General features: G+C 61.8%; 50 protein-coding genes and 2 pseudogenes. 21 read left to right on the top strand and 31 right to left on the bottom strand.

The features are described 5' to 3' along the window. Positions 1–260, top strand: a pseudogene (locus ACX80Q_RS14995) (hypothetical protein); the annotation flags it as partial. Between the two features lie 118 nt (positions 261–378). Here the strand turns inward: ACX80Q_RS14995 and ACX80Q_RS14990 are convergent. After that, a complete protein-coding gene (locus ACX80Q_RS14990; protein ID WP_459331335.1) occupies positions 379–1,920 on the bottom strand; it encodes a flotillin family protein in 1,542 nt (513 codons plus the stop codon). 187 nt (positions 1,921–2,107) lie between these two features. Here ACX80Q_RS14990 and ACX80Q_RS14985 point away from each other — a divergent pair, with 187 nt between their 5' ends. Beyond that, positions 2,108–3,946 (top strand): hypothetical protein, encoded by a 1,839-nt coding sequence (locus ACX80Q_RS14985; protein ID WP_459331334.1) that lies wholly within the window; start codon positions 2,108–2,110, stop codon positions 3,944–3,946. After that, complete coding sequence (locus ACX80Q_RS14980; RefSeq protein WP_459331333.1) at positions 3,943–5,043, top strand: hypothetical protein; 1,101 nt, start codon at positions 3,943–3,945, stop codon at positions 5,041–5,043. Before ACX80Q_RS14985 ends, ACX80Q_RS14980 begins: the two co-directional genes overlap by 4 nt. On the opposite strand, the gene ACX80Q_RS14975 is transcribed toward ACX80Q_RS14980, so the two are convergent. The 6 genes from ACX80Q_RS14975 to ACX80Q_RS14950 all read right to left on the bottom strand — a co-directional run bounded on the left by ACX80Q_RS14975 (position 5,040) and on the right by ACX80Q_RS14950 (position 9,355). Beyond that, positions 5,040–5,303: a hypothetical protein gene (locus tag ACX80Q_RS14975; RefSeq protein ID WP_459331332.1), complete on the bottom strand. Its 264-nt coding sequence runs from the start codon at positions 5,301–5,303 to the stop codon at positions 5,040–5,042. The genes ACX80Q_RS14980 and ACX80Q_RS14975 overlap by 4 nt on opposite strands. Beyond that, on the bottom strand, positions 5,300–5,779 hold the full coding sequence (locus ACX80Q_RS14970) for a GNAT family N-acetyltransferase (protein ID WP_459331331.1): 480 nt from the start codon (positions 5,777–5,779) through the stop codon (positions 5,300–5,302). Before ACX80Q_RS14970 ends, ACX80Q_RS14975 begins: the two co-directional genes overlap by 4 nt. A gap of 6 nt (positions 5,780–5,785) precedes the next feature. Next, on the bottom strand, positions 5,786–6,292 hold the full coding sequence (locus ACX80Q_RS14965; protein WP_459331330.1) for a phage tail protein: 507 nt from the start codon (positions 6,290–6,292) through the stop codon (positions 5,786–5,788). A gap of 9 nt (positions 6,293–6,301) precedes the next feature. Beyond that, positions 6,302–6,694, bottom strand: a complete 393-nt coding sequence (locus tag ACX80Q_RS14960) for a DUF6916 family protein (protein WP_459331329.1) — start codon at positions 6,692–6,694, stop codon at positions 6,302–6,304. Positions 6,695–6,714: 20 nt separating this feature from the next. Further along, positions 6,715–8,400, bottom strand: coding sequence for a collagen-like domain-containing protein (locus ACX80Q_RS14955; RefSeq protein WP_459331328.1), 1,686 nt, complete (start codon positions 8,398–8,400; stop codon positions 6,715–6,717). Positions 8,401–8,890: 490 nt separating this feature from the next. Beyond that, positions 8,891–9,355, bottom strand: coding sequence for a GatB/YqeY domain-containing protein (locus ACX80Q_RS14950; protein ID WP_459331327.1), 465 nt, complete (start codon positions 9,353–9,355; stop codon positions 8,891–8,893). Between the two features lie 191 nt (positions 9,356–9,546). Between ACX80Q_RS14950 and ACX80Q_RS14945 the strand changes: the two genes are divergently transcribed. The 3 genes from ACX80Q_RS14945 to ACX80Q_RS14935 all read left to right on the top strand — a co-directional run bounded on the left by ACX80Q_RS14945 (position 9,547) and on the right by ACX80Q_RS14935 (position 12,093). Next, positions 9,547–9,870 carry a hypothetical protein gene (locus tag ACX80Q_RS14945; protein WP_459331326.1) on the top strand — a complete coding sequence of 108 codons (324 nt, stop codon included), beginning with the start codon at positions 9,547–9,549 and terminating at the stop codon, positions 9,868–9,870. Between the two features lie 120 nt (positions 9,871–9,990). Further along, on the top strand, positions 9,991–10,452 hold the full coding sequence (locus ACX80Q_RS14940) for a DUF6153 family protein (protein WP_459331325.1): 462 nt from the start codon (positions 9,991–9,993) through the stop codon (positions 10,450–10,452). A gap of 126 nt (positions 10,453–10,578) precedes the next feature. Continuing rightward, complete coding sequence (locus ACX80Q_RS14935; protein ID WP_459331324.1) at positions 10,579–12,093, top strand: multicopper oxidase family protein; 1,515 nt, start codon at positions 10,579–10,581, stop codon at positions 12,091–12,093. Positions 12,094–12,176: 83 nt separating this feature from the next. Here the strand turns inward: ACX80Q_RS14935 and ACX80Q_RS14930 are convergent, their stop codons facing one another. After that, complete coding sequence (locus ACX80Q_RS14930; protein WP_459331323.1) at positions 12,177–13,211, bottom strand: NAD(P)-dependent alcohol dehydrogenase; 1,035 nt, start codon at positions 13,209–13,211, stop codon at positions 12,177–12,179. A gap of 97 nt (positions 13,212–13,308) precedes the next feature. Here ACX80Q_RS14930 and ACX80Q_RS14925 point away from each other — a divergent pair, with 97 nt between their 5' ends. Further along, complete coding sequence (locus tag ACX80Q_RS14925; RefSeq protein WP_459331322.1) at positions 13,309–13,986, top strand: TetR/AcrR family transcriptional regulator; 678 nt, start codon at positions 13,309–13,311, stop codon at positions 13,984–13,986. Positions 13,987–14,252: 266 nt separating this feature from the next. Here the strand turns inward: ACX80Q_RS14925 and ACX80Q_RS14920 are convergent, their stop codons facing one another. Further along, on the bottom strand, positions 14,253–14,462 hold the full coding sequence (locus tag ACX80Q_RS14920; protein WP_459331321.1) for a hypothetical protein: 210 nt from the start codon (positions 14,460–14,462) through the stop codon (positions 14,253–14,255). A 66-nt stretch (positions 14,463–14,528) separates the two neighbouring features. Between ACX80Q_RS14920 and ACX80Q_RS14915 the strand changes: the two genes are divergently transcribed. Next, a complete protein-coding gene (locus ACX80Q_RS14915; protein ID WP_459331320.1) occupies positions 14,529–15,224 on the top strand; it encodes a YceI family protein in 696 nt (231 codons plus the stop codon). Positions 15,225–15,231: 7 nt separating this feature from the next. On the opposite strand, the gene ACX80Q_RS14910 is transcribed toward ACX80Q_RS14915, so the two are convergent. Continuing rightward, entirely contained in the window at positions 15,232–15,447 is a 216-nt protein-coding gene (locus tag ACX80Q_RS14910; protein ID WP_459331319.1) for a helix-hairpin-helix domain-containing protein, read from the bottom strand. Between the two features lie 53 nt (positions 15,448–15,500). Continuing rightward, positions 15,501–16,679, bottom strand: coding sequence for a phosphotransferase (locus ACX80Q_RS14905; protein WP_459331318.1), 1,179 nt, complete (start codon positions 16,677–16,679; stop codon positions 15,501–15,503). 303 nt (positions 16,680–16,982) lie between these two features. Here ACX80Q_RS14905 and ACX80Q_RS14900 point away from each other — a divergent pair, with 303 nt between their 5' ends. The 8 genes from ACX80Q_RS14900 to ACX80Q_RS14865 all read left to right on the top strand — a co-directional run bounded on the left by ACX80Q_RS14900 (position 16,983) and on the right by ACX80Q_RS14865 (position 27,405). Next, entirely contained in the window at positions 16,983–17,795 is an 813-nt protein-coding gene (locus tag ACX80Q_RS14900; protein WP_459331317.1) for a metal-dependent hydrolase, read from the top strand. A gap of 87 nt (positions 17,796–17,882) precedes the next feature. After that, a complete protein-coding gene (locus ACX80Q_RS14895; RefSeq protein WP_459331316.1) occupies positions 17,883–18,497 on the top strand; it encodes a phosphoribosylanthranilate isomerase in 615 nt (204 codons plus the stop codon). A 114-nt stretch (positions 18,498–18,611) separates the two neighbouring features. Then, entirely contained in the window at positions 18,612–19,778 is a 1,167-nt protein-coding gene (locus tag ACX80Q_RS14890; protein ID WP_459331315.1) for an ROK family protein, read from the top strand. 212 nt (positions 19,779–19,990) lie between these two features. Continuing rightward, positions 19,991–20,881 (top strand): ABC transporter permease, encoded by an 891-nt coding sequence (locus ACX80Q_RS14885; protein ID WP_459331314.1) that lies wholly within the window; start codon positions 19,991–19,993, stop codon positions 20,879–20,881. 9 nt (positions 20,882–20,890) lie between these two features. Continuing rightward, positions 20,891–21,688, top strand: a complete 798-nt coding sequence (locus tag ACX80Q_RS14880) for an ABC transporter ATP-binding protein (protein WP_459331313.1) — start codon at positions 20,891–20,893, stop codon at positions 21,686–21,688. Between the two features lie 69 nt (positions 21,689–21,757). Then, a complete protein-coding gene (locus tag ACX80Q_RS14875) occupies positions 21,758–22,780 on the top strand; it encodes an aliphatic sulfonate ABC transporter substrate-binding protein (protein ID WP_459331312.1) in 1,023 nt (340 codons plus the stop codon). Positions 22,781–22,786: 6 nt separating this feature from the next. Next, the gene (locus ACX80Q_RS14870) at positions 22,787–24,301 is read left to right on the top strand and encodes a sulfatase-like hydrolase/transferase (protein WP_459331311.1); all 1,515 of its coding nucleotides are present in this window, start codon (positions 22,787–22,789) and stop codon (positions 24,299–24,301) included. A 56-nt stretch (positions 24,302–24,357) separates the two neighbouring features. Further along, positions 24,358–27,405: a family 20 glycosylhydrolase gene (locus ACX80Q_RS14865; RefSeq protein ID WP_459331310.1), complete on the top strand. Its 3,048-nt coding sequence runs from the start codon at positions 24,358–24,360 to the stop codon at positions 27,403–27,405. A 73-nt stretch (positions 27,406–27,478) separates the two neighbouring features. On the opposite strand, the gene ACX80Q_RS14860 is transcribed toward ACX80Q_RS14865, so the two are convergent. Genes ACX80Q_RS14860 through ACX80Q_RS14845 form a run of 4 tightly spaced genes read right to left on the bottom strand, consistent with a single transcriptional unit; the run spans position 27,479 to position 30,737 of the window. Next, entirely contained in the window at positions 27,479–28,084 is a 606-nt protein-coding gene (locus tag ACX80Q_RS14860; protein ID WP_459331309.1) for a hypothetical protein, read from the bottom strand. Further along, positions 28,075–28,383, bottom strand: a complete 309-nt coding sequence (locus ACX80Q_RS14855; protein WP_459331308.1) for an AbrB/MazE/SpoVT family DNA-binding domain-containing protein — start codon at positions 28,381–28,383, stop codon at positions 28,075–28,077. The genes ACX80Q_RS14860 and ACX80Q_RS14855 overlap by 10 nt, the downstream gene beginning before the upstream one ends. Beyond that, a complete protein-coding gene (locus tag ACX80Q_RS14850) occupies positions 28,380–29,396 on the bottom strand; it encodes a phosphoribosylaminoimidazolesuccinocarboxamide synthase (protein ID WP_459331307.1) in 1,017 nt (338 codons plus the stop codon). The genes ACX80Q_RS14855 and ACX80Q_RS14850 overlap by 4 nt, the downstream gene beginning before the upstream one ends. Positions 29,397–29,417: 21 nt before the next feature. Then, positions 29,418–30,737 (bottom strand): hypothetical protein, encoded by a 1,320-nt coding sequence (locus ACX80Q_RS14845; protein ID WP_459331306.1) that lies wholly within the window; start codon positions 30,735–30,737, stop codon positions 29,418–29,420. 393 nt (positions 30,738–31,130) lie between these two features. Here ACX80Q_RS14845 and ACX80Q_RS14840 point away from each other — a divergent pair. Further along, positions 31,131–31,644, top strand: a pseudogene (locus tag ACX80Q_RS14840) (NADPH-dependent FMN reductase). Positions 31,645–31,667: 23 nt separating this feature from the next. Here the strand turns inward: ACX80Q_RS14840 and ACX80Q_RS14835 are convergent. The 8 genes from ACX80Q_RS14835 to ACX80Q_RS14800 form a co-directional block, all read right to left on the bottom strand. Further along, positions 31,668–32,537: a metal ABC transporter permease gene (locus ACX80Q_RS14835; protein WP_459331305.1), complete on the bottom strand. Its 870-nt coding sequence runs from the start codon at positions 32,535–32,537 to the stop codon at positions 31,668–31,670. Further along, positions 32,534–33,277, bottom strand: a complete 744-nt coding sequence (locus tag ACX80Q_RS14830; RefSeq protein WP_459331304.1) for a metal ABC transporter ATP-binding protein — start codon at positions 33,275–33,277, stop codon at positions 32,534–32,536. Before ACX80Q_RS14830 ends, ACX80Q_RS14835 begins: the two co-directional genes overlap by 4 nt. Next, the gene (locus ACX80Q_RS14825; RefSeq protein WP_459331303.1) at positions 33,274–34,248 is read right to left on the bottom strand and encodes a metal ABC transporter substrate-binding protein; all 975 of its coding nucleotides are present in this window, start codon (positions 34,246–34,248) and stop codon (positions 33,274–33,276) included. Before ACX80Q_RS14825 ends, ACX80Q_RS14830 begins: the two co-directional genes overlap by 4 nt. A gap of 123 nt (positions 34,249–34,371) precedes the next feature. Continuing rightward, a complete protein-coding gene (locus ACX80Q_RS14820; protein WP_459331302.1) occupies positions 34,372–34,689 on the bottom strand; it encodes a DUF6596 domain-containing protein in 318 nt (105 codons plus the stop codon). 42 nt (positions 34,690–34,731) lie between these two features. Beyond that, positions 34,732–34,860, bottom strand: a complete 129-nt coding sequence (locus ACX80Q_RS14815) for a hypothetical protein (protein WP_459331301.1) — start codon at positions 34,858–34,860, stop codon at positions 34,732–34,734. Between the two features lie 31 nt (positions 34,861–34,891). Beyond that, complete coding sequence (locus tag ACX80Q_RS14810; RefSeq protein ID WP_459331300.1) at positions 34,892–35,035, bottom strand: hypothetical protein; 144 nt, start codon at positions 35,033–35,035, stop codon at positions 34,892–34,894. After that, on the bottom strand, positions 35,017–35,394 hold the full coding sequence (locus ACX80Q_RS14805) for a YciI family protein (protein WP_459331299.1): 378 nt from the start codon (positions 35,392–35,394) through the stop codon (positions 35,017–35,019). The genes ACX80Q_RS14810 and ACX80Q_RS14805 overlap by 19 nt, the downstream gene beginning before the upstream one ends. A gap of 124 nt (positions 35,395–35,518) precedes the next feature. Beyond that, a complete protein-coding gene (locus tag ACX80Q_RS14800; protein ID WP_459331298.1) occupies positions 35,519–36,151 on the bottom strand; it encodes a LysE family transporter in 633 nt (210 codons plus the stop codon). A 68-nt stretch (positions 36,152–36,219) separates the two neighbouring features. Here ACX80Q_RS14800 and ACX80Q_RS14795 point away from each other — a divergent pair, with 68 nt between their 5' ends. Then, positions 36,220–36,639 carry an Lrp/AsnC family transcriptional regulator gene (locus ACX80Q_RS14795; RefSeq protein WP_459331297.1) on the top strand — a complete coding sequence of 140 codons (420 nt, stop codon included), beginning with the start codon at positions 36,220–36,222 and terminating at the stop codon, positions 36,637–36,639. On the opposite strand, the gene ACX80Q_RS14790 is transcribed toward ACX80Q_RS14795, so the two are convergent. From ACX80Q_RS14790 to ACX80Q_RS14755, 8 genes are all read right to left on the bottom strand, one after another. Then, positions 36,636–37,484: a sugar phosphate isomerase/epimerase family protein gene (locus tag ACX80Q_RS14790; protein ID WP_459331296.1), complete on the bottom strand. Its 849-nt coding sequence runs from the start codon at positions 37,482–37,484 to the stop codon at positions 36,636–36,638. The two genes, ACX80Q_RS14795 and ACX80Q_RS14790, sit on opposite strands and share 4 nt — an antisense overlap. 18 nt (positions 37,485–37,502) lie before the next feature. Beyond that, on the bottom strand, positions 37,503–38,624 hold the full coding sequence (locus tag ACX80Q_RS14785) for a mandelate racemase/muconate lactonizing enzyme family protein (protein ID WP_459331295.1): 1,122 nt from the start codon (positions 38,622–38,624) through the stop codon (positions 37,503–37,505). Between the two features lie 29 nt (positions 38,625–38,653). After that, positions 38,654–39,655, bottom strand: coding sequence for an NAD(P)-dependent oxidoreductase (locus ACX80Q_RS14780; protein ID WP_459331294.1), 1,002 nt, complete (start codon positions 39,653–39,655; stop codon positions 38,654–38,656). 27 nt (positions 39,656–39,682) lie between these two features. After that, positions 39,683–40,702, bottom strand: a complete 1,020-nt coding sequence (locus ACX80Q_RS14775; RefSeq protein ID WP_459331293.1) for a hydroxyacid dehydrogenase — start codon at positions 40,700–40,702, stop codon at positions 39,683–39,685. After that, on the bottom strand, positions 40,699–41,613 hold the full coding sequence (locus ACX80Q_RS14770; protein WP_459331292.1) for a carbohydrate ABC transporter permease: 915 nt from the start codon (positions 41,611–41,613) through the stop codon (positions 40,699–40,701). Before ACX80Q_RS14770 ends, ACX80Q_RS14775 begins: the two co-directional genes overlap by 4 nt. Then, positions 41,610–42,539, bottom strand: coding sequence for a carbohydrate ABC transporter permease (locus tag ACX80Q_RS14765; RefSeq protein WP_459331291.1), 930 nt, complete (start codon positions 42,537–42,539; stop codon positions 41,610–41,612). The genes ACX80Q_RS14770 and ACX80Q_RS14765 overlap by 4 nt, the downstream gene beginning before the upstream one ends. A gap of 58 nt (positions 42,540–42,597) precedes the next feature. Beyond that, on the bottom strand, positions 42,598–43,911 hold the full coding sequence (locus ACX80Q_RS14760; RefSeq protein ID WP_459331290.1) for an ABC transporter substrate-binding protein: 1,314 nt from the start codon (positions 43,909–43,911) through the stop codon (positions 42,598–42,600). A 158-nt stretch (positions 43,912–44,069) separates the two neighbouring features. Then, complete coding sequence (locus ACX80Q_RS14755; RefSeq protein WP_459331289.1) at positions 44,070–45,215, bottom strand: LacI family DNA-binding transcriptional regulator; 1,146 nt, start codon at positions 45,213–45,215, stop codon at positions 44,070–44,072. A gap of 821 nt (positions 45,216–46,036) precedes the next feature. Here ACX80Q_RS14755 and ACX80Q_RS14750 point away from each other — a divergent pair. The 3 genes from ACX80Q_RS14750 to ACX80Q_RS14740 all read left to right on the top strand — a co-directional run. Then, positions 46,037–46,378: a hypothetical protein gene (locus ACX80Q_RS14750; protein ID WP_459331288.1), complete on the top strand. Its 342-nt coding sequence runs from the start codon at positions 46,037–46,039 to the stop codon at positions 46,376–46,378. Positions 46,379–46,625: 247 nt separating this feature from the next. Beyond that, positions 46,626–46,949: a hypothetical protein gene (locus tag ACX80Q_RS14745; RefSeq protein WP_459331287.1), complete on the top strand. Its 324-nt coding sequence runs from the start codon at positions 46,626–46,628 to the stop codon at positions 46,947–46,949. A 778-nt stretch (positions 46,950–47,727) separates the two neighbouring features. Then, positions 47,728–48,150 (top strand): Abi family protein (locus tag ACX80Q_RS14740; RefSeq protein WP_459331286.1); only part of this gene is annotated, 423 nt, incomplete at its 3' end.

Raw genomic sequence — 48,150 nt, 5'->3', positions numbered from 1 at the left:
CCTCCCGCTCCTGCGAGATCGACCACACCACCCCCTTCCACCAAAACCGCTACGACCCCCACGGAACACTCCTGCCCAAAGGCGAAACCAGCACCGAGAACCTACGCCCCCGGTCAAAATACTGCCACCGCCTCAAGGACGACCCCAGCACCGGCTGGACCATAGAACCCCACAGCACAGGCATCACCAAAACCACCACCCCCACCGGCCGCGAATACCTCCACACCCAAAACGAGGAAGACCTCCCAGCACCCTTCTAACACCACCCACACGTGAACCGCGCAGCGTAGACAACGCTCAACGAAAACCCACCACAACAACGCACAACGGCGACCCACCCCAGGTGAGCCGCCGCAGTTGTAGAAGTGCTATTGGTTATTAGTGCCTGGATTCCAGCTCGTCGGTGACGTCCCCGTTGCTGGTGGCTGTCGTTGCTTTGCTAGCAGCAGTGGGCGCTGTTCCGTGGTTGGTAGCGGGCGCAGCAGGTGCGCCAGCCATCATGCCCTGCAGTAGGCCTATGATGTCCAAACCTGTGGAGTCTTTGATGAGCTGTGTTGTCTGCTGAACGCCTGTGGAGACGTTCTTGCTCAACTGGCTGGCGCCGTCGTTGGAGACAACTGTCATGTTCTTGATCGCAGACATGGGCGCCGCAACCTCGCGGGCCATGGCAGGGAGAACCTCCAGGACCTTGCTGAGGATTGCAGCCTCATTGAACTTCTCATAAGCTTCAGCCTGCGCGGCAATACCTGCCGCTTCGGCGACTCCCTTGGCCTCAGTTGACTCGGCCTGGGCCTGGCCCAAGGACTTGATGACGGCAGCGTCAGCACGGCCCTTGGCCTCGATTACCGCGGCCTGAGCAGTACCGCGGGCAGTTGCGGCAGCAGCGTCTGCCTCGGCGGCAACCCTGTCGCCCTCGGCCGTGAGCTTGCGCTTGGCAAGTTCCACGGTTGCCTCGATCTCAGCGGCTTCCGAGGCCCGGCGTCGTTCCTCAAGTTTTGCATCAGCCTGCTGAATGAGCCGGTACTTCTCGGCGTCGGCCGGCTTGCGAACCTCCGTGTCGAGTTCCTTCTCACGCAACTCGGCCCGGCGCAGTGCAACCTGCTGGTCCCGCAAAATGACCTGCTCCTGCTGCTCGGCGGCAGCTAGAGGTCCGGCCGCATCGGCGCGGGCCTGGCGGGCGTCTGCCACTTCCTTCAGCTCGGCCCGCTTGATGATCAACTGTTGCTGAGCCAGCGCCACTTGCTCATCGGCCAGGGCTTTGGCCTGCTCGGCCTCCTGCAGGAACTGTGCCTCGGCGATCTTGGCGTTCTTTTCCGCCAGGGCCGCTTCCGGGCGGCCCAGGTTGAGCAAGTAGCCGGAATCGTCGTCGACAGATTGGATTTGGAAGGTGTCAATTTCCAGCCCCTGGTTGTGCATGGAGTGCTCGGCCTCCTCCTTCACGCTTTTGGCAAAGGTGGCACGGTCCTTGATGATCGATTCCACCGTCAGGGTGCCCACAATGGACCGCAGGGAACCGGAGAGAGTCTCCTGCGTGTAGTGGTCGATCGCGTCCTGCTGGTTCAGGAATCGCTGGGCCGCCTTGCGGACCGAATCGGCGTCGCCGCCCACCTTGACCTGGGCTACGCCCGTGAGGTGAAGCTTGATCCCGTTCATCGATATCGCCTCAATCTTCAGCGAGACCTGCCGCGATGCAAGCGAAAGAGGGTATGCGCGCTGCGTAAACGGGTTGATGAAGATGCGGCCAAAGACCACACGTTGGCTGTTGGGATCGGGCTGGCTCTTGTTGTCCTTGGAGGAGATGACGAGCGCCTGGTCGGGGCTAGCAATATGCAGGGCCATCCGGGAAATGACAGCAGCAATGATGGCAATCACCACCAATGCGCCGAGTGCAATGATCCAGGGAATGAGGGTCAGAAACATGAGACCTTTCGGGTTTCACGGCGGCCTGTTCTGAGACTTCCAGCCCGCCTCCTGTTTACGATCCTACGGAACTGGGCAAGATTCTCCACATGATGGAGTAATGCTTGCGCACAGCGGGGGCGATCGAGAGGCAAATTAGTCATTCCCAGACTCTTCACAGAATCCTTACAGAGGTTGATCATGAAGTATGAACAATCCAACTACTCCGAGGAAACCTGATCATGTGGTGATTCTGGTTCATGGGATGGGCAAAGCGCTCAAGGGTGGAACCCTGCAGGAGTGGGCCCAGCCGCTGATGCAAAGTTTGCACGACATTGCCCTTGACTACAGAGACCGGAATGAGACCAACGCGGAGTTCCGCTATCTGCCACCGCTCATTGTAGATTCTGCCGACGCCGTCGGTGAATCGCCGAACATCTTCATCAGAGTGTTGCGCGCCAACGCACAATCCAAGGACTATTACGCCACGATACTCATCACCGAAGCGTCGTGGGGGAAAGATTTCCTGCCTGCAACTGCAGGCGCCACCTATGGGTGGGCATGGTGCACGGCGTGGACGGTTATTCGCCGCGCTTCCCGGCTTGTCTCGTGGAACATGGTGCCACAAGGCGCAGCTACCTATGTAAGCGAGAATATGCCGTGGCTACGGCGGATCATGGCCGTGCTCGTAACGCTGCTGGCTTCCCCGTTCATTATTGCGGGCTTGGTCTTGTTGGGAGTACTGATCGCGCTAACCCCGATACCGGCAGTGGGGCGCCTGACTGGGAGCTTCATTTCCCTCTTTGCAGACTTTCTGGGTGATCCTGAAACATGGCAGCGCAAGCCCTTGCAGGCGGCCGCCATGCGCGAAAGAGTCACCCACGCCCTCTTAAAGTGGTCCGGCGACCCGGTGACGGGGGTGGGGGCCACACCCGTCACCGTCCTGGCGCACAGCCAGGGTGCTGCCATCAGCGCCCAAGTTCTTTTGCGAGGTGGGGTGCACGCACAGAATTTCATTTGTGTGGGAAATGGACTTCCCCTGCTTGGCTATGCCCGGTGGGGCGAGCTGATCCTGCCCGAGCACCACATCCACGATCAGCCAATCTTGGGGTTGGATGCACTGATAGTAGAGTCACCCATCCCACCACAAGACCCAATCCAGGACTGGAAGAACCACGCCGCGAGTCTTCGGTGGGTCAACCTTTGGGCCAAGTTTGACTTTGTTCCTGCCGGCCCTGTGGGTGGCACTGCCGGACAAGACAATGAGGAAGCATTCAAGAATATGTACGCGGGCAGATTGGGCGACGACTATGGCCCGGAGGAACACGCCATCTACAACAGCTCCGCGTTGATCAAGGACCACATTGTTTACTCCAAGAATAGGATTGAAGTCATTGATCCGGTGGCGCAGCTCATTTTTAGGGACTGTGCCGTACCGCCAGAAGTGGCAGCCGGCGACCTTTTGCTACCACCCCTAGCCACCGGAAGCCAAACCATTGACACCCGCATGAAGGTACACCAGAGGATGGTGAAATGTTTGGGCATGGGCCGACTGCTGGTGTTCACGGCCGGTGCATTGTTGAGTTGGCAGTTGCTCAGCACGTCTGCCTTCACCGACCCGCTCTTTAGATTGCCATGGATCAGCATGCCGCAAATGCAGTGGTTCAGGCAGAATGATTGGCTCACATGGCTCATCGTTGCTGCAGTAGTCGGAGCCCTGATGCTGCAGATCCTCAACGGATGGCTGTGGGGCGTGCTGCACAGGAGAGTTGAGCGGCGTCGAACGGGAGACGGGAAGCCAGTGCAAGCCGTGGGGCAGGGGTGCCTGGTCGTATATCTGGCTGCTGTGTTCATGCTGACAGTGGCCGTACCTGCGACCATAGCTACAACGGGAACTGCACCCTTTATGGCAGGTTCACCCCTAACCTGGATTCTCGGTTATGGGGGGCTGTTCGCGGTGCTGGTTGCCCTTTCGCTGGTGGGGCGCCCCGTGAAACCACTGCGCGCCCGCCGCCCGGCAACTGAGGACCGCAAGGCGAGTTCGTGATTAAAGCTAGTTCGGTGATAATTACCATTGAGGACGACGGGCCACTCCTGGTCATCATTTTTCTCGTCATCGCGCTGATCTCCATTGGCGTGCAGATACTGGAAAATGCCCGGCAGCGCAGGAAGCTGGCTGTGGAAGCTGGACACAACCAGGAGACGCGGCAGAAGGGCCGGCTGTTCTTTTACACGGTCCTGGTCCTTGGCCTGATCACGCTGGTGGTCAACTACGTCACCGGGATCACCTCCAGCATGGCCGCTGCCCACGTTGATGAGGTGACGGACCCGATCAGCCTGCTGGCCCTGCCGGGCATTGGGTTCACCGGACTGACACTGGGGGTCTACGCCGTGTCAATCGTGGTGATTGCAGCCCTGTTCCTGAAGAACGAACGCATTGAGCTGCCAGATCTACTGGCCGACCTCCATGACGCCAGGAAATTTGGGGCCCTGGACAGTCCCCGGCAGATTGCGCACTACACAGCCGAGTTGGGGCAATTGCGCCACGGCCGGGAAGACGACCGGGCCAAGCAGTTCACGGATGGCGACTTTGACCGCTGGTTTACAGCCCATGAGGCGCAGGAGCGGCCGCGCATGCGTCAGCAGATCCGCTACCTCAGGAACCACCCAGAACACCGCGCACGAACCACGTACCTTCACCGCAGATTGTTTCTCAACTACCGCCTGGCGGCGGGCAAATGGTTGCTGCCACTTGGCCTGCTGGCGGGTTCGTCGTTCATTTTTGGTGCCAAGGAGCTGATGGCTCCCGGCCATGGTGGCACCGACTATTCGCTGGTGGCTGCCTGGATCGTGGCCGGCCTCTTAGGCGTTGCGGCCTTCGCCGGGCAGTACCGCTGTGACGTGGGCAAGGTCCTGCTCAAGGCCCGCAAGGAGTACGTCGCCGACCAGACGGAGGCCGAGTGCCGCGCCATCCTCGAGGAAGCAACCCAGGACCTGCCGGACCCCAACCCGCGCGCATCCGACACCGAATCCACGCGTAGGGGGCTGGGGACTCCGCTGTTGAGCATAGGCCCCTGGGCGATCTACCGACGCACGGCAAAACCCCGCCCCGACGATGATCCGGTGCCCGCACCAGAAAGTTAGGGCTCCATCCCCGCCTGAACGGGGACAAACTCGACGGCGTTCCTGCGGTGGATCTTCTTGTCGTGGCGGTTGAAGCCCTTGGCGTCCATGTTGTTGTGGAGCCTGAAGTCTGCCAGCGCCTGATCGTACAAACCATTCAGTCGTTGCCCCGTGTACTCACCCTCTGTGCCGTCGGCAAACGTGATGGAAATGAGAGTTTTGGACGGGAAATGCCGGCTCATCCGGACAAAGCCCTCGGCGTCTTGCTTGAGTCTAATCATGAAGTAGTTTCCTCTTTGGCAGCACGCTTCAAGGTCAATGAGAGCCCGCTGGTGTCCCCCGCATTGCTGCAAGGCTGGAAGTCAAGACTCTCATATAGATGGCGAGCCGCCGCATTGTCAGTGTTGACCGAGAGCTCAAGGGTCAAACCGGACGCATCGGCCGCATCACAAAGATCGGACATGATGCGCCAGCCCAGACCTTCACCACGAACGCCTGGATCCACACTCAAATCCACGATGCGGACGGCGGAGGCGCCCCAAGCCACCCAAATTCGGGCAACCGGGGCGCCGTCGCGCACCACTATTGTTTCCCCATCACCCCACCGGCTGCCCCACTGCTGGCGCTGGAGGTTTTCCTGCAACGCCAGCATTTCTTCCGGAAGATACTCCCGGCCGGGTGATGCGGCAGTGAACAAGGCGAGCAACCACGGGGAGTCGACTGAACGCCGCGCGCGGTAGCTGATGGGTTCATTCAACGGGCTCTAGTCCCTTGAGGGGTAGATACCCTCAAGGGCGATGATGAAGCCAACCGCCAGGCTCGGCTGTGCGTTGTCAAACGGCACGTTGTTCCCGACCACCTGGCCCGGCGCCATGCCCGACTGTTGGGTAGCCGTGCCGTAGGATCCGCCGGGCGCGGGTGCCAGGTTGGTGCCTGTCCGGTCGGACGTCTGGGTCGATGCCGAAGAAGCCGCGTGTGAGTGGGCGGGCAGGTTAGCGGTGGTCAGGAGTACGGTGTCTTGACCGAACGGCTGTCCCTGGTTTCGCTGTGTGGTCGGGCCTCCTGGGCCTGCCCTGTGCACGGGAACGCGTCCGCGCAGGTCCGGGAGCCCGAACGTGATAGAACCGTTGCCACCGTACGTGGTTCCCAAAAGGGAGAACAAGGCGGCGTTCTGCTGGATGGACAGCAGTTGTCCGTCACAATGCGCCCATCCTCTGGGTGAATAACTGCCGGCAAACATTCGAATTTCGCCAAGAAATGGATCTGCCATGGGTGTTCCTTAGTGTGAAAGGGGCAGCATGGTTGCGCCCCTGCGGTCGATGGAGGCCACTGCCGTGGCAGCACCTTGGGTGGTGAATAAAACTACAGGTCCTGCCTGGGGGTGCTGCACAGTGATCAGCTCGGCGTCGAGGGTTCCCGCCACCACAGCAAAGTGCAGCCGGAACCTGTCGGCGTTGCTGTCGACTTCACCTTTCACGGCAGGCTTGCGAAGATCAACAACCTGCTCCACCCGAAGGGTTGCGCCGCCGTCGACCTTCACGTCCTTGCCCAGCAGGTTGGACCATGCCTGAAAGGAATAGGGTTCACTGGGGGTTGCTGTGGAAGCTTGGCTGGCACCGACTAGCAGCACCAAGGCTCCCGCACCACCTGCGATGAGTGACCGTCTGCTCAATTTCTGTACGGTACCCACGGCTAGTTCCCCTTGAAGGAGAGTGCGAACCGCAGATTGCGCACGGGCTGGCCGGGCGTGGTGTTCTCGACCTTGACGGCCACGTTCTGCTGCGCGGCAACGAGCCCCTCCAAGGCCGCGCTGTTGCAGCTGGTCGCGGCGGCGGCGATGGTGCACGTAACAGGGGTGGCCACGCCATTCACTACGACTGTCAGCTTCACGGCGGCTCCCGCACTGATATTTGCGCTCAGGCCGGTCAAGGTGCCGCCCTGGGGCAGGGTCACGGCCGCGTCACCAACCGCAGGCGACACGCTTGAACTACCTGACAAGGGCAGGAATCCAATAGTGTCGGATGCATCCACAAACTTGACCGATCCGGTAAAGATGGACTGCGGTGCTGCTACACCTGCGGGACCAGCAGGACCAACGGGGCCGGTAAGTCCGGTGTCGCCCTTGTCTCCCTTGAGCCCAGCGGCTCCGATACCGCCCTGGGCTCCTGTGGAACCCGTTGCACCGGAAAGTCCCTGGCTGCCAGCGAGGCCCTGGATACCCTGGATGCCCTGGGGGCCGATTGCCCCCTGGGGGCCAATCAAGGACTGGCTCACCAACGGCCATGAGGCCGAAGCCTTGGGGCCATACATTTTGTAGGTGGCCCGGTCTAGGTAAAAGTCACCATTGGCACCCAACACGTCACTCGGGACCCCTGAACCGCTCAGCACGGAGTTTCCGTTGGTGCCGGCGATGCCCTGGGCGCCAGTCGCTCCTTGGGCGCCCGTGTCGCCCTTGGCGCCCGTTGCACCAGCCACGCCTTGCGAGCCGGTGTCACCTTTGGCGCCCGTAGCGCCCGTAGATCCGGTATCACCTTTGTCGCCTTTGGCGCCGGTGGCGCCCGTCGATCCGGTGTCGCCCTTGTCTCCCTTGGCGCCCGTTGCACCAGCCACGCCTTGCGAGCCGGTGTCACCCTTGGCGCCGGTAGCGCCGGTGGATCCCGTATCGCCCTTCGCGCCTGTATCACCTGTTGCACCAGTATCGCCCTTGGCACCGGTAGCGCCGGTGAGGCCTTGGGAGCCCGTGTCACCCTTGGCTCCGGTATCGCCCGTCGCGCCCGTATCACCTGTTGCGCCCGTATCACCCTTGGCGCCGTTCAGTCCCGGCGCGCCTGCAGCGCCATTGGCACCGGCTGCGCCCGTAGGTCCAGCGGACCCGGCATCGCCCTTGGCTCCTGTTGCTCCCGTGCTGCCGTTGGAACCATTGCTGCCGTTTTGTCCCTTGGCGCCCGGCTGGCCATTGGCCCCTGCGGCGCCGTTCTGTCCGGGAACGCCTGCAGGGCCCTGACCTCCGATGTAGTAGCCGGAGGCGCCCGTGGGCCCGGGAGCCCCTGTGGGGCCCGCGGCGCCATCCTTGCCATCCGTGCCGGCTGCGCCATCGGCGCCGGCTTTGCCTTCGATAGTTGCGGTGGCGTCCTTGCCCCAGGAAACACGCACGGATCCATCCGCGCAGTCAGCAGCGGACTTGCCACTGGCCACCTGAGTCAACGATCCGGCGGAGTCAAGGCAGCCAGAAATGGTGCTGGCGCTGGCGCTGCCTGCCGGAGTGCAACCGGTAGCAACAGCGCCCACCAGGAGGGCTAGGCCAACGGCTGGCAGTATCCTTTTGCGCGAACGCAGTGTTTGGGGCGTAATCGGTTTTTGTGCAGAGTCTTGCGACATGGATTCCCTCGTGGTCATGCGCGGCTCACACTGGATGCTGCTCCGCGGGAAATAATTCAATCAGCCGCTTGAGCGGCATGGCTTGAATATAGTATGACCATCTGGACCACCTCGGATTCAATGGCCGGTTATTTGCCCTCTGGCATTTTAGGGAAGTTAATACTCCTCAACGTCAATTGACTTTCGAAGTGATTTACTGGCGAATGATTCATTGCTGAGGCGGGGCCACGTTCGGCGGTTCATGGCCGTGTCCATGCAGCGCCGTTGAACAACCCCCGAGGCTTGAAAACTAGGGATTTTTGGGTGCATGGGCACCTTGGGTGGCGCCACTTCCCGGTGTTCGGCCGTTGAACTGCGGGCAAATGTGCGGGCGCAGTCCCATCCCCTTGACCAGCCGGTGACACATCCATCGGCCGGAATCCACAGGCATTGCCCCAGGATCCGCATCCATAAAACTATCCGTTTGGACAGTTAATATTACTGTGCGTCTTTATTGCAGGCGCTTGCGTACCATTTCAGAAATGGCTTTGCCATCAAAACGCCCAGCAATTTCAGCGGTAATGGGCTTCATGGCCAAACCCATCTGTTTCATGGAGAGCTGACCCTGCTCCGTCTCAAGTGCAGTGATGATCCGGTCCACGATGGCGGCCGCCTCGTCAGCGCCCAGCGGCTGCGGCAGGTAGGCCTCGATGACCTCTGCCTCGCTGATCTCCGCTGCAGCGCGATCTGGCTCATTCGCATCAGCATAAATCTTTGCTGTGTCGCGTCGTTTTGCCGCCTCTTTTTGCAGCAGGGCAGTTACCTGGGCGTCGTCGAGCTCCACGGGGACCTTGCCCGACTTTTCACGCGTTTCAATCTCACCCAGGACATTGCGCACGGTGGTCAAGGCCAGTTTGTTGCCTGCCTTCATATGCACGACGACGTCGGACTTCAGTTGCTGCTTCAGCTTGGACATGAGCTCCCTTACGGTTTGAAAACGTTGCGGCACAAGCGCCGCGCTAGCAATTATCCTCTGTATTCACGTGGCCGAGGTCAGATCACTGCCGACCGGCTGTTCCAAGGAGCCGTGACCGTGTTGAGAGAAGATCCTGAAGGCCTTGCGAGGAGCAGGTATAGGCTTGGCCCATCACTCTTGGGGAGGCAACGATGGCACGCAGAGAAGTCTGGAAAAGGGCACTGGGGATCCTTGGGCTGCTACTCGGGATGGGGCTGGCCCTGTGGCTGTTGGTGACCAATCCCTGGGCGCTGAGTGGTGTTCTTGCCCTTGTGTTGTGGAGTGCCGTGGGCATTGGCATCATCATTCGGCTGATCCGGACTCCGAGAGGGACCAAAATGCGTGGCGCATTGGGGCCAGTTGCCGACGCAGCCGAAACGTATCAACAATTGTTGATCGGCCGGGAACCTGTCAGCGAATCCATGGAGAAGGCATTCCCGCCCGGCCCGGACGGCAGGGCCAACAGCGGAAGCTGAGCCATTGGCCAGGCCGCAGCGTCTTGCGGGCAGGCAGTGTGCCTGTTCCAAGCGTTTACCCAGTTTGCATCAGTACAGTCCGTAACGGCCGGACCACGCACCAACCGGAAGGGAACCGCCATGCCTAGCATTCGCCTCAGAGCCACGGTTGGACCGTTGCTGCGGTGGAGCCTGTTGCTAGGTGTGACCTTGGGTGTCGTGGCCGGACTCTTGGGCATGCACGTGGTGCTCAGCGTATCGACGAGCTCGGCGCACCATGGCATGGCGGCATCGGCCAGCGCCAGCCACGCAGCGCACGAGGGTGAACTTCTCCCCGAAGCTATCGCCACGCACAGCTCGGTGCACGGACCGGAGGCCAGTCCGGACAACTGCAACTGTCCACCCACTGGCCACGGCGCGGCCGTGGCCCATCACGGAGACTGCTCACCCACACTCGGCCAACAGGCGCCAAGCGTTCCACTGCCGGGAACGCTGAACAAATTTGCCGCCGGGTCGCTGTTCCCGGCCACTCTTGGCCACGAGGCCCTGGACCGGACGCCGCCGGCGCCCTCGCTTGCGCAACTCTCCATAAGCCGCACGTAAAACATCGGCCCCGCCGCCAGGCGCTCCGTAGCGCCCGCAGCCATCTCTCGCGCAAATCGTGCGCCAATGTGCCGCACCCGCCAGCAGCCTCGACGCTGCCACCCACAAATTCTAAGGACTACCGTCATGCCCCAGTACTTGAACCGTCGTGCCTTCATGAGCCTCTCTGGTGCGGCCACGGCCGCCGCGGCCCTTGCCGCATGCACCCCCTCCAAAACCACAGAATCGGTCAACCGCATTCTGTCCACTGACCCGTTGGTTGAAGACTACGAATCACGCCGAGGGGCCACAGGAATAGTTGTCAGCGAAACCCTAACCCCTGCCCCACTGTCCACCTCCCTTAATGGAAAAACCGTCTCAACGTGGGGCTACAACGGTTCATTCACGGGGCCCACCTTGCGCGCCAACGTGGGCGACCGGCTCGCCGTCGACCTCAACAACACGCTCAGCGAACCCACCAGTATCCACTGGCATGGCTTGGCCCTGCGCAATAACCACGACGGCGTCCAGGGACTGACCGAGGAAGCCACCCCGGCGGGCAAACGCCGCAGCTACGATTTCCTGCTCCCCCACCCCGGTACCTACTGGTACCACTCGCATGTGGAAATGCAGCGAGAGCGCGCACTCTACGGTGCCTTGATCGTGGACGATCCTGCCGAGACATTGCACTATGACAAGGACTGGGTGATTCTCCTCGACGACTGGATGGACGGGGTCACCGGCACTCCCGATGATGTGATGAAGGAACTCTCCAGGGGCATGGGCGGAATGGATCACGGCGAAGGAGGCGGCGGAATGGCGATGGGCCACATGCTCATGGGTGCCAGCAGCGACTATCTGGGCGGCGACGCCGGCGATGTTGGCTACCCGCTGCACCTTTTTAACGGGTCAACGGCGCAGGACCCAGACACCATCACCGCGAAGCCGGGTGAGCGAATCCGGCTTCGGATCATCAACGCCGCTGGCGACACAGCCTATCGCGTGGGCGTGCCGGGACAGCAGCTTATCCTGACCCACAGCGACGGGTTCCCCGTCCAGCACACTGAAGTTGACGCCGTCGTACTGGGCATGGGCGAACGCATCGATGCCATCCTCACCCTCAAGGGCGGGTTCACCCCTGTGGTGGCGCTGGCCGAGGGCAAGGCCCAAATGGTGTACGGCTTGGTGGATACCGGCACCGGCAAACCTCCCGCTGCGGACACTCTGCCCACCCGCTTCACAGGCAAAGTGGCCGACGGCGGCAAACTCACTGCTGTTCCCGCAGTGTCCCTGCAGCCAAGGACCCCTGACAGCAAACATGAACTGCGGCTGACCGGCGGCATGGCCAAGTACGACTGGGGCATCAACGGCAATCGCTTTGACATGCACCAGCCGTTCGAGCATGCGTTCAACATCAAGCTGGGTCAGCGTGTGGAGGTGAAATTCATCAACGATACCGACATGTGGCACCCCATGCACCTGCACGGGCACACCTTCCAGGTGGGGACCAGCGGGGCACGGAAGGACACGGTGATAGTCCGCCCCGGGGACACCGTGACCGTCTACTTTGACGCCGACAACCCGGGCCAGTGGCTCACCCACTGCCACAATGCCTATCACGCAGAACGCGGCATGATGGGCGTGTTCTCGTACGTTGTGTAGGGCTCACCCGCGCTGGAAAGGTGAGGGCCTTTCCAGCACGGGCATGCTCATCCCCACTGTCCGGGAAACGATTGAGAGCAACGCTACCCCTCGCCAGGCACCGAAATGGCGATCTTGCCGCGCACCCTGCCCTCCGCCAGGTGTCTCATGGCCTCCGGCGCCTGATCCAGCGGGTAGACGGTGTCCACGCACGGCACCACGGAACCTCCTTCAGTCAGAACAGTCAGCGTCTCAAGGTCGCTGACGCGCTGCCTGGAGATAAACATGATGAGCCGTTGGGGGACCAGCGGCGAGAGCAACGCGGCCCGGAGCTGCTTGCTGATGCCCGTGATGGTTTCCCCCTGTTCCCCGCCGCCAACCACCAAGGTGCCCCGCTTCGTCAGCATGTGCCGCATCCGGCGCACCGGCGTGTTGCCGGCAAAGTCCAGAATCACGTCATACCGCTGGGCGGACGTGCTGAAATCCTCAGCTGTGTAGTCGATGACATGGTCGGCCCCGAGTGAGCGAACGAAATCCATTTTGGCTGTGCTGCACACACCAGTCACCTCTGCGCCGGCAGCCTTGGCAATTTGCACGGCAAAGCTGCCCACTCCTCCTGAAGCGCCCGTGATCAAAACCCTGTGGCCGGCACTGATACGGCCAGCGTCATGCACGGCCTGCAGGGCAGTCCCGCCCGAAATCGGCACCACGGCCGCCTCCTCAAAAGTGAGGCTGGCAGGCTTGGCGGCCAGCTGATTCTCCTTGACGGCGGCAAACTCCGCAAAGGATCCCTTGCCGAAACCGAACACCTGGGCGCCTGGCGTGAACCGGGTGACGGCGGGACCCACAGCCACCACCGTGCCGGCCAGGTCGATGCCGGAAACAGGGTTCTTTGGTCCGCGAAAGCCGAATCCCAGCCGCAACAAGTACGGCCGCCCTGTCATCAGGTGCCACGTTCCACGGTCGAGGCCCGCCGCGTGAACCCGCACCAAGACCTGGTCATCCGCCAGTGTGGGTGTGGGGATCTGCGCCACATGCAGCACCTCGGCGTCACCGTATTTCTCCTGCACGACGGCGTTCATGAGCGTCCCTGCCCGGCCGACAGTCCCGCCAACGTGCTGTGCTTCTTCATTCACCATCAGTGGATCCTTCCCATCCGTGATCCCCAATTGCCATTTTTCTTACTTAGTAAGTCAGCGTACCTTACAACGTAAGACAATGCGATAGGCTGGCTTCATGTCAGTGGAAGAAATCGCCCAGGGTACCCAGCTTCGCGAAGCGCTAAGCAGGGAACGGGTCTTGCGCTGCGCCGTGGACATTGCCGACGCCCAAGGTATCGGGGCCGTCACCATGCGATCCATCGCCGCCGAATTGGGCGTGAAACCCATGTCGCTCTACTACTATGTGGCCAACAAGAGCGCCATTCTTGACGGGCTTATTGACATCGTCTTTAGCGAGGTAGAACTGCCGGGCGGTACAGAGCCTTGGGTGGACGCCATGCGGGCCCGCGCCAACTCGGTCCGCCGGGCCCTGGGTCGCCATCCCTGGGCCATTGGCCTGTTGGAGTCGCGCGCCCAGCCGGGAGTTGCCACCCTGCGCCACCACAACGCCACCTTGGGTGTGCTGCGCCAGGCTGGATTCTCCGTTGCCCTCAGCGCCCACGCTTACGCACTCATTGACAGCTATGTTTACGGTTTTGCGCTTCAGGAGAATTCCCTGCCTTTTACCGGCGACGGCGGTGACGTGGCGGAGATTGCCACACGCATGGTGGAGCAGTTCTCCGGAGGTGACTTCCCGTACCTGGTGGAGACTGCCAGGGAGCATGTCCTGAAACCTGGCTATAGTTTTGGCGATGAATTTGAGATTGGCCTGACGTTGATCCTCGACGGTTTGGCCCGGTGGCTCCCCAGCTAGTAGTCCGTCCCGGCCGGTGAGCGGACCCCAAGGCAGCTGGCATTGCGACGTCCGGGCGGGCAGTGGCAGAAACGCTCAACTGTTGCTCTGGCTGCGCAGCTGTCAGAGCGCGTTTGGGTCCGACGGCGCCAGAGGGTCATGCGGGAAGTGCGGTTCCGGTGGCATGAACAGTTTCGGCCAACGGCAGCTGCGGCATGGTCGCAACATCTTGCCCTTCTTGTATGCGTACTAGACCTTTCGTACACTCCACGCTTGCGCCAGGGCATTTAGGGCCCTGTCACGCGGGGCTCAATGCCCGGGTCGGTGGTGGTTTCCTCTTCCAAAAGGTCCGGCTCCGGGACGTTGAAGGCGATGAATTCCTTCAGCGGCGATATGCCTTCGCCAGGGGCTAAATCGCTGCCAAGCTGCCTGGGTGCTGGAGCGGCAGTCCGGAGCGCACCCGCCACATCGGCACAGAATCCTGACAGAGGGGTCACAGCTTCCACTCAGCCCGCACCGGCAGAATTCCAAGAAGGGAAGTTGCGACTATCAAGGGGAAGAACATGCGTAAAAAGTTGGTCATCTTTGGAATTGCTCTCGTGGTTCTCATCGCCGCGGTGTGGGGCGGCAGTGCCATCTACGCCTCGCTCGAGAACAGCAGAGCTCCTGAGCAGCTGGCCCTGTCCACGCCCAGCGCCGCACCAAGCAGCACAACAGGCAGCACTGCCACCGGCACCGAGGCCCCTGCAGCGCTTGCCGGTGACTGGAAAATCAGCGCTGGCTCGCAGGCTGGCTACCGGGTCAAGGAGGTCCTCAATGGCCAGGACGTCACAGTAGTGGGCAGGACCAGCGACGTCGAAGGTCAGGTGACCATCGACGGGACGAGCCTGAGCGCCGCTCAAGTCACCGTCGCAATGACGAGCGTTGCCACGGACAATAACAGCCGCGACTCACAGTTTCTGGGCATCCTGAAGACAGCGGAATTCCCCACGTCAACCTTTACCTTGACCCAGGCCGTGGACATTGCCGCTATCAAGGACGGCGTCGCCGCGGTGAGCGCGGTGGGTGACTTGACGGTGGCGGGCGTCACCAAGTCGGTCACAGTGAGCCTGCAGGCTCAAACCACTGCCAGTGGCGTGGAGGTTCAGGGGTCCATTCCGATCGTCTTCTCCGACTTTGGCATTGCCGCCCCCAACCTGGGCTTCGTCAAGGTTGAGGACTCCGGATCAATTGAAATGTTGCTTCAACTGAGCAGGTAGGAGCTGGTTATTCGCCGTCGAATGCCAGTCCGCGCAGGGTTAGCTCCCCACGCAACAGGCGGATTGCCTTGGGCCCCACGCCATGAAGTTGCAACAGTTCCGCCGCACTAACGTTCACCAGCTCTTCATAGCGCGTGATGCCAGCTAAGCCCAAGGCTCGGGAGGCAGGCTGCCCTATGGCGCGCGGGAATTCGATGTCGGGTTCGGTGCTTGGATCCGTCACGATTATTGCTCCCAGATGTAGGTGATGAGTCCATTCTTGCGCAGTGGCACCCGTCAGTCAGTGTCCGCCAACAAGTCCAGCACAAACTGAGCCATCTCAAGCCTTCCCGCCATGACGTGGCGCAATTCCGCCGAGTCGGGCTCCCCCAGCCTGTCACTTGCCACGGCTGAGAGGCCAGTGAACAGTGCCATGGACAGCGCATGGCCACGCCGCACCACGGATTCGGCAACACTGACACCCGACTTCGCCAGGCCATCGCAATAGGCGCTCAGGCAGAGCGGCTCCAGCCTGTAGAGGTCACGGCCTCGCATGGCCCCCTCATTGACCCAGCCGGACAACAACTGGCCAAGGTCAAAGCCGGCACAGGCATCGCCGTACATGCCCCAATCAATCACCACAAAATTGACGGTGCCCTCCGGGCCGTTTTCGATTAACAGGTTCTGTGGGCTAGCGTCGCCGTGGGCCGGGAAGGCCGGCAACTGTGCAAGCTCATCCGCTAGCTGATAGGCCCGCCCTGCGAGCGCCCGAAGTCCTGTGATGAGCCCTGGGGTTGCCGCGCAGGCCACGGCCGGTACCCGCCACATGTCGTCGCCCTCTATGCCGGGAATGAAGACGTTTCTGCCCACCCCGTCCAGGTAGTACAGCAGTCTGTCTGCATCCCGTGCCGCCGAAATTTGCGGGCCAAGGTTTGCTACGGCGCTGCTACCTGCCAGCCGCCCCAACCAATGGGCGGCACTGGCAAACGTGGCGTCGGTCCATGCGGCTCCGGGACGCTCCAGAACGTCCTCCATCCAGAGGGCCATGCGCTGAGGGTCAATGTGGATGACGCTGTAGATCTCAGGAAGCCGGCCTCCAGGCGGCAGCGCGTGCCCCAGATTCGAGGCGTAAACCTCCGCTTCGGTACGCCAAGGGTACCGCCGGGCGAGTTCCTCCCTCATGTGCGGGGGAACTTGGTCAATATGCTGCCACAGCAGTGGTGACTGCAGGATTTTCACGACGGCGCTGAAGGGTACGTCCTGCCCGGTGGAATCACCAGGGGTGGCCGCCCCCTGTACGCGCCACAACCCACCAGTGGTCATGTTCAGCACGGGCATCTCAATGCCGGTTGCTTCTGCAGTTGCCACTCTCACGGATTGTTGCCCCGCAGCGGCCGCGGCTATGTCTGCGAGCGCTGTGGGGCCTGGCCTGGCCGGGCCAAGGCGGGCCAGGCTTCCCGGTTTTGGTGTGTCCATGGCTTTGTCCCTCTCGTAGGGGATGCTGTGCCCGCCCTTTCAAGGAGGGGCGAACGTCCTGTAGCAGTAAAGCTAGGGTTTCCCTGTGTGTGGAGTCAATGGTTTTGGGGCAGGAACCGGGCAACACACGTGTTCGAACATAGTTTCGAACACGGGTGTTTATGAGTCTCCCCACAGATGGTTCTGCCGCTGTGGCGCCCACGGGTGGATGTGGGTGGCTGGCCCTAGGCTTGAATCAGCAGGTTTTGTCCACGTATTGCGGGATCAGAACATCAGAACCCGAGTATGTAAGGACGTGCCCCCATGATGGGAGCCCATCACGCTGCCAGCGGCGCCGCCGTATGGCTGGCGTTGACCACACAGTTCACCGTAGGACTGGGCGCACTGCACCACGTCCTGCCGGCGGCACCTGAACGCATCACCCTGGGCATGGGGCTTCTTGAACTCACCCCCACAGCTGTGGTGGCCGGTGCGCTTGTCACGGCGGGGGCGGCGCTGGTACCCGACGCCGACCACAGGCACGCCACCATAGCCCATTCACTGCCACCGGTCTCCAACATCCTGTGCATTCAGGTGGGCAAGATGTCCGGCGGACACCGGCATGGCACCCATTCCGTCCTGGGACTGGCATCCTTCGTGGCGATAGCCTGGTTGGCGGGAATGTGGACCGTTGAGCTGGCCAGCTTTGGCACCATTTTTCCGGGTGCGGGCCTGCTGGCCGTTCTCCTTGCCTCGTTCGCTGCCAAGTCACTGAAGTTCATTCCCGACACCATGCGAAAGTTCCCCTGGGTGGTGGGGCTGGCCGTGGGCACCTTTGTCACCTTGTTCGCCCCGCAGGAACCCTATTGGTTCCCTCTCTCCATGGCCCTGGGCGTGAGTATCCACATCATTGGAGACATGCTCACCACCGGCGGATGCAACCTGCTGTGGCCCCTGCGCATCAGGCCGCCCCGGATGCTGCGCAAAATTCCCCTGCTCAAGAACATCTGGCGCCCCGGCGGAAACATTGCCATACCCCTGCTGGGCAATGCCGGATCAGTGCGGGAATGGCTGGTACTTGTCCCCGTGAGCGGCTACGTCATCTGGGCCATCGCCGACGCCGTCTTCCTCCCCTAGCTGCCGTGGCTGTTAACATGAAGACGGGGCCCGCACATGCGCGTGCCACCCGGAGCGATGTTGAGACGAACGGACAGAATCCCCAAGATGTACATCAAGATCTGTGGCCTTCAAACTGCCGAAACAGTTGCCGCCGCCGTTGAGTCCGGCGCCAACGCCGTGGGATTCATCTTCGCCCCCCGCAGCCCCCGTACGGTCACGGCCGCGCTCGCAGCCGAACTGATTGACCGCGTCCCCCGGGGTATTGAAACGGTGGGCGTGTTCCGCAACCAATCCATTGACGAGGTCCTGGCAACGGCCCGTGAAGCGCGGCTGACAACCGTCCAGCTGCACGGGGATGAACCACTGGCGGAGGTGACGCTCCTGCAGCAGGAGGGCTTGCGCACCTTGCGGGCTTTTTCGGTGGATGCCTACAATGCCCTGGGTCCACGGGAAAAGCTCGCGTGGGAATCCGAGCGGATCTTGCTCGACGCCGTCGAACCTGGCGCAGGCGAAACTTTTGACAGAAGCAAACTGGCCCAGGGGGCACCCCAGGGGTTCTGGCTCCTGGCCGGCGGACTCAACCCGGGCAATGTGGCGGCCCTCGCCCAGGCGCTGCGCCCCCATGGTGTGGATGTCTCCAGCGGCGTGGAATCCAGCCGCGGTGTGAAGGACCCGAGCCTGATTCGCGACTTCATCAGGGCTGCGCGCAGCGTCAGCTAGGCCCGGCTTGCCTCGCTGAAACAAGCGCGTGGCGCAACCTCGGCAGCCTCAATAAGACAATAGACTTTACATAAGCCGTCTTGGCTGATTGGACCTTTGTTGAAGGAGGCGGACATGCTGACACCCGATGACAGCGCTTTGCAGGCGGTGCGGCGCCGGCACGAGCTTCGTGTTTTGGATTCACTGGTGACCCACGGACACCGGACCCGGCGCGACCTGGAGACCGACACCAAGCTTTCCCGCACCACACTCTCCGCCATCGTGGGGGACCTGCGCCACCGCGGCGTCCTGACCGAGATTGACCAGGAACGCCTAGGAGCCACCCGAAACGGCCGCCCCACCAAGGTACTCCAACTCAATCCCGGCGCAGGAGCCACCGTGGGAATCGAGCTGGGACGCCGCCGCCTGAGCATCTCGGTGGCAGGATTTGACGGCTCAACGGTTGCCCATGAACATTGGGAGCTCACCGAATCCATTGGCTTGCAGGGAAAAGTCCAGCTCGCCGCCGACATGCTTCGCGAAATGATCCGGGCCGGCAAGATCACCCCTGAGTCGGCCAAAGGCATGGGTGTTGGCATTGCCAGCCGCCACGCCAACCCCCATTCCCTCTCCGACGGCGATGAGCGCCAGCTGGATCCAGACGGCGCCACATTGGCTCCGCTGCGTGCGGCTCTTCCCATCCCCCTGCTGTGGGACAACAACATCCGCCTCGCCGCCCTGAGCTACGCCACGAGCAGTGAGGATCTCCTCTATGTGGTCCTGGCGGCCGGGGTCAGCTCTGCCATGGTGGTCAATGGCACGCCTTTGCGCGGCGGAAACGGCATCGCCGGTGAAATGGGGCATATTAGCGTTGACTTCACCGGCCCCCACTGCTGGTGCGGGCGTCAGGGTTGCCTGGAGAGCTTCCTCAACGAAGCCAGCGTGCTCACCGAAGCAGCACATCGTGGGCAGGCTTTCGAGTCCATTGCCGCCATTGCCGACGCCGCCGCAGCCGGAGACCCCATCGCCACTGATGTTGTGTCTTGGGCCGGAGAACTGCTGGCGCGGGCAACCATCAGCGCCTGCGTGCTGCTGGACCCCAGTCGCGTGGTAGTTGCCGGGGAACTCTCACAATTTGGCGAACCGCTCCTGGCGCCCACCCGCGCCGCCCTGGCCGAACAGCACCTGGGACTGGGGACACGCACCACCACCATCACGGCCACCCCCTTCGCGCCCACGGCGGGCAGCGACGGCGCAGCCCAAATGGCACTTAAGCATTGGGCCATGGCAACCCTGGGCTAGGGCCCTGCCGGCGAACACCCAACACAACATGCACCCCACGCAGCTGTCCCATCGACTGCTGCCCGGGATGATGTATGGGACGCGCCTCAACGACGCCAAGCTAGAGGGCGCCGTCCTGCCGAAAACGTAGCGGAAATGGCATAAAACTTAACGTAAAGCCTACTTATGTAAAGAGCCTTGACATGATGTGATCCGTGCCATAAGTTTTATCCATGGCACCGAAAGATACCTTCAGCTCCGTGGCGGACCCCACCGCCCGCAGAGAGCACCGCGCACATGGTCAAGCGCCGCTTGAGTCCCCCACACCAGCAGAAAGGCCGGCCAACAAGAAGTCCACAACTGGCCCCGGCAAGCTCAGCCGCAAGTCACTGCTGGGCATCAACTTCGTGTCGGTTGCAGCCGGTCTTGGCGCATGGGCACTGTTCTCCACCGCCGGAATTGTTGGCCTGCCGGGCCCAGGGGAAGTACTGCTCCGCGCAGGAGAGGTGCTAGCCGACGGCACACTCGCCGAAGACACCGGAGCGTCCCTGGCCCGCGTGCTCAGTGGTTTCCTGATCGGTTCGCTGCTGGCCATTCCCGTGGGCTTCTTGATGGGCTGGTATCAGGTGGGCCGGGCCATCATTGAGCCGTGGGTGCAGTTCTTCCGCACCATCCCCCCGCTCGCCCTTCTCCCCCTGGTCATGGTCACCATGGGCATCGGTGAAACACCCAAGATCTTCGTCATCTTCCTCGCGGCTTTCCTCTCCTGCGTCATCTCCACCTACCAGGGTGTTGTCAGTGTGGACAAGACACTCATCAACGCGGCCCGTGTGCTGGGCGCCAACAGCTGGGTCATCTTCCGCCGCGTAGTGGTCCCCGCCTCCTCGCCGTTCATCCTGGTGGGCATGCGCATCGGTCTCGGCGCCGGCTGGGCCACAGTGGTTGCCGCTGAGCTCATAGCGGCCCCCAACGGCCTGGGCATGCGCATGCAACAGGCCCAGCAGTTCTACGACATGCCCACCATCCTGGTCAATGTCATTGTCATTGGCATCCTGGGCCTGCTCATGGACCGCCTACTGCTCATGATCGAAGCCCATCTGACCCGCTGGCAAGAACGCCGCTAAGGACCTCCCATGACAACCTCAACTCAACAAGCCATGATCCGCTTTGAAAGCCTGCGCAAGGAGTTCACCCTCTCGGGGAGCACCTTCACCGCCTTGAATGGCGTCAACCTCGACATAGCCGACGGCGAATTCGTCACCGTGGTGGGCCCCTCCGGCTGCGGAAAATCCACCATGCTCAATGCCGCCGCCGGCCTGCTGGAACCCAGTAGTGGCCGGGTCATGGTTGATGACCGCGAGGTGGACGGACCCAGCACCCGCACAGGCGTCATCTTCCAGCAATACGCACTATTCCCCTGGCTCACTGTCCGCAAGAACGTGGAGTTCGGCCTGGAACTGAAAAAGGTTCCGGCCAAGGAGCGCCGCGTCATTGTGGACCACTACCTGGAACTGGTGGGCCTGACCCGCTTCGCCGACGCCCTGCCCAAGGAACTCTCCGGCGGCATGAAGCAGCGCTGCGCCATCGCCCGTGCCTACGCCGTGAACCCGGAAATCCTGCTCATGGACGAGCCCTTCGGCGCCCTCGATGCCCTGACCCGCGTCCACATGCAGGAACAGCTAATGGAGACCTGGACCAAGGAACGGCGCACAGTCATGTTCGTCACCCATGACGTGGACGAGTCAGTGTTCCTGGCCTCCCGCGTGATTGTGATGGCAGCCCGGCCCGGACGCATCTTCAAGGAGATCAAGATCGACCTGCCCTACCCGCGCACGGAAGAAATGCGGCTCAGCGATGAGTTCGCCCGCCTCCGCGCCCAAGTCTGGGAAGCCGTCTACCACCAGCCCGGTGTGGCAGAAGCCCACCAGTAGAACAGCCTTCCCGCATTATCACCCCCCTACCCCTGCCCCGAGACGGGCAACACCTCTCCAGGAGTAACCATGTCTTCAACCATTTCCCGCCGCAATGTCCTGCAACTCTCCATGGGCGCAGCAGCCATCTCGCTACTTGCCGCCTGTGGCGCAAAAACAGAGGACGCCGGCGCCAACGCGGCCGCGAAGGAAGCGGTGGAAATCAAAGTTGGCTACATCGCCGACTACAACGGCGCAGCCCTGATGGCAGTGGCCGACCAGGAAGGATTCTGGGCCAAGGCAGGCCTGAAGCCACAGTACCTTCCCTTCACGAATGGCCCGCTGGCCATCCAAGCACTGGGCACCAACAACATCGACGTGGCCTACATCGGCTCCGGTGCACTGTGGCTGCCGGCGTCGGGCAAGGCGGAGATCTGGGCCGTGAACTCCGTCTCCAACGCCGACCGCATCATTGCCCAGCCCGGTTTCAAGACCCTGGCGGATTTGAAAGGTAAGAAGGTGGCTGTCCCGGCAGGAACCTCCGGAGACCAGTTGTTCTCGCTGGCCTTGAAGAAGGAAGGCCTCACCCGCGAAGACTTCCAGATCACAGCCATGGAGCCGCCGGCGATTGTTGCCGCCTTCGCCTCCAAGCAGGTGGACGGCGCAGCCCTCTGGTACCCGCTGATCGACAGCGCCAAGAAGGGCCAGCCGGACCTGGTGGAGCTGTACTCCAACGAAGATTTCATTGACCAGCTCACCTTCCCGTCCACTTTCGTCGCAGGACCGGGACGTGCAGCCAAGGACAAGCAGTTGGCCGCCAGTTTCATCTCCGTGGTCAAGAGTGCCAATGACTACCGACACGCCAACCAGGACACCACCATCGCCTTGACGGCAAAGTTCCTCAAACTCAAGGAAGAGGACATGAAGGCCCAGGCCGGCGTCGCCAAGCTGTTCACGTCCAAGGAACTTGAAACCTTGTCCTCCGACGGCACCATCTACACGTGGCTGAACGCCCTGCAGGAACAGTTCAAGAAGGCCGAGAAGATCAAGGAAGTTGTGGATCCCAAGACGTTCTACAACTCCGAACTGTTTGTCAGCGCACCCAAGGTATAGCTCTCCATGACGTCCGCAATACCTGAAAACAAACGCCAGAACATGCTGTTCCTGATGACGGACCAGCAACGTATCGACACTCTGGGATGCTACGGCAACACCTCACAGCACACACCCAACCTTGACAGGCTCGCAGCACGAGGGACAACGTTTGACCGGGCCTACACGCCCACGGCCATCTGCACCCCCGCGCGCGCCAGCCTGCTCACAGGCTTGCAACCCTTTGAGCATGGCTTGTTGGCCAACTATGAGTGGAACTCCGGGCACCGGGAGGAACTTCCCGACGGGTTGCCCACCTTCTCCGCAGCCTTAATTGACCAGGGCTACCGGCTGGGTCATGTGGGCAAATGGCATGTGGGCAAGGACCGCGGTCCGGAACATTACGGTTTTGAGGGAATCCACCTGCCCGGGGCCCTGAACGTGTTCGATGACCCGGGTTATGAGGACTGGCTCAAGGCCAACGACCACCCGGACTTCCGCATCTCCTCCCCCGTGTACACCACACGGGCCGACGGCAGCCAGGGCCACCTGATTGCCGGCGTCACGGACCAGCCCACGGAAGCCACCTTTGAGGCGTTTCTGGCGGATCAAACCATCGCAAAACTGCGTGAATTCGCGGCCGGGGCGTTGCAGGAGGAAGACGGCACACCGTTCTTCCTGTCCTGTCACATTTTTGGCCCGCACCTGCCGTACCTGATCCCGCAACAGTGGTACGACATGGTGGACCCGTCCACGGTGGAACTGCCCGGCTCCTTTGCCGAAACGTTCCAGGGCAAGCCCCTCATTCAGCAGGCCTACGCCGAATACTGGTCCACCGACTGCTTCACTGTGGATGAGTGGAAGAAGCTCACGGCTGTGTACTGGGGCTATGTCTCCATGATCGACTACGAGGTGGGCCGCATCCTGGCCGTGCTGGATGAGCTGGGCCTGAGCGATAACACGGCTGTCATGTTCACCGCCGACCACGGCGAGTTCACCGGCGCCCACCGGCTCAATGACAAGGGCCCGGCCATGTATGAGGACATTTACCGCATACCCGCCATCCTGGCCCTCCCCGGCGAGAGTGAGCGCCGTGAAGACCGTTTCATCAGCCTGCTGGACTTCACCGCCACCTTCCATTGGATCGCCGGCGCTGACGCATCAGGCGTTCAAGGACGGAGCCTGTTGCCGCTGGCCACAGGCGCGGAGGTTGACGGTTGGCGCGAGGATATCCTGTGCGAATTCCACGGCCACCACTTCCCGTACGCCCAGCGCATGCTGCGCAACAAGGACGTGAAATACATTGCCAACCCAGAAGGCATTGACGAGTTCTACGACATGGTGGCCGATCCCGATGAGCTGAACAACGTCATCAACGTCCCCATCTACCGGGAACGAGTTTCGGCCATGCGCCGGGAAATGTACCGCCAGTTGGTTGAACGGGGCGACAAGTTTGCCCAGTGGCTGGCCTTTGCCGGTGACATTCCCGCGGACGAGCGCGTACGCCCAGTGACCGCCGTCGAACGTTTCATCACCCAGTAGCACCACCCGAATCGGATGCCTCTTGCGGTCCCAAGAGAAGTAAAGCGAGAAATCGATTGAAAACACTTAGAAGAACGACGACGGCCGGGCTCGCCTGCGCCGCCGCGCTCGGCCTGTTTGCTGCTGTCTTACCTACAGCCTTTACAGCCCTGCAAGCCCAGGCAGCCCCGATTGTGGTGCCCACGCAGGCAGCTCCCACCAATATTGCCAGGACAGGCACCGCCACCGCGCATAATGTTGAGGCCGCCATCCCGGGCAACGTTGCCGCAAACGCCCTGGACGGCAATACCGGCACGCGCTGGTCCTCATCAGCCGGTGACGCTGGCTGGTTCCAGGTGGAACTGGCAGCCAGCGGCCCGGTAGACAATGTGAAGATCAACTGGCCCGCCGGCGCCGCACGTCAATTCACCTTGCAGACCTCGGCGGATGGCACCACCTGGACCGATATCAAGTCCGTGACCAGCACCACCGGCCCGGCACGCATTGACGAAATCCAGGTGGGTGCTGCCAACGTTAAATACGTACGGGTGATGTTGGCCAAGCAGTGGGCCACGTTCGGCTACTCCATTTCCGAGTTTGAGATCTATGACAAGCCCCAGCCCGTGGTGCCAGACAATCTGTCCTTGGTGCCGTTGCCCGTGGCCTCCGCCGTGACCGCGGCGGGAACATTCCGGTTGACCCCGTCCAGTCGCATTATTGCCTCCGGAGCAGCTGTTGACGCGGCCAACTACTTCGCCCAAAAAGCTCGCAAGAGCACAGGGTTTGCACTCCCTGTGGTGGCCGGAACCGCCACCGCCGCAGACGTATCCTTCACCGTGGCGCCCGAGCGCTCCGACGCCAAGCCGGAAAGCTACACCATCCAAGCAGATGCAAACGGAGTCAAGGTGGCGGCCAATACCGCAGCCGGCGCGTTGAACGGCGTGCAAACCTTGCGCCAGTTGTTCCCGCAGTGGATTGAATCGGACATTGTTGTCAACACCCCATGGACTGTGGGCGGAGTGGTCATCAGTGACTACCCACGCTACGACTACCGCGGCATCCAGATCGATGTGGCTCGCTCCTTCTACACAGTGGATGAGATGAAGGAGCACATCGACAACGCAGCCCAGTTTAAATACAACAAGCTGCACCTGCACCTCACCGATGACCAGGGTTGGCGGATTGCCATGGACCAGCCGGCAGTCAACCCTGCCGGAATCAAGTACACAGACCTGACGGACATCTCCGGCAAAACCGCCATGACCTACAACGACGCCGGAGTTCTTCAGGGCACCGAGCTGGGCCACACGGGGTTCTACACCAAGGCAGATTACAAGGAGATTGTCCGCTACGCCGGTGAGAACGGCATGGTCGTGGTTCCGGAGATCGACATCCCCGGGCACAGCACCGCCGCCCTCCACGCCATTCCGCAGCTGAATTCGGCAGGGTCCGCGCCCAAGCCGCTGGCGGGACAGACCACTGCCCCGCACCAGGGATCCGGGAACGTCGGCGCCTCCACCTTCGACGCCGACAACGCCGCCACGTACGAGTTCACCAAGGAGGTCCTGACGCAGCTTGCCGCCATGACTCCCGGCCCCTACGTGCATATCGGTGGCGACGAATCGCACGTCACCCCACACGACAAATACGTGACCATGGTGGACAAGTTCACCAAGCAGGTCACGGACCTGAACAAGCAGGTCATCGGCTGGAACGAATTCACCTCGGCCAATCTGCCTGCCGGCTCCATTGTGCAGTTCTGGTCCGGGAACAGGCAGACCACAGCGAATAAGATCCTTGCGAACAACCTCAAGGCGATCCTCTCCCCCGCAGAGAAGACCTACATCCCACAGAAGCAGGACGCCAGCCAGACTGCCGGCGGCACCTGGGCCTGCGGTGGTGGTGGTTGCACCCTGCAAAACCACTATGACTGGGATCCGGGTACCTACCTGCCCGGTGTTGGCGACGACCGTGTGCTGGGCGTGGAAACCGTGCAGTGGGGCGAATGGATCCGCGGCATGGAACAAACCGAAACTTACCAATACCCGCGCACCTTGGCCACGGCCGAGGTTGCCTGGTCACCCCAGGCCAGTCGCAAGTACACCGACTTCAGCAAACGTGCCAGCACTCTTGGCGGGCGCATGGCCCTCCAAGACTTGACTCACTTCAAGACAGCCGGCATCAACTGGAGCACTGCTCCAGCGGCCCCCGCAGCCAAACCGGCCGTTGTGGATCCGGCGACTTTGCCGGCCACCTCACCCGTCAACTTGGCTATTCCAGGAACCGAGTTCAACGGCGGCGAATATGTCACCCTGAAGAACCTGCCCGCAGACACCTGGCTCCTCGCAACAGTTCACGGCGCCGGGATCAACCCCCGTACCGTGAGCGGTGAGTGGATTCGCAGCAATGCCGCAGGCGAGGCACCGTTGGTCATCCCCACGGGACTTGCCGCTGGGGCCCCCATTGTGAGTGTTCAGGGCGCCACCGGGACCCTGACCGGATTTGGCTCGGTGGCCATCGCTGCAGTGGTTCCACCGACAACGGCACCCGCAACCACGTCGCCCGCAACGCCGAGCGCAACGCCTTCAGTCACCCCGTCAGCGTCGGCTACGCCCTCGGTGACGCCAAGCGCAACCCCGTCGGTGTCGCCGAGTGCGTCGGCTCCGGCCGGTGGCATTGGCTTGAGTGCGGACAGCGTTGCTGCCGGTGGCAAGCTCACCATCACGGGCAAGGGCTTCAAGCCGGGCACGAGTGCCACCTTCACCCTGCACTCCACACCCGTGAACTTGGGCACCGCCACGGTGGATGCCCAGGGAATTGCTGTCTTGAGCGTGTCCTTGCCGGCCGGTGTGGCGGTGGGCCAACACAGCATTGTGATTGATGGTGTGGGTGTTGACGGGCAGGCCCGCCAGCTCCGTACCGGGCTGACTATTACGGCCGCGGTCACCACGCCCACCACCACGCCGGGCACCAGCCCCGCAAGCACTGCAACCACCACCCCGGCGGCCGATGATTTGGCGAACACCGGTGCCAACGCCACCGTGTTGGGCGGACTCGCAGTGTTGCTGCTCCTAGCAGGTGGGGCAGTGTTCGTGATGAACCGTCGCAGGACGGCAAACCACTAACAGCAAGCTGTAAGTAAGCAGTTGGCTTGTCCTTTGGGCCGGCACCGGAAATCCTTCCGGTGCCGTCCCAAAGTCACTGAGGACGATTCCGCAGCTGCGTCCTGCGGTACGGGTGCGAAATGCTCCGCTTCTCTGTTTTTTCCAACAAGGCGGTAACTGCCAAGGCCATTTCAGCTGTGGAGTCTTCCTCGCTGGCATGGGAGGTGTCCACCACGGTGCACCCGTTGGCTTCCGCGAGTGCCTTGTACCGCGCAATGTAGTGGCGATGTGCAGCCAGGGATTCTTCGGGCTCGTCACGTTGCGCCAGTCTGGACAGCGTGGTGGGAAGATCCGCCCAGCACAAAATGGTGGGGATCCACAACGTCCAATGCTCCCGGAATTCGTCGTCATCCACTAAGGAAGCCACCGTCATCCATGACCTGTCCAGGAGGATGGCACCGGTGCCGTCTGCGGATTGGAGGGCATGTTCCAGCGCTGAAGCGCCAATGCGGAGCACCTCAGCAGTGTCTCCCGACTCGCTGGCTCGGGTCAGTTCCTGCCCACGGCTCCCCCCAAAGGGCCGCAGGTAGGACATGCCCAGCCGTTCAGCAACATTCTTGGCAAGGGTGGTCTTGCCCGTGCCGTCGTGTCCGTCGATGCCCACCACGCCACGCAAGCCCTGCCCATCAACTACTCCCATGGGTGCAGGGCGACTGTGTGTGACTCGTCGTCCAATTCGAAGTAGAAATGGCGTTCCTTGCCTCCTTCGAGCACCTTCAGGGCGTCTCCACGCACCTCCATTTGGCCACTCGGCGAAACCCGGAATCCGCCGTCGGCCGTTGCAGGTGCCAGCAACACAGTGTTGCCCTTGACGGAAACCGTCACCCGGGAGCCGGTCTTGGGTGTCATTCCCAGGGTCTTGCGTGCTGAGACCGGCAGGGTGATGACTCCCCCGGGTGACACCTTGGTTCGGGTGTTCTTGATGGTTAGCGTGCTCATGACGGAATCTCCTTTGTGACTTGGTGGTTGATGGATGGCCCAAAAAGGATCGAGTGCAGCCGTGCGTAGCGTTCCAGGATCAAATCCGGGCCGCCGCCGCTTCGCCACTGATCCTTGTCGAGAGCGTCCGCGTCATCGGCGGCATGTGTTCTGACGCGCATGCAGTCTGGGCTGATCTCCCCGTAGATGGTGCCGCTGCTTTGGTCGATAAAGAAGCAGATGTCGATGAGCTTCAGTCCGCCGGCCGTGAAGAAGTCTTCCAACCAGCCAAAAGTGTCCCGGGCTAGGCGTTTGGCCCGGTTGACGTCATTGGTCCACAGCGCGGCGTAGTCGTCCGGCAGCGGTTCGTCGGCCAGGCGGTTGCCTTCACGGTCGGTCAGGGGGTGCCGCCAGTCGAAACAGACAATGGGCTCGGCGAAACGGTCCCAGCGCTGCAAGGCCGGACCCACTGCCGTTGGGTGCTCCTCGGTGAAAAGATACCTGTGGATCGGCGAGCCAATATGGTAACGCTTGACGCGAGTCTCAAGATTGCACACCTCCACCCGGCGTTCAGCCAGCAGTGGTCCCACCGGTGATTCCACCAGGGCCAAGAAGGCCGAGGAGAGGGTGTAGGGGCCCGGCGACAACGCCATGGCCCGGAAAATTTCGGCCGAGAACCTGGCCCGGATTTCCTCGGTTCCCTCCACCACCCCGTACCTGTTGTTGGTGAACGAGTACAAGGTGGGCAAGAGCCTGGCCAAGGCAATCTTGGGGGTCAGCAGGCGGATTTCCTTGCTGTCGCCAAGCACCAGCAGTGGCAGCGCCACGAAATCAAACGTGATTTGCTGCAGGATCTGGTCCATGAAGGAGTGCCGTGGGTGGTTTAGATCCACCCGCAACTCCTCGCTGCTGGGCCCGCTCAGGACCACCTGGGAGGGTGTGGCGGACAGCAGCTCCACCTCCAGTCCCAGGTCACGGCATTGATCCAGGATGAGGCTGGCGGCCGGGCTCCGGCGGAGTGTTGATGTGGGCATGGGGGAACTCCTTGTCTCAGTTCACGCTTGCTGACGGACAATGCTAAAACGATCGTTCAGGGCGCGAAGAGTTGCTCCCGTTGCCACGGCAGATTCCGCAAGTGCCAGCCCGGGGTCGCCGCCCCTGACCAGCCGCTGCATCTGCGGGGTCCGGAAGCCGCAGACCTGCTCCAGCCACTCGTGGACCTGGTTCTTGGTGAGCCGCTGCTCCATGGCACCAAAGGTTCCCTTGGCGATGTTGGCAGGAATCTTCACAAAGTACTCAAAAAGGTTGTGCAGGTCATCGCCTGAGTTCGGCTGATGTGCCATGGCAGCGCCCACCATCCCCAGCTGCTGGCGTTGCCGGACCATGCCAAAGCTGAGGTTGCGCATCATCAAGTCAGGTACGGCTTTGGCCGGCACCCGGGTCTCGCCGTAGATGCAGAGGCCGTAGCCGGCCAGGTTGTCTCCCGAGAGGCACTGCATGCGCCAGAGTTCCTCAGCGGAGTAGATGCCAACGTTTAGTTCCTTGCCGGCAAAGCTGGGCGAGGTGCCATGAAGTTTCCGTAGAACGGTTTCCGGATGTTTGACCACCAGGACCATGTCGTAGTCGGCAAAGTTGTGGCTGTTGATGCTGGAACCGTAGACCACCACGCACTCAAGGTCGGAGCCGATCATGTCCCTGAGATCATCCATGAAAGCGAACCGCGGCCGCAGTTCCAAAGGGACGTGGCCGTGGGACAGGCGAACTTCGGAGACAGACCGCGGACCGTCCAGATGATTGATGATTTCCTCAAAACAGCGGCGGATGGCCAGGAGCCTGTCCAGATCCGAGTGATCGGAGGCATGCGCCATGGACTGCACCTCATCCATGAGGGATTCGCCTGATAGGCCGGGAATCAACCCCATGGAAGCATACTTGCCTGCCTGCCAGAGTCTGTCGTACTTGCTGGCCAGGGTTCCGGAACTGTAACGGGATTGGACCACGGCGGCGGAAAGCGTCACCGACGCCAGGAACATCACCGATTCCAGCCACAGCCGCTGCAGGGCGGAATCGTCGAACTGCCCCTGCACGGGTGCCATCGGGTACCCGGCGGAGACCCCGGAACGGACAGCCGCCCGGTAGAAACGGGGGTGAAAAACTGAAGCCCACTGCAGTGAGAACGGTGAAATGACGCGGGGGCTTTCCAGGTGTTCCCCTGCCGCCCAACGGTGGATGTCCAGGAGTTCGGCGCCGGAAACTTCACGGTCGGTGTAGATGTAGGAGACACGGAAGGGTGTCCCCCGCCACGTTGGAGGCCTGTCGACGGCGATCACCTCGCGCACCGCTCCCGGAACTACATCTGCCAATCCAGCAGACATCACAGCCCCCTGCCCCCCAGGCGGCCCATCGCTCCCCAGCGCCCCACTACCGCCTCGCCATTGTTACCCCAATGTTCCGCCCGCCCCCAGCGGGTGTCAATTGGCCAAACGGACAGTGGAAAACACCGGCAATAGCTGTCCCGCGGGCGAGATGCGGTCATGCCGGTATCGGTAGCCCTGCACCCGCAGATCGGTGCGGCTTACCCAGGTTTCACGGTCGTTACGAGATGGGCCCAAGGCGTAAGGCCAGGCCGGCATGGCGGGCTGGGCCACGTGCACCAGACTGATTCCGGGGTCCGCCGCAGAGCGCCGCAAAGCATGGACGCGGCGGTCTCGGAGGGCTACATTGAAAGCTGCGGGCAGGTGCCCGGCACAGTTTCCATGGAAGGGCGGCTGATGAGCTACACAGTGGGCGTTTTTGTTGGCAGCTTGGCATCGGATTCCATCAACAGGAAGCTGGCCAAAGCATTAGTGAAACTGGCGCCGCCTGAGCTCAAGCTCGTGGACATTCCCCTGGGCAAGCTGCCGCTGTACAGCCGCGGATGCGATCATCTTTGTGACTCCGGAGTGCAACCGCAGCATTCCGGGCGCATTGAGGAACGCCATCGACTGGGGATCGCGGCCCTGGGGCTCCAACTCTTTTGCCAAGAAGCCCTCCGCCGTGACCGGCACCTCCCCCGGACACATCAGCACGGCCGTGGCCCAACAACACCTGCGCAGCATCCTGTCGTTTGTGAATTCGCCCGAACTGGCCTACCCGGAGTGCTACATCCACTTCACTGAAGGTCTGATTGACGATGACGGTAGCGTAACGGTTCAGAGCACCGAGGATTTCCTGCGTCACTGGCTGCAGGAGTTCCACATTTTTGTGGTCAAGGTGGTTGGCGCGCAAAAGATCACCATCTAAGGGGTCTGACCCGCAGGCGCGGCTTAGACGGCAGCCAGCTTCCGGCGTCGTACTGCTTTGACGCGGGTGACCAGCAGGCCATGGCGCGGGCTGAACAGATACACCAGGGTAAAGGCGGCTCCCTGGGTTAGGACCACCATGCCCCCGGAAGCGGCGTCAAGGTAGTAGCTGGCGTAGAGGCCCACCACGGCGCAGGCCGCCGAGATGGTGGGTGCCAGGATCAGCATGCGGCCAAAGCGGTCGGTGAGCAGGTAGGCCGTGGCCCCCGGAATGATCAGCATGGCCACCACCAGCACCACCCCCACCGCCTGCAGTGCCACCACAGAGGTCAGCGCAAGCAGCCCCAGCAGGAAGGCTCCGAGCATGCGCGGGTTCAGGCCGATCGCGTGGGCGTGGGTGGGGTCGAACGCGTACAGGGTGAAGTCCCGGCGCTTGATGACAAGGATGGCCAAGGTGATGGCTCCCAGCACCAGCACCTGGATGAGGTCCGAGTGACTGAGCCCCAGCAGATTGCCGAAGATAATGTGACTGAGGTCGGTTTGGCTGGGTGTGACGGAAATCAGCACCAGCCCCAGGGCAAAGAGCGTGGTGAAAACAATGCCAATGGCCGCATCCTCCTTGACCCGGCTGGTGTCCCGCACGGCGCCGATCAGCGCTACAGCCAAGAAGCCGAAGATCACGGCCCCCACGGCGAAAGGCGCGCCAACAATGTAGGCCAGGACAACCCCCGGGAGGACTGCGTGCGAGACGGCGTCGCCCATGAGCGACCAGCCAATGAGCACCAGCCAGCAGGACAGGACGGCGCAAACCACGGCAGCAATGACCGTCACGGCCAGTGCCCGCTGCATGAAAACGTAGTCGAAGGGTTCCAGCAGGAAGTCAAAGATGGTCATGGTGTGCTCTCACTTCGGGGTGCCACGTCCAGGCCAAAGGCAAGCGCCAGGTTTTCTGGCTGCAGAACGTCGTTGGGCGTGCCATACAGCAGGACCCTGTGCATGAGCAGCACGGCCTCATCGGCCAAATCCGGCAGAGCATGAAGGTCGTGGGTGGAGACAAGAATGGTGGCACCGTCCCGTGCCAGTTGCCGCAAGAGCTCACAGATGGTGGCCTCCGAGCGTTTGTCCACACCGGCAAACGGCTCATCGAGCAGCAGGGTGGTTGCCTCCTGGGCAATTCCGCGGGCCACGAACGCGCGCTTCTTCTGGCCGCCGGACAGCTGGCCAATCTGGCGGTGCGCGTACTTGGAGAGCTCAACACGGTCCAATGCCTGGGCCACGGCCAGCTTGTCCGCCTTGCGTGGACGCCGGCTGGGGCCCATGTGCCCATACCTGCCCATCATGACAACGTCCTGCACCGAGAGTGGGAACTGCCAGTCCACATCCTCGCTCTGCGGAACATAGCTGACCACGCCGGACCGGCGGGCTTTCGCGGGCGTGGCGCCGTCGATGGTGACGGTGCCGGCGTCGGGCTTCACCAAGCCCATGATGGCCTTGAACAAGGTTGATTTCCCCGAACCGTTCATGCCCACCAGACCGCAAATCCGCCCCTTCTCCAAGCTCAGGGTGGCCTGATCCAGCGCCAGCACGTCCCCGTAGTGGACGGTAACGGCCCGTACATCAATGGCGGCGCTCATGATGTTCCTCCTGACTGGGTGCCTGCGGGTGCGCCGGTGAGGGCGGTGGTGATGACCTGGGCGTCATGCCGAATCAAGTCCAGGTAGGTGGGCACGGGGCCGTCGGGCTCGGACAGTGAGTCAACGTACAGCGTGCCTCCGAAGCTGGCGTCGGTGGCCTCCACGACCTGCTCCATGGGGGCCGCGGACACCGTTGATTCACAAAACACTGCCGGAACCTTGTTGCTCCGGACAAACTCAATGACACCGGAGATCTGCTGGGGTGTGGCCTGCTGTTCTGCGTTGACGGCCCAGATGTATTTTTCGCTCAGTCCGGCATCGCGGGCCAGGTAGGAAAAGGCGCCTTCACAGCTGACCAGGGCGCGCTGGTTGTCCGGCAGGACCGCAAGATCGGCCACCAAGGCATCCTGAACCCCCTGAAGCTTCGCGTTGTAGCTGGCTCCGTTGCCCGCATAGAAATCGGCATTGGCGGGATCCAGTTTGGCAAAGGCCGCCACCATGTTGTTGACATAGATCTGCACGTTCGACGGCGACATCCAGGCGTGCGGGTTTGGCTTGTCTTTGTAGGCGTCCTCCGAGATGTTGATGGACTCAACACCGTCACTCACCACAGCATGCGGCGCCTTCACATCCTGCACAAATTGCGCAAACCATGCTTCCAGCCCCATGCCGTTGTCCAGGATCAGATCCGCCTTGCTGGCCTTGCGGATGTCCGCCGGGGTGGGCTCGTAGCCATGAATCTCCGCCCCGACCTTGGTGATGGATTCCACGCGGAGCTTGTCTCCGGCCACATTCTGGGCAATGTCTGCCAGAACTGTGAAGGTTGTCAGCACCACGGGGCGGTCATCCTGCGCACCGCTACCGGGCAGACCAGCAGGCCCGCATGCTGTGAGGCTCACTGCGAGAAGGGCGGCTCCGGCCGCCAGCGCACGCCGGAGGAATTGAGGTCGCGTGGAGGTAAATAATGCCATGGAATGACCATAGTTTAGGTACACCGAAATTCCAAATGTCGGGCGGCCGCAACAAATGTCGGGGGGCGTCCCCGGCACTGCCCATGACGCAGTCCGGCCGCCCCGACGGATACGCGCTGACCACTACGGCGAAACGCGATCCGGTTCGGCCCTGATGTCAGCAGCACGACGTAGCAGATAGTCATGCACCTCCGGTGGACCCGCCGTGGTTGCCAGGCTCAGGTACTGCTCCCCTTCGGTGATGAGCTGTTCATTCCACAAGGTGGTGTCCTGTTCCTCGAGCGGGACAAAACCGTGTGTTGGTGCTGGTGCCCGGGCCAGCGTGATGAGCGCCGCCAAACCCCAGGGTTCCGGTTCCGAGCCCAGTAAACCAGCCAGTGTCAGGTACTGTGCCTCGCCGGCGAGGTCAGCATTGTTTCTGCCGCCAGCAGAACTGGCCATGGCATAGCAGCCGTAAATGGCCTCCAGGACGGCTGGCAGCCGCTACGGCAAGGCGTTACGGTCCGGCACGGCAAAGGGAATGCGCGCAGTCTTGATCCGCTGTTTGGCCCGCACCAGCCGTTGCGCCATGGCCGTGGCAGGAAGCGCGAAGACCGCGGCTATGCGGAACACCGTGACCGGGCCACTTCGCCAGGGCCTGCTCTCAAGCCGTTGCCAGCGCGTCTTCGGCCAAGGCCACGTCGCCCGTTGAAGCAGCCAGCAGCGCAATGAGGCGCCCGTAGGAGGCGCGTGCCGCATGCTCGGCAGCGGCCCGCGCCTGAACAGAATCTACGTGTTGGGCTGCCACGTTCCATTAACCGTGTGCGTCGCCCCCGGCCGCACCTCCACCGGGCCCCACCCAATGGACGGCGCCCGCCTGCCCCAGTCGATGGCGACGTCCAGATTGGGAACGTCGATCACGAACGTTCCGCCCAACTGTTCCTTCGTGTCGGCGAACGGTCCGTCCTGAACCGCCAGCACGCCGTCGAGCATCCTCAAGGTGGTGCTGCTGGCGGACTGCGCTAGGACCTCGGCGCTGACCAGGGCGCCCGCCTGGTGAAGTGCCGCAGCGTAGCTGGCGAAGGCACGCTGGCCCGCTGCCATGGCCTCGGCGCCGATCCGTGCCACGTCGGCCTCAGGGTAGTGCAAAAGCAATGTGTATCGCATGACGCAAGTCTCCTACTTCCTCAAGGCGCCGTCCATGGTGCGGCGCGTCACGGTCATGACGATTGAACCGCTGGCCAATCGACCCTGGCCTCATCCAGACATGTTCGACGGCGGCTGGGAGCCTCTACGTGGCCGCGCTGGCGACAACTGTTGCCGCCCCGAGCAACAAAACTATTGAGTGCCCCACCACGTTCAAGTAACGCTGACCACGGGCGGTCACCCGGCCCCGGAGGGCATGCCCCGCCAGCGCCAGGCCGAGCTGCCAACCGAGCGAGGCCGCGGCAACGCCCAGCACAAAAGCCAGTGCGGTGGAGGGTGGGCCAAGAGCCGCGCCGAGCCCCGCTGTCAACGCGGCGAAGTAGATCAGCGTGGCAGGGTTTGCCGCGGTGAGGCCCGCAAAAACTAGAAACCTGCGGCCCCTGGCAGCCATGGGGGGTTCGTCTTGGCCCTGCTGCATGGACCCGGCGGCACACGTTTTGAGCAGGCCCCATCCAGCCAAGGCGATGAGCGCCAGGCCACCCACCAGCCGTGGCAGGCTGCCCCAGGATGCCACCATGGGTGCGGCCGTCTGCCCCACTGCCACGGCCACGGCGCAGTAGGCGGCATCCACCAGGCCCACCGCGGCTGCGGCGGGAGCGGCTTCCCGGAAGCCCTTCGTGACGCCCTCGCGAATCAAAAGCACCCCAATGGCGCCCAGGGGCGCTGCCAGGCCGAACCCGGCAAGCAGTCCCCCAGCAAAGGCATACGTGATATCCATGAATCCACTATCCGCCCACCCACGCGCGCCGACTGAGAATCTGGCGGTCCAACGGATAGAATCGCGGCATGGACAGCGTAGACGAGACTATTCTCAGCATTTTTCGGCAGGAAGCGCGGATTTCCTTTAGCGAGCTGGGCACCCGCATTGGGCTGAGCACCAATGCGGCCTCCGCCCGGGTGCGGCGTCTCGAGAGCAGTGGTGTCATTGTGGGTTATCAGGCCATTCTTGCCGGAGATGTGGCCCACAGCGGAGCCGATTTGGAGGCTTTCATCGACGTCAGGCTGAATCCGGTCACGGACTCGGCCGCGTTCCTGAGTTGGTCCGCTGCCGAGCCCGCCGTGCGGGATGCCGTCCATGTCACCGGCCCCTACGACTACATCCTGCACGTCCTGGTCCCGAGCACTAAGGCCCTTGACCAGCTTCTGCGCCGGCTCAAGGCCAACGGCGGCGCCGCCCAGACCCAGACGCGGCTGGCCTTGCGCTAGATTTCTGCCGCAAGGCCAGCTGCCCAGAGCCGCTGAGCGAAGGCAACATCCCGGACCAGGAGTTCCTCGGCGGGGGCTGCGGTGGAGTATTGGGCGGAGAGGCAGATGGGGACCTGGCCGCCCAGCCGTTGCACCGCGGCCAAAACCCGGCCCCAGTGGGCCAGCCCCGCATTGGCTGGAACATACACGGTGTCCCATGCCGCGCCCGTGGGTGAATCGGCAGTGCCCGGGATCCGCTCATAGATAACATTCTTCAAGTTCACCATGGCGAGCCTGTCTGCCACCATGGGCAGAGTTGTTTCTGGGGCGTCCCCGGCTAAGGCGTCGTGGACGGCGTCCCAGATGACCCTGAAATGTTCCGGCGGCAGGCCTTCCAAGAGCGCCATGACACCCACAACGCTGGAAACATAGTCGCCGTGATGCGGCTGAATGCCCACCTGGACCCCATAGTTCCGCGTCCAGGGAACCGCCTGCTCCAGTTGTCCGCGGAAAAGCGCAACAGAGCGGCTGTAGTCGTCCTCAAACACCTGCGCCATGACCCGAATCAGTGGAACGCCAGCCTCCGCGCAAGCATGGAACATGGGCTCCGAGAGCTCCGCGGCAACGCTGACCGCGCCCACCCCAAATCCGGCTAATTCGTTGGTGAACCGTGGCAGTTCAACGCTGGCGTTGGCCGGGGTCAGGTACGTGTTGTTGCGGACGGGCACTTCAACACCGGTGAGGCCAATTTCTGAGACGAGGCGGCCAATCTGGGCGCCCGAGTGGTGCGGCCAGGGCTTGGTGAAAACCGACCACAAGGCCGCAGGTGTGGTCCCGCCGGCGGGACTAGCTGGCGAAGTACTCATGGACGTGCTCCTGCCGCTTTAGGGTGTTTTTGCTTCAAAACGGATTCGCTCCTCATCCACTGTGACGCCCAAGCCGGGACCGTTGGGAACCGTGGCCACTGCGTTGGTGATGTCCAATCCCTCCACATACAGATCGGCCAGCAGTTCCGGGCCGTTGAGCTCGGCCGGCAGGGCCAGGTTCATGAGGCTGAACAGGTGCAGGGAAGCGGCAAAGGCCACCCCGCAGTCAGTGAGCCCACTGGCCAGGATCTCGATGCCGTTGGCGCCGGCCACGTGGGAGGTCTTGAGCGCGTTGCGAATTCCGCCAGCCTTGCAGATCTTCACGACCACCATGTCGGCCGTGTTCAACGCAATGTTTCTGGCCAGGTCCGTGGCCGTGAAACTGCCCTCGTCAATGGCCAGCGGCACAGTCATGGACGCGCGCAGTGTTTGCATGCCGGCCCAATTGGTGCTGGCAACTGGCTGCTCCACGCAGCGCAGGTTGGGGATGTCCGCGATGTTTTTGAGCAGTTGCAGCATCCCCGATGGCTGGTAGGACTGGTTCGCATCCAGCCATAGGGGTTTGCCGCCTACCGCGCCAGCCACGGCATGGATTGCAGTGGTGTCGCGGGCTACGTCTCCGGAAATCTTGATCTTGTAGGCGTGGTAGTCACTGGACTCGACGGCCCGCCCCGCCATGGCCTGGGCCGAGTCGACACCGATCGCCGAGCAAAGCTTCAGCTCTGAGACCACCTTCCCGCCTAGGAGGGCATGGACGGGCACGCCGGCAATCTTCCCGGCCGCGTCGTGCATGGCAATGTCCACGGCGGCACGGGCAAAGGGGAATCCGTTAGAGACCGAGGGGCTAAGCAGGCTGTTCGCCTGCGCGTGGAACAGTTCGACGTCGAACGGGCTCAGTTGAGTGAGCAGGGGGGCGAAGTACCGTTCGATCACCACGGCGATGGTCTCCACGGTCTCGTAGCTCCAGCTGGGCAGGGCGCGTTGTTCACCCCAGCCCACAACGCCGCAATCGGTGGTGATCTTGACGAACACAACGTTGCCGCTGGCGCCGGCGGCCCCCACCGACCCGCTGCCCAGGACAAAGGTGTGCTTGAACTTTACGGGGACGGCGAACGTCTCAACTGACACTATTTTTGACACAGCTGCCTTTCGTCCGGTCTGGAGGTGGTTTAGGCGGAGAACGCCAGGGTTGCGGGGTTGACGTAGCCTGCGCCTAGGGTGCCGTGCTCCAGCCACTGCAGGACATCGGTGAGCACGTACCCCACCAGTGAGGCATGCCCTTCGAGGGTGTCACCGGCAATGTGCGGGGTGAGTAGGACGTTGTCGGCACCCAGCATCGCCTTGGACATCCTGGGCGGTTCGGTGGGATACACGTCAAGGGCAGCCTGCAGCCTGCCCCGGGCCAGTTCCCGTTCCAGGGCCTTGTTATCCACGGCAAGGCCCCGGGAGGAGTTGATGACTACGGTGTTGTCCCGCATCGCGGCTATTAGCTTGGCCGTGATCATGCCCTCCGTTGCGGGCACGTCGGGCACATGGATGGAGACGATGTCCGCCTGGGTCACCTCCCCCAGGGACGCCAGCGTCACACCCAGTTGCCGGGCCTTCGCCAACGACAAGTACGGGTCATAAACGGCAATGTTGCACTGAAATGGCCGCAGCAGTTCGATGAATGCCCTGGCCGTGGAACTGGCGCCCACAATACCCACCCTGCGCCCACGCAGCTCACGCCCGCGCAGCCCTGCCGGCTGCCACAGCCCCGCACGGGTGTTCTGGTCAAACTCCGGCAACCGCCGCAACAAGGTCATGGTCGCCGCCAAACAATATTCACCCACGGACCAGGCGATGCGTGTCCCTGCGGAGAACGCCGTTACGTGACGGTTGGCGGCCGAACCATCCAGCACGGAACCGTCCACGAGCCACTTGATGGATCCGGCCGCGTGGGCAATCACGGAGGGCGCGTCATCGCCGTCGAACAATCCAGCAGCAAGGTGCGGAGTCCCCCAGGAGGTCACCAGCACGTCACTGCCGCGGGCAAGGCTAGCCAACTCATCCGGTCCCAAAGTGTCACTCGCCCAGCGAACCTCGAAGAGATCTTCCAGGCGGGTCCGGGTCTGCTGGTCGCAGACATCGCCGGCGCGGGCCGGCGTCATGGCCATGGTCAGGACAGTCATGGTGCTCCTCAGAGGTGGGGGTGCCGGTCAGGCGGTGAATTGCAGTTGCTCGGCGGACAGGCTGAAGAGCAGCGGCTCCCCGCGGGCCACCCTGATGGCCTCATCCACCGCCGTGGCGGCCAGACGCTCCAATTCGGTGCCCAGCGAACCGGCAATGTGTGGGGTAAGCAGCACGTTCGGGTGACTGTAGAAAACCGAATCTGCGGGCAATTCCCACGGGGTGGTCACATCCAACACGGCAAACAGATCGCCCGCCTCGATCCTGCGCAGGAGCGCATCCTGGTCCACCAGTTCGCCACGGGCCGTGTTGATGAACGTGGCGCCCGGGCGGAAGCTGGCAATGATGCCCGCGTCAATCAGGTTCAGGGTGGACGGCAGCGACGGCGCGTGTAGGCTCACGACGTGGCACGTGGCGGCCAGTTCCTCCAGCGATACTGGAGTGACCCCCAAAACTGTTGCCTCGGCGTCGTCCAGGAAAGGATCAGCCACAACAACTTCCACATCGAAGGGCTCGAGCAGCCGGATCACGTGGCGGCCAATCTTGGAGGCGCCAATGATGCCCACACGCTTGCGGTAGTTGCCCATGGCGGGGAATTCTTCCTCCGGGTTCACGGGGGAACGCTGCAGGTGAAGCAGACGGCCCAGTTGCAGGATATTTTTGTTGGCCAGCAGGATCATGGCCAGGGTGTACTCGGCCACGGGAATGGCGTTGACGTCAGCGGCAGTGCTGACCTGGATGCCACGTTCCCAGCAGGCCTCGGAGACGTGGCTCTTGACGGTTCCCGCGGCATGGAAAATGTACTTCAGCGCCGGCGCCGCGGCCAAGACGTCCTCGTCGATGCTGTGGCAGCCCCACCCGGTGATGAGAATGTCCGCCTGGGCAAGTAATTCCAGGGATGCCGCGGAGGTGAAATCTTCCAGCGGCTCGCGGCGGAGAAGGTTCACCTCGGCCGCCAAGGTGTCCAGGAGCCGGGAAGGGAACAACCTGTTGGCGGTGGCGGCCGGCATGGCTAGCGCCACGTTTGGCAACGGTGCAAGGCGGCTCATTTGACGCTCCCAGCTGTGAGGCCCGACTTCCAGAAACGCTGCAGCATGACGAACGCGATAAGCAGCGGAATGATGGAGAGGAAAGATCCGGTGATGACCAGGGGGGCATAGTCGGGCAACTGAACCGTGTGGCCCTGCCAAATGGAAATGCCAACACTGACCGGCAGTAGCTGCTGGTTCTGCAACATCACCAAGGGCAGCATGAAGTTGTTCCACACGCCAACAAATTGGAACAGTCCGATGGTGACGAAGCCGGGCACCATCATGGGCAGGCCAATGGAGAAGAAGGAGCGGATGGGTCCGGCACCGTCAACGCGCGCAGCCTCCAGGGTCTCCGCCGGAATGTATCCCGCGCTGTACACCCTGGCCAGGTAGACGCCGAAGGGGTTGCACAGCACGGGGATGAGCACGGCCCACATGGTGTTGGTCAAACCAACTTCAGATGCCAGCAAGTACATGGGCAGCACGGTGGCCGTGTTGGGCACCAGGACGCCAACCAGGACAACGCCAAAGAAGGATTCCTTCCAGCGGAAGTTGAACTTGTCAAAGGCGTAGCCAGCCATGACGGCAATGAGTCCGCCAAACACCGCACCGAATCCGGCGTACATGATGGAGTTTGCCATCCAGCGGAAGAACACGCCGTCGTCCTGTTTGGCCACGTTGGCAATGTTGTCAAAGAGTGCAAAGTCGCCGAAGGCAAAGGCGCTGGTGCCGTAAAGATCCGCCGTGTTCTTGGTTGAGGCAAAAAGCAGCCAGACTACGGGGATGACCATGTAGGCGCAGCCCAGTATCAGCAGGCCATTGACGGTGAACTTGCTGGCAAAACCGCCGTCGCGTTTGGAGCCCTTCTGCGGGGAAGGAACCTGCTGCCTGCGTGACTCCTTCGGTCGAAGGATGGTTTCGGTGCTCATGATTTGCCTGCCTTGTTGCTGAAGCGTGTGACGACGAAGGACAGGACAGCCGCCAACAACGCGATGATGATTGAGGCCGCCGCTGCCTGGTTGAGGTTGTGTTTGTTGAATGCTGCATCGTAAGCCCACATGTTTGGCACCCAGGTTGTGGTGATTGACGATGTGGCCTTGGCTAGAATCATTGGCTCGGTGAACAGCTGCAGGGTCCCAATCATGGTGAAGAGCATGATGACGCTTAGAGCTGGCAGGACCAGGGGGAACTTGATGGCCAGGGACAGCCGGACCTCGCTGGCGCCGTCGACTCTGGCAGCTTCCAGGATCTCGCGGGGAACAGCTTGCAAAGCGGTGAACAGGATGATCACGTTGTAGCCGGTCCATTCCCATACGGCAATGTTCACCACGGAGGGGAGCACCATGTGGGCGTCCAGGAAATTGATCTGAATGCCGCCGCTTTCCAGGGCCTGCACCAGCGGACTGATGCCGGGGGTATACAGGTAGGCCCAGATCAAGGCCGCGATGACACCCGGCACGGCGTGCGGGAGGAAGACCAGCAGCTGGAACATCTTCTTGGCCTTGGCCACGCTGGCATCAAGGAGCAGGGCAAAGATGACAGCACCGCCCACCATGGCCGGAATGTACATTGCGCAGTACATGGCCAGGCGAAGCAGGCCGCTGACGAAACTCTCGGACTGGAGCACCTGCACGTAGTTTTCAAGTCCCACAAAGGTGGTGACGGGGTCGCCAAACCCAAGCCCCGATTTCCGCTCGCTGAAGAAGCTCAGCCAAATCGAGTAGAAAACCGGGGCAACCATGGCCACGGTAAAGACGGCGAAAAAGGGGGTGAGAAACAAAGCTGCGGTGCGCCCGCTGTTCCCCGTAGCTGTGCGCTTTCGGCGCCTAGGTAGTGCTGGTGCCTGTGTGGCCATGGTGTTCTCCTCCTTCGGTGGGCCGCCCTGGCGTGTTGCGAGGCGGCCCACCGTGCTGCTACTCGGTAACGGACAGGCCAGACTGCTTCAATCCCTCAACGGTTGCCTTCTGCGCCGAGGTGATGGCCTCGCCAACGGTCCCCCCGGTGGTGAGCTTGCCGTAGGCGTCGCCGATGGCGGTCTTGGTGATTTCCCAGTTGGGTCCCCACTGCCAACCGGGGGTGACGTTCTTGGAGGCTGCCGCGAAGACTGCGTAGATGTCGTTGCCGTAGAAGCTCGAGTCGAAAGCCTTCTGCGCAACGGCGGTCAAACCGGGGAAGGCGATGACGGCAGCACCACCGTTGCCGCGGGCCTCAATGGCCTTCGGGTCAGTGGTCAGGTACTGGATGAACTTTGCCGCGGCCGCGGGGTTCTTGCTTCCCTTGGTGACGTTGAAACTGGAGCCGCCATAGAACGCACCGGCAGGCTCGCCCCAGGTGGGCATCTGCGCGGCAATCCATGCGCCCTTCTGACCAGCCTTTTCCACGCGCTTCTGCAGGCCACGGGCGCTCCAGCTGGCACCCAACACACCGGCAACGTTGCCCTGGGCCAGATCCATGCCCCACTCGTCGCTGGCGGCCTGCTGAACCTTGACGATCTCAGAATCGATCATTTTCTGCCAGAAAGTGGCGACCTTCATGGTGGCGTCGTCGTTGATGCCGATCTTCCACTTGTCGTTCTCGGAGCTGAACCACTTGGCGCCGCCCTGCCACGCGAGGGCCGCCGTGATGGGCACCTCGTTGGGGTTGAAGCTTGCGAGGTAGCGATTGGGGCTGACTTTCTTGAGCTTCTTGCCAACCTCTTCAAATTCTTCCCAGGTTGTGGGCACTGCGGCGCCAGCTTCGTCCAACAGATCCTTGCGGACCCAGAAAATCTGCGGGGCGGCGTCGTACGGCAATCCGTAGATGTTTCCACCGAACTCGACCATTCCGCGAATCTGCTCCGAGTACTTGTCAATGCTGGCGCTCTTGTCGATCAAGTCGTTCAGCGGAACCACTTGGCCGTTACTGACAAACTGTGGGAGCTGGGGGTACTCAACGGTGGAAACATCCGGACCGTTGCCGGCAGTAATGGCCGTGGACAACTTGGCGTAGCCGCCACTGGAACCATCGGGGATGGGTTCGAACTTGACCTTGATGTCACTCTGACTGGCGTTGAATGCTTCCGAGACCTTGTCCATGCCAGCCAATGCCGACCAGAAAGTGACCTCTCCCTTGGGTGCCGCGACCGGGCCCGCATTGGCGGCCGGCTTCTCCGCGGTTCCGCAGGCGGTAGCCAGCAGACCGGTGCCGAGCAGTCCGGCTGCTCCGATGAGTAGAGTGCGACGCTTCATTGTGTTCTCCTTTGAATTCCCTGATGAACGTTTTCATGTGCCCCACAACACATGCGCTACAACAATGAAACACCCAAACATGAACACAAGCAGCGAAATGAACATTACTGAACACTCTTGATTTCGGAACGGCCGGAACGACTGCCGGGCGGCACCTCCTAGGGTGCCGATGACTCCCTGACCATCAAAGTAGGCGACAGGCTGACCTGCTGAAGGGCAGGCGCATTGCCGTACCTGGAGCCAACCCGGTTCATGCACATCTGCAGCGCCTGGTAGCCCACATCGTATTTGGGCGGAGCAACGGCAGTCAGGGGCACGGCTCCCATGGAGGCAATCTCGTCGTCGTAGGCAACAATCGCTAGATCATCGGGAATGGAAATGTCCCGTGCGTGGCAGCAATCCACAAAGGTCAGCGCATCCTCATCGTTGAGGACCAGCACTGCCGTGAATTTTGACTCCGCAACCCAGTTGACCAGCTCCTGGATTTGTTCCCGCAGTGCTTCCGGCTGGCCACGGTCCACGGTGATGAAGCGCGCATTGCCGTCCCGGTATTCCACGCCAGCGCGCTCGAGCGCCAGCCGATAGCCCTTGATCAGATGAAGTGCGGTGGGGCTGCTGCGGCGCACGCACAGGCCAATCGCGTGATGCCCCAAGCCGATTAGGTGGTTGATGGCGATCTCGGCGCCCCTGACATGGTCGCTGCGCACCGACTCCAGCGCAACGTCATCAAGAACGTCATCAATGGGGCGTTCGGCGATGACCACGGGGACGTTGGCAAGCGAGAGCGCCTTGAGCGTGTTGCTGTTGGCCAGGGATTCTCCGCTGGGCGTCACCAGCAGGCCGTCCACCCCGTTGGCCAGAAGGCGCTCAATTTGCCGCTGTTCCTCCACCTGGGAGTAGTTGGAGACGGCCAGCACCAGCCGCACGCCAAGTTGGCGGGCAGCAGCCTCCGCGCCGCGAATGACCGAGGGGAAATAGTAACTTGCACTGGGCACCACCATGCCGATGGTGGCGACCGGCCTGCGCGCTCCCGGCACGGACCGCCCCGCGGCCCCGCTTCGCTGCTGTTGGGGACCTCCCCCTGGGCCGCCCTGCTGCTGGGCATTTCCTCCAAAGGGCAGCGCGGCAACGGGCACGGCCCCGCCGTGCACGCGCTGCAGTGAGCCTTGATCCTCCAGTGTTGCCAGGTCTCGGCGCAGTGTCATGCCCGAGACCCCAACACGTGCGGCAAATTCGGCGACGTTCAGAGAGCCCCTGTGCTGGAGTTCACGCAAAATCATTGCGTGGCGGTCGTCAGTCAACATATGGACATCCCCTTGGCATCTATTAATGTTTGTTTGTTCATTATGAACTAAAGCGCAAGATCAGCGCCGAGTCAAGGATGTTATGGAAATCATGGCCCCGCTAGGTGTTCATTTGCGGCGCCTTGACCGGGCGCCGCCGAGCAAGTGACCTGGCCTTGCCTGGGGCGGCTCGTCGGCGTCCTGGCAGTTGGGCCCAAGAATCTCTTGGCCGTGGGTTCAATTCCCGCCCGGGGCACCAAATGTGGCTCTGACCTGCGATTTTACTTTTTTGGCCAGGCGCGCCGAGGTGCCAAATCACGTTTTACTCACGTTTTTGAACGAAAAGTTGGTCACTTTTCTGACATTTTCAGGGTCTATTTCGACTCCACCTGAGGTCACGTTTTTCAACCGTCGTGCATAAAATCGGCGGAAATACGCGGTTTTTCAGACCCTGGTGGATTGAAGCCAAAGCTGCCAATAATTGGCCCTCCGTTCGTCCTACTCACGGCACTGATGACCATCGGTTAGCCATGAACTTCCCTCGAGACTGCAATCAACCCGGCGTGGCAGATTCGATCTTCCAGCCCACGCAATTCGACAGGTTTGCCGTGAACCACCAGCCCAACGGTCGGCTGCGGCAGATCCATTCCAACTCGGTTGCCTTCCAGCTGGCCAGACACCGAACTCGTCCCGTAAGGGGAACGCTTTGCGGGACATTTTGCAAGTTCTTGTGCCACCTATGAAGTATGGACGTGCGAAAAGGTGTGCTCGAGCTGGAGATAGTCGCGTTGTAGGCTTTGCGGAACCAAGTTTCACGTAAACCGAGCTAGTTGGGGGAGCAGTTGCATACTTCAGAATTTGATCTAGAGGTACTCTCTCGAGGTTGGAGCGACTGGCTGCGCTTCGCAGAGGTTATGCAACTATTTCGTGAAGCAGGCTCGCCGGCGCCACGAGAAGACTCAATTCTGTGGGTGCTCAGATTTTGCAGCGAAGGCGTTCTGGAAGCAGGCAACTACGATATTCAGGGGCTCAACAAGTGGCCGGAACGCGGTCGCGAATTGGAGAGCAGGATGCGTGAATGGCTCGTCCCTGACCCGCGTGATCCGTTGGGCGAAGTCATGAATCTCATGTTCGATCTCACGGCCATCGGTAGACGATTGATTCCAGAAGAACTGCAATTCTGACCCCTGGTCTGGCCTGCAGGATTATTCGCGGTAGCGCGAGAATTCCCGCAGGGGAACCCTCTGTGGGGCGGTTCGATCACCGGGGCGTGCCCCGGTGGTCAATGTCCCCTTGCGGCCACAGGCTCGGGTGACGATTAACCGTGCAGACGAGGTTCGGTCCGCCATCGGCCCTAGAACATCGAAGCCAGCGCTGGAAGTTCCGGGCTAACTTGAAATGAGGAAATTGTGCCCTGATAGAGTCCTCGCTATGGAACTTGTCTCCGATTCTTCGCATTATCGCCCGGGTGAACCTCTGAGAAAATGGGACCCTGCAAACCCCGTTGCCGTCATGGAAATCAGTCTCACCATCCAAAAGGGAAACGCGGCGGACGCGCTCATTCGTTTGGTGAATGACGATGACCTGTCAGTGGAAGACCATTTGGCATTTGGTCGTCTAAATTCATGGTGTGTTTTTGACTGGTGGGAACCACTCGTTCTGCTGCTGGACCACCCGCGAATTAAGCCCCGACACGTAGACTTCCTTCGCCTCTACGCGAAGGCCTTCCAGCCTTCAACGGCCAAGCAAGAATAATTGCTGGAACGGCGCCTAAGTCGCTGAATTCCATTCCGTGGTTCTACGCGACGTGTACCAGCGGCGGCCTTGCTGCGAAGCGCCAGCCCTGATTCAACTATCTACCTGTTTAGTGTTCGAAAGAGCATCCCGTAGGGTCACCACTGATGAGTCCCGTAAGACGGTCGTTCACCGGAACGAGTGCAGACGACTTATGAAATATTCGAATCTATGTAGTTCCGCAGGCGCCACATTCCCGTATACCGTGCCCTAGAAAAAGCCCGGTCATGGGAGGTTATATGGGACATCTCTCGGCTTCGAATTCAGGCGAGTGCTCGACGTTCCCGGCAGGTCCTGATCCCGAGCTTTCAGCGACTATCAAGATCACCGGAAAGTCCCGCAGTCACCCCCGCCGATGATGTTTCGACGTTGCCGCCTGTTCGGGTGTTTGTGGGATTTGGATGCATTCATCAACCGTTGCGACGCGTATTGCTACCGCAGCGAGAGGGCATGCAGGCGCGCGTTTCGTGATCTCAGGCCATTGCAGCTGTCGCTTGCCAGACCGAAGATCATCTGCACGACGGTACTACTGGTGGCGGGTGTGTGACGAAGCGGAAGTAGTCAACACCCATAGAACAGATACCCCAGTTACGCACGGTTTGCGATAGACTGGATGCATTAAGCCCCAGCCCCTCTGCCATCGGCAAGGGCTGGCTTTCTTTAACTCGAAGGGGCCATCCTGGAACCGAAACCGCATCGCACCTACGAGCAACAGCTGGAAATCCTCCTCTCACGAGGAATGCGCATCCCCAGCCACGACTATGCGCTACGAGATCTGCGGAATGTCGGCTATTACCGATTGGCCGCCTACTGGTACCCGTTCCGCGAAATTGACCACGTTGACGCTGACGGGACCGTTGTCCGCTCGGATCTACTAAAACCAGGAACGACTTTCGAAGACGCCCACGCTTTATGGACGTTTGACCAACGACTACGCCTCATACTGCTGGAGGCGCTGGAACAAATCGAGGTTGCCCTGCGTGTCCGGACGGCTCACTGCATCGGCGCCCAGGATCCTTTCGCTCATCTAAACGCCTCCCACCTGGACACGGCCCGCTGCCTGGCTACCGTTCAAACACCGCAAGGATCAATGACCGCCCATCAATGGTGGGTGGCCCGCTACGAAGAAAAGCTTGCAAGCACCCACGATGACATTCTGCGG

It is taken from the genome of Arthrobacter sp. HLT1-20 (assembly GCF_054510895.1).
The sequence above is the reverse complement of the archived record's forward strand: the minus strand, read 5'-3'. Positions and strand labels throughout refer to the sequence as shown.

Excerpts from the sequence above, each read along its gene's own strand:
- ACX80Q_RS14955 (WP_459331328.1), bottom strand. The coding sequence starts at position 8,400 with ATGTCGCAAGACTCTGCACAAAAACCGATTACGCCCCAAACACTGCGT.
- ACX80Q_RS14940 (WP_459331325.1), top strand. The coding sequence starts at position 9,991 with ATGCCTAGCATTCGCCTCAGAGCCACGGTTGGACCGTTGCTGCGGTGG.
- ACX80Q_RS14790 (WP_459331296.1), bottom strand. The coding sequence starts at position 37,484 with ATGAGTACTTCGCCAGCTAGTCCCGCCGGCGGGACCACACCTGCGGCC.
- ACX80Q_RS14915 (WP_459331320.1), top strand. The coding sequence starts at position 14,529 with ATGCGTAAAAAGTTGGTCATCTTTGGAATTGCTCTCGTGGTTCTCATC.
- ACX80Q_RS14845 (WP_459331306.1), bottom strand. The coding sequence starts at position 30,737 with ATGTCTGCTGGATTGGCAGATGTAGTTCCGGGAGCGGTGCGCGAGGTG.
- ACX80Q_RS14890 (WP_459331315.1), top strand. The coding sequence starts at position 18,612 with ATGCTGACACCCGATGACAGCGCTTTGCAGGCGGTGCGGCGCCGGCAC.
- ACX80Q_RS14880 (WP_459331313.1), top strand. The coding sequence starts at position 20,891 with ATGACAACCTCAACTCAACAAGCCATGATCCGCTTTGAAAGCCTGCGC.
- ACX80Q_RS14795 (WP_459331297.1), top strand. The coding sequence starts at position 36,220 with ATGGACAGCGTAGACGAGACTATTCTCAGCATTTTTCGGCAGGAAGCG.
- ACX80Q_RS14990 (WP_459331335.1), bottom strand. The coding sequence starts at position 1,920 with ATGTTTCTGACCCTCATTCCCTGGATCATTGCACTCGGCGCATTGGTG.
- ACX80Q_RS14945 (WP_459331326.1), top strand. The coding sequence starts at position 9,547 with ATGGCACGCAGAGAAGTCTGGAAAAGGGCACTGGGGATCCTTGGGCTG.
- ACX80Q_RS14930 (WP_459331323.1), bottom strand. The coding sequence starts at position 13,211 with ATGGTGAATGAAGAAGCACAGCACGTTGGCGGGACTGTCGGCCGGGCA.
- ACX80Q_RS14805 (WP_459331299.1), bottom strand. The coding sequence starts at position 35,394 with ATGCGATACACATTGCTTTTGCACTACCCTGAGGCCGACGTGGCACGG.
- ACX80Q_RS14770 (WP_459331292.1), bottom strand. The coding sequence starts at position 41,613 with ATGAGCACCGAAACCATCCTTCGACCGAAGGAGTCACGCAGGCAGCAG.
- ACX80Q_RS14900 (WP_459331317.1), top strand. The coding sequence starts at position 16,983 with ATGATGGGAGCCCATCACGCTGCCAGCGGCGCCGCCGTATGGCTGGCG.
- ACX80Q_RS14875 (WP_459331312.1), top strand. The coding sequence starts at position 21,758 with ATGTCTTCAACCATTTCCCGCCGCAATGTCCTGCAACTCTCCATGGGC.
- ACX80Q_RS14830 (WP_459331304.1), bottom strand. The coding sequence starts at position 33,277 with ATGAGCGCCGCCATTGATGTACGGGCCGTTACCGTCCACTACGGGGAC.
- ACX80Q_RS14780 (WP_459331294.1), bottom strand. The coding sequence starts at position 39,655 with ATGACTGTCCTGACCATGGCCATGACGCCGGCCCGCGCCGGCGATGTC.
- ACX80Q_RS14760 (WP_459331290.1), bottom strand. The coding sequence starts at position 43,911 with ATGAAGCGTCGCACTCTACTCATCGGAGCAGCCGGACTGCTCGGCACC.
- ACX80Q_RS14860 (WP_459331309.1), bottom strand. The coding sequence starts at position 28,084 with ATGGGAGTAGTTGATGGGCAGGGCTTGCGTGGCGTGGTGGGCATCGAC.
- ACX80Q_RS14985 (WP_459331334.1), top strand. The coding sequence starts at position 2,108 with ATGAACAATCCAACTACTCCGAGGAAACCTGATCATGTGGTGATTCTG.
- ACX80Q_RS14765 (WP_459331291.1), bottom strand. The coding sequence starts at position 42,539 with ATGGCCACACAGGCACCAGCACTACCTAGGCGCCGAAAGCGCACAGCT.
- ACX80Q_RS14925 (WP_459331322.1), top strand. The coding sequence starts at position 13,309 with ATGTCAGTGGAAGAAATCGCCCAGGGTACCCAGCTTCGCGAAGCGCTA.
- ACX80Q_RS14885 (WP_459331314.1), top strand. The coding sequence starts at position 19,991 with ATGGCACCGAAAGATACCTTCAGCTCCGTGGCGGACCCCACCGCCCGC.
- ACX80Q_RS14870 (WP_459331311.1), top strand. The coding sequence starts at position 22,787 with ATGACGTCCGCAATACCTGAAAACAAACGCCAGAACATGCTGTTCCTG.
- ACX80Q_RS14950 (WP_459331327.1), bottom strand. The coding sequence starts at position 9,355 with ATGTCCAAGCTGAAGCAGCAACTGAAGTCCGACGTCGTCGTGCATATG.
- ACX80Q_RS14855 (WP_459331308.1), bottom strand. The coding sequence starts at position 28,383 with ATGAGCACGCTAACCATCAAGAACACCCGAACCAAGGTGTCACCCGGG.
- ACX80Q_RS14775 (WP_459331293.1), bottom strand. The coding sequence starts at position 40,702 with ATGAGCCGCCTTGCACCGTTGCCAAACGTGGCGCTAGCCATGCCGGCC.
- ACX80Q_RS14825 (WP_459331303.1), bottom strand. The coding sequence starts at position 34,248 with ATGGCATTATTTACCTCCACGCGACCTCAATTCCTCCGGCGTGCGCTG.
- ACX80Q_RS14935 (WP_459331324.1), top strand. The coding sequence starts at position 10,579 with ATGCCCCAGTACTTGAACCGTCGTGCCTTCATGAGCCTCTCTGGTGCG.
- ACX80Q_RS14975 (WP_459331332.1), bottom strand. The coding sequence starts at position 5,303 with ATGATTAGACTCAAGCAAGACGCCGAGGGCTTTGTCCGGATGAGCCGG.
- ACX80Q_RS14745 (WP_459331287.1), top strand. The coding sequence starts at position 46,626 with ATGGAACTTGTCTCCGATTCTTCGCATTATCGCCCGGGTGAACCTCTG.
- ACX80Q_RS14755 (WP_459331289.1), bottom strand. The coding sequence starts at position 45,215 with ATGTTGACTGACGACCGCCACGCAATGATTTTGCGTGAACTCCAGCAC.
- ACX80Q_RS14835 (WP_459331305.1), bottom strand. The coding sequence starts at position 32,537 with ATGACCATCTTTGACTTCCTGCTGGAACCCTTCGACTACGTTTTCATG.
- ACX80Q_RS14850 (WP_459331307.1), bottom strand. The coding sequence starts at position 29,396 with ATGCCCACATCAACACTCCGCCGGAGCCCGGCCGCCAGCCTCATCCTG.
- ACX80Q_RS14800 (WP_459331298.1), bottom strand. The coding sequence starts at position 36,151 with ATGGATATCACGTATGCCTTTGCTGGGGGACTGCTTGCCGGGTTCGGC.
- ACX80Q_RS14905 (WP_459331318.1), bottom strand. The coding sequence starts at position 16,679 with ATGGACACACCAAAACCGGGAAGCCTGGCCCGCCTTGGCCCGGCCAGG.
- ACX80Q_RS14820 (WP_459331302.1), bottom strand. The coding sequence starts at position 34,689 with ATGGCCAGTTCTGCTGGCGGCAGAAACAATGCTGACCTCGCCGGCGAG.
- ACX80Q_RS14895 (WP_459331316.1), top strand. The coding sequence starts at position 17,883 with ATGTACATCAAGATCTGTGGCCTTCAAACTGCCGAAACAGTTGCCGCC.
- ACX80Q_RS14965 (WP_459331330.1), bottom strand. The coding sequence starts at position 6,292 with ATGGCAGATCCATTTCTTGGCGAAATTCGAATGTTTGCCGGCAGTTAT.